Origin of the sequence: Bacillus sp. FSL W7-1354 (assembly GCF_038002405.1) — a bacterium.
Taxonomy (GTDB): Bacteria; Bacillota; Bacilli; order Bacillales; family Bacillaceae; genus Bacillus; species Bacillus paralicheniformis.
The window spans coordinates 569,248-626,399 of the sequence record NZ_JBBOCL010000001.1; the positions used below are offsets into that span (position 1 = coordinate 569,248).

General features: G+C 45.4%; 61 protein-coding genes and 2 pseudogenes (2 of these 63 only partly in view). 50 read left to right on the plus strand and 13 right to left on the minus strand.

Features of this window, described 5'->3' with window-relative positions:
- From MKZ04_RS03030 to splB, 4 genes are all read left to right on the plus strand, one after another.
- Positions 1-249, plus strand: partial view of a phosphocarrier protein HPr gene (locus MKZ04_RS03030; protein WP_003181247.1) — the 3' portion only. The gene continues 18 nt to the left of window position 1, outside the view; only the last 249 of its 267 coding nucleotides appear in the window; the start codon falls outside the window, past its left edge; the stop codon is at positions 247-249.
- Positions 249-1,967, plus strand: coding sequence for a phosphoenolpyruvate--protein phosphotransferase (ptsP, locus tag MKZ04_RS03035; RefSeq protein WP_020451177.1), 1,719 nt, complete (start codon positions 249-251; stop codon positions 1,965-1,967). Before MKZ04_RS03030 ends, ptsP begins: the two co-directional genes overlap by 1 nt.
- A 120-nt stretch (positions 1,968-2,087) precedes the next feature.
- The gene (locus tag MKZ04_RS03040) at positions 2,088-2,321 is read left to right on the plus strand and encodes a transcriptional regulator SplA domain-containing protein (protein WP_023857298.1); all 234 of its coding nucleotides are present in this window, start codon (positions 2,088-2,090) and stop codon (positions 2,319-2,321) included.
- A gap of 73 nt (positions 2,322-2,394) precedes the next feature.
- Positions 2,395-3,423, plus strand: coding sequence for a spore photoproduct lyase (gene splB, locus MKZ04_RS03045; protein ID WP_023857297.1), 1,029 nt, complete (start codon positions 2,395-2,397; stop codon positions 3,421-3,423).
- 7 nt (positions 3,424-3,430) lie between these two features.
- On the opposite strand, the gene MKZ04_RS03050 is transcribed toward splB, so the two are convergent.
- Complete coding sequence (locus MKZ04_RS03050) at positions 3,431-4,078, minus strand: GNAT family N-acetyltransferase (RefSeq protein ID WP_020451179.1); 648 nt, start codon at positions 4,076-4,078, stop codon at positions 3,431-3,433.
- 266 nt (positions 4,079-4,344) lie between these two features.
- On the opposite strand from MKZ04_RS03050, the pseudogene MKZ04_RS21780 reads away from it, so the two are divergent.
- The 4 genes and pseudogenes from MKZ04_RS21780 to MKZ04_RS03065 form a co-directional block, all read left to right on the plus strand.
- A pseudogene (locus tag MKZ04_RS21780) lies at positions 4,345-5,271 on the plus strand (HAMP domain-containing protein); the annotation flags it as partial.
- 15 nt (positions 5,272-5,286) lie between these two features.
- On the plus strand, positions 5,287-6,213 hold the full coding sequence (locus tag MKZ04_RS21785; RefSeq protein ID WP_373367297.1) for a methyl-accepting chemotaxis protein: 927 nt from the start codon (positions 5,287-5,289) through the stop codon (positions 6,211-6,213).
- 101 nt (positions 6,214-6,314) lie between these two features.
- Complete coding sequence (locus tag MKZ04_RS03060) at positions 6,315-7,100, plus strand: SDR family oxidoreductase (protein ID WP_023857294.1); 786 nt, start codon at positions 6,315-6,317, stop codon at positions 7,098-7,100.
- 13 nt (positions 7,101-7,113) lie between these two features.
- Complete coding sequence (locus MKZ04_RS03065) at positions 7,114-7,986, plus strand: NAD(P)-dependent oxidoreductase (RefSeq protein WP_023857293.1); 873 nt, start codon at positions 7,114-7,116, stop codon at positions 7,984-7,986.
- Positions 7,987-8,030: 44 nt separating this feature from the next.
- Here MKZ04_RS03065 and MKZ04_RS03070 read toward each other — a convergent pair whose 3' ends face one another.
- Positions 8,031-8,792, minus strand: coding sequence for a CAP domain-containing protein (locus MKZ04_RS03070; RefSeq protein ID WP_020451183.1), 762 nt, complete (start codon positions 8,790-8,792; stop codon positions 8,031-8,033).
- A gap of 348 nt (positions 8,793-9,140) precedes the next feature.
- On the opposite strand from MKZ04_RS03070, the gene MKZ04_RS03075 reads away from it, so the two are divergent.
- Entirely contained in the window at positions 9,141-11,255 is a 2,115-nt protein-coding gene (locus MKZ04_RS03075) for a peptidoglycan D,D-transpeptidase FtsI family protein (RefSeq protein WP_023857292.1), read from the plus strand.
- Positions 11,256-11,415: 160 nt separating this feature from the next.
- Positions 11,416-13,224 carry a PAS domain-containing protein gene (locus MKZ04_RS03080; RefSeq protein ID WP_341045279.1) on the plus strand — a complete coding sequence of 603 codons (1,809 nt, stop codon included), beginning with the start codon at positions 11,416-11,418 and terminating at the stop codon, positions 13,222-13,224.
- 14 nt (positions 13,225-13,238) lie between these two features.
- On the opposite strand, the pseudogene MKZ04_RS03085 reads toward MKZ04_RS03080, so the two are convergent.
- A pseudogene (locus MKZ04_RS03085) lies at positions 13,239-14,419 on the minus strand (aminotransferase A); the annotation flags it as partial.
- A gap of 183 nt (positions 14,420-14,602) precedes the next feature.
- Positions 14,603-14,761: a hypothetical protein gene (locus MKZ04_RS03090; protein ID WP_165583461.1), complete on the minus strand. Its 159-nt coding sequence runs from the start codon at positions 14,759-14,761 to the stop codon at positions 14,603-14,605.
- Positions 14,762-14,932: 171 nt separating this feature from the next.
- Between MKZ04_RS03090 and MKZ04_RS03095 the strand changes: the two genes are divergently transcribed.
- From MKZ04_RS03095 to MKZ04_RS03105, 3 genes are all read left to right on the plus strand, one after another.
- Positions 14,933-15,457 (plus strand): RDD family protein, encoded by a 525-nt coding sequence (locus tag MKZ04_RS03095; protein WP_020451188.1) that lies wholly within the window; start codon positions 14,933-14,935, stop codon positions 15,455-15,457.
- Positions 15,458-15,553: 96 nt separating this feature from the next.
- A complete protein-coding gene (locus tag MKZ04_RS03100; protein WP_020451189.1) occupies positions 15,554-16,873 on the plus strand; it encodes an MFS transporter in 1,320 nt (439 codons plus the stop codon).
- A gap of 73 nt (positions 16,874-16,946) precedes the next feature.
- Positions 16,947-17,864, plus strand: coding sequence for a chemotaxis protein (locus tag MKZ04_RS03105; RefSeq protein WP_020451190.1), 918 nt, complete (start codon positions 16,947-16,949; stop codon positions 17,862-17,864).
- A 28-nt stretch (positions 17,865-17,892) separates the two neighbouring features.
- Here MKZ04_RS03105 and MKZ04_RS03110 read toward each other — a convergent pair whose 3' ends face one another.
- From MKZ04_RS03110 to MKZ04_RS03125, 4 genes are all read right to left on the minus strand, one after another.
- Positions 17,893-18,354 (minus strand): YkyB family protein, encoded by a 462-nt coding sequence (locus MKZ04_RS03110; protein ID WP_020451191.1) that lies wholly within the window; start codon positions 18,352-18,354, stop codon positions 17,893-17,895.
- A 141-nt stretch (positions 18,355-18,495) separates the two neighbouring features.
- Positions 18,496-19,797, minus strand: a complete 1,302-nt coding sequence (locus MKZ04_RS03115) for an MFS transporter (protein ID WP_020451192.1) — start codon at positions 19,795-19,797, stop codon at positions 18,496-18,498.
- Between the two features lie 88 nt (positions 19,798-19,885).
- Complete coding sequence (locus tag MKZ04_RS03120) at positions 19,886-20,383, minus strand: L,D-transpeptidase family protein (RefSeq protein WP_020451193.1); 498 nt, start codon at positions 20,381-20,383, stop codon at positions 19,886-19,888.
- A 177-nt stretch (positions 20,384-20,560) separates the two neighbouring features.
- The gene (locus MKZ04_RS03125) at positions 20,561-21,418 is read right to left on the minus strand and encodes a metallophosphoesterase (RefSeq protein ID WP_023857290.1); all 858 of its coding nucleotides are present in this window, start codon (positions 21,416-21,418) and stop codon (positions 20,561-20,563) included.
- A 146-nt stretch (positions 21,419-21,564) separates the two neighbouring features.
- Between MKZ04_RS03125 and fadH the strand changes: the two genes are divergently transcribed.
- From fadH to rok, 18 genes are all read left to right on the plus strand, one after another.
- Positions 21,565-22,329 carry a 2,4-dienoyl-CoA reductase gene (gene fadH / locus MKZ04_RS03130; RefSeq protein WP_075753081.1) on the plus strand — a complete coding sequence of 255 codons (765 nt, stop codon included), beginning with the start codon at positions 21,565-21,567 and terminating at the stop codon, positions 22,327-22,329.
- 68 nt (positions 22,330-22,397) lie between these two features.
- Positions 22,398-23,618: an EAL domain-containing protein gene (locus MKZ04_RS03135; protein WP_020451196.1), complete on the plus strand. Its 1,221-nt coding sequence runs from the start codon at positions 22,398-22,400 to the stop codon at positions 23,616-23,618.
- Between the two features lie 109 nt (positions 23,619-23,727).
- Positions 23,728-24,354, plus strand: coding sequence for a DUF3993 domain-containing protein (locus tag MKZ04_RS03140; RefSeq protein ID WP_214485540.1), 627 nt, complete (start codon positions 23,728-23,730; stop codon positions 24,352-24,354).
- Positions 24,355-24,812: 458 nt separating this feature from the next.
- The gene (locus MKZ04_RS03145; RefSeq protein WP_003181299.1) at positions 24,813-25,055 is read left to right on the plus strand and encodes a YkuJ family protein; all 243 of its coding nucleotides are present in this window, start codon (positions 24,813-24,815) and stop codon (positions 25,053-25,055) included.
- An 11-nt stretch (positions 25,056-25,066) separates the two neighbouring features.
- A complete protein-coding gene (locus tag MKZ04_RS03150) occupies positions 25,067-25,216 on the plus strand; it encodes a hypothetical protein (RefSeq protein WP_020451198.1) in 150 nt (49 codons plus the stop codon).
- A 57-nt stretch (positions 25,217-25,273) separates the two neighbouring features.
- Positions 25,274-25,792 (plus strand): ribonuclease H-like YkuK family protein, encoded by a 519-nt coding sequence (locus MKZ04_RS03155; RefSeq protein ID WP_020451199.1) that lies wholly within the window; start codon positions 25,274-25,276, stop codon positions 25,790-25,792.
- Positions 25,793-25,930: 138 nt separating this feature from the next.
- Positions 25,931-26,110, plus strand: coding sequence for an antirepressor AbbA (gene abbA, locus MKZ04_RS03160; protein WP_003181305.1), 180 nt, complete (start codon positions 25,931-25,933; stop codon positions 26,108-26,110).
- A 180-nt stretch (positions 26,111-26,290) separates the two neighbouring features.
- Positions 26,291-26,734, plus strand: a complete 444-nt coding sequence (cbpB, locus tag MKZ04_RS03165) for a cyclic-di-AMP-binding protein CbpB (protein ID WP_020451200.1) — start codon at positions 26,291-26,293, stop codon at positions 26,732-26,734.
- A 142-nt stretch (positions 26,735-26,876) separates the two neighbouring features.
- On the plus strand, positions 26,877-27,752 hold the full coding sequence (locus MKZ04_RS03170; protein ID WP_249726535.1) for a LysR family transcriptional regulator: 876 nt from the start codon (positions 26,877-26,879) through the stop codon (positions 27,750-27,752).
- 130 nt (positions 27,753-27,882) lie between these two features.
- Entirely contained in the window at positions 27,883-28,362 is a 480-nt protein-coding gene (locus MKZ04_RS03175) for a flavodoxin (RefSeq protein WP_020451202.1), read from the plus strand.
- Positions 28,352-29,245, plus strand: a complete 894-nt coding sequence (locus MKZ04_RS03180) for a WD40/YVTN/BNR-like repeat-containing protein (RefSeq protein WP_256163728.1) — start codon at positions 28,352-28,354, stop codon at positions 29,243-29,245. The genes MKZ04_RS03175 and MKZ04_RS03180 overlap by 11 nt, the downstream gene beginning before the upstream one ends.
- A 29-nt stretch (positions 29,246-29,274) precedes the next feature.
- A complete protein-coding gene (locus MKZ04_RS03185; RefSeq protein ID WP_095290382.1) occupies positions 29,275-29,727 on the plus strand; it encodes a flavodoxin in 453 nt (150 codons plus the stop codon).
- Positions 29,728-29,833: 106 nt separating this feature from the next.
- On the plus strand, positions 29,834-30,544 hold the full coding sequence (dapD, locus tag MKZ04_RS03190) for a 2,3,4,5-tetrahydropyridine-2,6-dicarboxylate N-acetyltransferase (protein WP_065644039.1): 711 nt from the start codon (positions 29,834-29,836) through the stop codon (positions 30,542-30,544).
- A gap of 69 nt (positions 30,545-30,613) precedes the next feature.
- Entirely contained in the window at positions 30,614-31,738 is a 1,125-nt protein-coding gene (locus MKZ04_RS03195) for an N-acetyldiaminopimelate deacetylase (protein WP_065644040.1), read from the plus strand.
- A gap of 62 nt (positions 31,739-31,800) precedes the next feature.
- Complete coding sequence (locus MKZ04_RS03200) at positions 31,801-32,046, plus strand: YkuS family protein (RefSeq protein WP_003181323.1); 246 nt, start codon at positions 31,801-31,803, stop codon at positions 32,044-32,046.
- Between the two features lie 295 nt (positions 32,047-32,341).
- Positions 32,342-32,884 carry a biofilm-specific peroxidase AhpA gene (ahpA, locus tag MKZ04_RS03205; RefSeq protein WP_020451207.1) on the plus strand — a complete coding sequence of 181 codons (543 nt, stop codon included), beginning with the start codon at positions 32,342-32,344 and terminating at the stop codon, positions 32,882-32,884.
- An 89-nt stretch (positions 32,885-32,973) separates the two neighbouring features.
- On the plus strand, positions 32,974-33,432 hold the full coding sequence (locus MKZ04_RS03210) for a redoxin domain-containing protein (RefSeq protein ID WP_020451208.1): 459 nt from the start codon (positions 32,974-32,976) through the stop codon (positions 33,430-33,432).
- A 546-nt stretch (positions 33,433-33,978) separates the two neighbouring features.
- Positions 33,979-34,566, plus strand: coding sequence for a transcriptional regulator Rok (gene rok, locus MKZ04_RS03215; protein ID WP_020451209.1), 588 nt, complete (start codon positions 33,979-33,981; stop codon positions 34,564-34,566).
- Positions 34,567-34,710: 144 nt separating this feature from the next.
- Here rok and MKZ04_RS03220 read toward each other — a convergent pair whose 3' ends face one another.
- Complete coding sequence (locus MKZ04_RS03220) at positions 34,711-35,667, minus strand: sporulation protein (protein ID WP_146875259.1); 957 nt, start codon at positions 35,665-35,667, stop codon at positions 34,711-34,713.
- 152 nt (positions 35,668-35,819) lie between these two features.
- Between MKZ04_RS03220 and mobA the strand changes: the two genes are divergently transcribed.
- From mobA to moaD, 6 genes are all read left to right on the plus strand, one after another.
- Positions 35,820-36,407 carry a molybdenum cofactor guanylyltransferase gene (gene mobA / locus MKZ04_RS03225; protein WP_023857285.1) on the plus strand — a complete coding sequence of 196 codons (588 nt, stop codon included), beginning with the start codon at positions 35,820-35,822 and terminating at the stop codon, positions 36,405-36,407.
- A gap of 105 nt (positions 36,408-36,512) precedes the next feature.
- A complete protein-coding gene (locus tag MKZ04_RS03230; protein ID WP_341045290.1) occupies positions 36,513-37,526 on the plus strand; it encodes a molybdopterin-synthase adenylyltransferase MoeB in 1,014 nt (337 codons plus the stop codon).
- 18 nt (positions 37,527-37,544) lie between these two features.
- The gene (locus tag MKZ04_RS03235; RefSeq protein WP_145608132.1) at positions 37,545-38,837 is read left to right on the plus strand and encodes a molybdopterin molybdotransferase MoeA; all 1,293 of its coding nucleotides are present in this window, start codon (positions 37,545-37,547) and stop codon (positions 38,835-38,837) included.
- Positions 38,804-39,331, plus strand: coding sequence for a molybdopterin-guanine dinucleotide biosynthesis protein B (gene mobB / locus MKZ04_RS03240; protein ID WP_020451214.1), 528 nt, complete (start codon positions 38,804-38,806; stop codon positions 39,329-39,331). The genes MKZ04_RS03235 and mobB overlap by 34 nt, the downstream gene beginning before the upstream one ends.
- Positions 39,310-39,804, plus strand: a complete 495-nt coding sequence (locus MKZ04_RS03245) for a molybdenum cofactor biosynthesis protein MoaE (RefSeq protein WP_020451215.1) — start codon at positions 39,310-39,312, stop codon at positions 39,802-39,804. The genes mobB and MKZ04_RS03245 overlap by 22 nt, the downstream gene beginning before the upstream one ends.
- Positions 39,801-40,034 carry a molybdopterin converting factor subunit 1 gene (moaD, locus tag MKZ04_RS03250; protein ID WP_023857283.1) on the plus strand — a complete coding sequence of 78 codons (234 nt, stop codon included), beginning with the start codon at positions 39,801-39,803 and terminating at the stop codon, positions 40,032-40,034. The genes MKZ04_RS03245 and moaD overlap by 4 nt, the downstream gene beginning before the upstream one ends.
- Before the next feature lie 30 nt (positions 40,035-40,064).
- Here the strand turns inward: moaD and MKZ04_RS03255 are convergent, their stop codons facing one another.
- Positions 40,065-40,442, minus strand: a complete 378-nt coding sequence (locus tag MKZ04_RS03255; RefSeq protein ID WP_020451217.1) for a Rok-like winged helix domain-containing protein — start codon at positions 40,440-40,442, stop codon at positions 40,065-40,067.
- A gap of 266 nt (positions 40,443-40,708) precedes the next feature.
- Here MKZ04_RS03255 and MKZ04_RS03260 point away from each other — a divergent pair, with 266 nt between their 5' ends.
- The 11 genes from MKZ04_RS03260 to lepB all read left to right on the plus strand — a co-directional run bounded on the left by MKZ04_RS03260 (position 40,709) and on the right by lepB (position 53,601).
- Positions 40,709-42,466 (plus strand): ABC transporter ATP-binding protein, encoded by a 1,758-nt coding sequence (locus MKZ04_RS03260; protein WP_023857282.1) that lies wholly within the window; start codon positions 40,709-40,711, stop codon positions 42,464-42,466.
- A gap of 12 nt (positions 42,467-42,478) precedes the next feature.
- Positions 42,479-44,299 (plus strand): ABC transporter ATP-binding protein, encoded by a 1,821-nt coding sequence (locus MKZ04_RS03265; RefSeq protein ID WP_149169437.1) that lies wholly within the window; start codon positions 42,479-42,481, stop codon positions 44,297-44,299.
- Between the two features lie 125 nt (positions 44,300-44,424).
- Positions 44,425-45,120, plus strand: a complete 696-nt coding sequence (locus MKZ04_RS03270) for a Yip1 family protein (RefSeq protein WP_020451220.1) — start codon at positions 44,425-44,427, stop codon at positions 45,118-45,120.
- On the plus strand, positions 45,121-46,257 hold the full coding sequence (locus MKZ04_RS03275; RefSeq protein WP_149169438.1) for an efflux RND transporter periplasmic adaptor subunit: 1,137 nt from the start codon (positions 45,121-45,123) through the stop codon (positions 46,255-46,257).
- Entirely contained in the window at positions 46,254-46,946 is a 693-nt protein-coding gene (locus tag MKZ04_RS03280) for an ABC transporter ATP-binding protein (RefSeq protein ID WP_020451222.1), read from the plus strand. Before MKZ04_RS03275 ends, MKZ04_RS03280 begins: the two co-directional genes overlap by 4 nt.
- Positions 46,943-48,136, plus strand: coding sequence for an ABC transporter permease (locus MKZ04_RS03285; protein ID WP_020451223.1), 1,194 nt, complete (start codon positions 46,943-46,945; stop codon positions 48,134-48,136). The genes MKZ04_RS03280 and MKZ04_RS03285 overlap by 4 nt, the downstream gene beginning before the upstream one ends.
- A 252-nt stretch (positions 48,137-48,388) precedes the next feature.
- The gene (locus MKZ04_RS03290) at positions 48,389-49,036 is read left to right on the plus strand and encodes a Yip1 family protein (RefSeq protein ID WP_020451224.1); all 648 of its coding nucleotides are present in this window, start codon (positions 48,389-48,391) and stop codon (positions 49,034-49,036) included.
- Between the two features lie 265 nt (positions 49,037-49,301).
- Positions 49,302-50,057 (plus strand): DeoR/GlpR family DNA-binding transcription regulator, encoded by a 756-nt coding sequence (locus MKZ04_RS03295; protein ID WP_020451225.1) that lies wholly within the window; start codon positions 49,302-49,304, stop codon positions 50,055-50,057.
- The gene (pfkB, locus tag MKZ04_RS03300; RefSeq protein ID WP_020451226.1) at positions 50,054-50,965 is read left to right on the plus strand and encodes a 1-phosphofructokinase; all 912 of its coding nucleotides are present in this window, start codon (positions 50,054-50,056) and stop codon (positions 50,963-50,965) included. The genes MKZ04_RS03295 and pfkB overlap by 4 nt, the downstream gene beginning before the upstream one ends.
- 13 nt (positions 50,966-50,978) lie before the next feature.
- On the plus strand, positions 50,979-52,877 hold the full coding sequence (locus MKZ04_RS03305; RefSeq protein ID WP_341045297.1) for a PTS fructose transporter subunit IIABC: 1,899 nt from the start codon (positions 50,979-50,981) through the stop codon (positions 52,875-52,877).
- A 163-nt stretch (positions 52,878-53,040) separates the two neighbouring features.
- Positions 53,041-53,601 (plus strand): signal peptidase I, encoded by a 561-nt coding sequence (lepB, locus tag MKZ04_RS03310; protein ID WP_020451228.1) that lies wholly within the window; start codon positions 53,041-53,043, stop codon positions 53,599-53,601.
- A gap of 45 nt (positions 53,602-53,646) precedes the next feature.
- On the opposite strand, the gene MKZ04_RS03315 is transcribed toward lepB, so the two are convergent.
- Positions 53,647-53,916, minus strand: a complete 270-nt coding sequence (locus tag MKZ04_RS03315; protein ID WP_020451229.1) for a hypothetical protein — start codon at positions 53,914-53,916, stop codon at positions 53,647-53,649.
- A gap of 12 nt (positions 53,917-53,928) precedes the next feature.
- On the minus strand, positions 53,929-54,171 hold the full coding sequence (locus MKZ04_RS03320; protein ID WP_020451230.1) for a hypothetical protein: 243 nt from the start codon (positions 54,169-54,171) through the stop codon (positions 53,929-53,931).
- Positions 54,172-54,343: 172 nt separating this feature from the next.
- Here MKZ04_RS03320 and MKZ04_RS03325 point away from each other — a divergent pair, with 172 nt between their 5' ends.
- On the plus strand, positions 54,344-55,963 hold the full coding sequence (locus MKZ04_RS03325; RefSeq protein ID WP_020451231.1) for an ABC-F family ATP-binding cassette domain-containing protein: 1,620 nt from the start codon (positions 54,344-54,346) through the stop codon (positions 55,961-55,963).
- A 56-nt stretch (positions 55,964-56,019) separates the two neighbouring features.
- Positions 56,020-56,394: a YybH family protein gene (locus tag MKZ04_RS03330; protein WP_020451232.1), complete on the plus strand. Its 375-nt coding sequence runs from the start codon at positions 56,020-56,022 to the stop codon at positions 56,392-56,394.
- Between the two features lie 124 nt (positions 56,395-56,518).
- Here the strand turns inward: MKZ04_RS03330 and MKZ04_RS03335 are convergent, their stop codons facing one another.
- On the minus strand, positions 56,519-57,152 hold the 3' portion of the coding sequence (locus MKZ04_RS03335; protein ID WP_341045300.1) for an aminopeptidase. 599 nt of this gene lie beyond the right edge of the window; the window shows 634 of its 1,233 coding nt (coding positions 600-1,233); its start codon lies beyond the right edge, outside the window; it ends in the stop codon at positions 56,519-56,521.

The window sequence follows — 57,152 nt, forward strand, 5'->3', positions numbered from 1 at the left end:
AAAGTAACTGCAGATTCTGGAATCCACGCTCGTCCAGCGACTGTTCTTGTACAAACAGCAAGCAAATATGATGCAGATATTAATTTGGAATATAACGGAAAAACCGTCAACCTTAAATCAATTATGGGTGTTATGTCACTAGGTATTGCTAAAGGTGCTGAAATTACGATTTCTGCTTCCGGCGCTGATGAAAATGATGCTCTTTCCGCACTTGAAGAAACAATGAAAAGCGAAGGTTTAGGCGAATAATGCTTGAACTAAAAGGAATAGGCGCTTCAGCCGGTATTGCGATCGCAAAAGCATATCGGCTTGAGGAGCCTGATCTAACGGTTGAAAAGAAAAACATCTCTGATTCTGATGCGGAAGTAAATCGTTTTGAAGACGCCATCGAGCGTTCTAAAAAAGAGCTTGAAATCATTAAAAACCATGCATTGAAAGAGCTTGGAGAAGATAAAGCGGAAATCTTTTCTGCACATTTGTTAGTATTAAGCGATCCGGAACTGTTAAACCCGATTAAAGACAAAATCAAATCGGACTCCGTCAACGCGGAATTCGCTTTAAAAGAAACGGCCGACATGTTCGTCACAATGTTCGAGTCGATGGATAACGAATATATGAAAGAACGCGCCGCAGACATCCGCGATGTCACCAAGCGTGTCACAGGGCATCTTCTCGGCGTTGAAATTCCGAACCCGAGTCTGATTTCCGAAGAGGTCATCATCGTAGCCGAAGACTTGACACCGTCTGATACAGCGCAACTAAACCGCAACTTTGTTAAAGGGTTTACAACAGATATCGGCGGACGGACGTCCCACTCAGCCATCATGGCGCGCTCGCTTGAAATTCCGGCCGTTGTCGGCACAAAAGCGGCAACAAAAGGCATTCAAAACGGCGTAACAGTGATCGTTGACGGTATCAATGGCGATGTCATCGTTGATCCTGCCCAGGAAACAATCAGCGAATACGAAGAAAAGCATCAAGCCTTCCTGGCGCAAAAAGCCGAATGGGCGAAGCTTGTCAATGAACCGACTGTAACGAATGACGGACATCATGTGGAACTTGCCGCTAATATCGGTACACCTGATGATGTAAAAGGCGTTCTGGAAAATGGAGGAGAAGCAGTCGGCCTTTACCGGACTGAATTCCTTTACATGGGCAGAGACCAGCTTCCGACTGAAGAGGAGCAATTTGATGCCTATAAAACCGTTCTTGAGCGTATGGAAGGCAAATCAGTTGTCGTTCGTACTCTTGATATCGGCGGAGACAAAGAGCTTCCATATTTAGAACTGCCAAAAGAAATGAACCCTTTCTTGGGATACAGAGCGATCCGTCTTTGCCTTGATGAGCAAGAGATTTTCAGAACGCAGCTTCGTGCGCTGCTTCGGGCAAGTACATATGGAAACTTAAAAATTATGTTCCCTATGATCGCGACTGTAAACGAATTTAAAGAAGCGAAAGCAATTCTTTTAGAAGAAAAAGAAAAGCTGAAAGCTGAAGGTCAACAAGTTTCCGAAGACATTGAAGTCGGTATGATGGTTGAAATCCCTTCAACAGCTGTGATCGCTGATCAATTCGCTAAAGAAGTGGATTTCTTCAGCATCGGAACGAATGACCTGATTCAATATACGATGGCTGCTGACCGGATGAATGAGCGGGTATCTTACCTTTACCAGCCGTACAATCCTGCGATTCTCCGCCTGATCACGCTTGTCATTGAAGCGGCCCATAAAGAAGGAAAATGGGTCGGCATGTGCGGCGAAATGGCGGGAGATGAAATCGCGATCCCGATCCTGCTCGGTCTTGGACTGGACGAGTTCTCAATGAGCGCGACGTCAATCCTGCCGGCAAGAACGCAAATCAGCAAGCTTTCTAAAAAAGAGACGGAATCGTTCAAAGAGCAAATTCTGTCCATGAGCACAACAGAAGAGGTTGTACAATTCGTAAAAGAAACCTTCAATATGGCATAAGCGATTGAAAATCCGGACAGGCATAACCAATGCCCGTCCGGGTTTTTTTGTTGATCTGAATGATCTCGGCTGCGGCGGAAATAATACATGTGACCAATAGTTAGAAAGGGGGATTTTGATATGCCCAGGCAGCCATTCAAACCGGGTGATGAGGTCTATGTCATTTACCGGAACCCGCATGCCGCCAATGTCGCGCATATAAAGGAAGCTGAAGTCGTTGATCACCCGCTTCACGAAGGTGAACTGGCATTGTTTATGTATGATACATATCACGCCTTTGCCGAAGATGATGCAGTTTTTTCTTCATATGAAGAGGCGGAACGGCTTTACCGTGAGTTATTTGACGGGGTATGAAAATATTACCGGTATATCACATCCTCTAAATGCAAAAAGTAACGGAAATAAGCAAAGGATGTGTCTGTTTCCAATGGTAAAACCGTTTGTTCCCCAGCTCGTCTATATTGAACCGAGAGCGCTGGAATACCCGCTGGGAAAAGAGCTGAGGGATAAATTTTCAAACATGGGGCTTGAGATCAGGGAAACGACTTCACACAATCAGGTGAGGAATATCCCGGGGGAAGGCCACCTGCAAAAATACAGAAATGCGAAATCCACTTTGGTCATCGGCGTCAGAAAAACATTGAAATTCGATTCATCAAAACCGTCCGCAGAATACGCGATTCCGTTTGCAACAGGGTGTATGGGTCACTGCCATTACTGCTATCTGCAGACGACAATGGGCAGCAAGCCGTATATCAGAACGTACGTCAATGTGGAGGAAATACTTGATCAGGCGGACCAGTATATGAAAGAACGCGCTCCCGAGGATACGCGGTTTGAAGCTTCTTGCACATCTGATATTGTCGGGATTGATCATTTGACACACACATTAAAGCGTGCAATTGAGCATTTCGGTCAATCCGACCACGGTAAATTGCGTTTCGTGACAAAATTCCATCATGTCGACCATTTGCTTGATGCCAAGCACAACGGAAAAACGCGTTTCCGCTTCAGCGTAAATGCCGATTATGTCATCAAAAGTTTTGAACCCGGCACATCCCCTTTGGATAAACGGATCGAAGCCGCCGTGAAAGTAGCGGAAGCAGGCTATCCGCTTGGTTTTATCATCGCTCCGATTTATATTCATGACGGCTGGCAGGAAGGCTACAGAGTGCTGCTCGAAAAGCTCGATCGTGCGCTGCCGCAGCATGCTAGGCGCGACATTACCTTTGAAATGATCCAGCACAGATTCACGAAGCCGGCAAAAAGAGTCATTGAAAAAAACTATCCAAAGACAAAGCTCGAACTGGATGAAGAAAAACGGCGCTATAAATGGGGCAGATACGGGATTGGCAAATATATATACCAGAAGGATGAAGAAGCAGAGCTTCGCAGCGCCCTTGAAACGTATATTGATAACTATTTTCCCGAAGCAAAAATCGAATATTTCACATAACAGAGCTTTAGCCGGAAAAGCTCTGTTTTTTGTTTTGAGATGTTAAAAAAGGGTTTTTCCACTCCATTAAGACCGCATAATGAAGCGATTCCTCATCTTCAATGTAGCCGGGAATCACGCAAACCGGCGATCGTCCGCACTGGAGCAGGAATGAGAGCACGGGATCGCGCTTTTCCCCGTCCAATACAGCTTGAACATACTGTTCGGGCGTCATTTCTTCAGCCGACTTGTGATAATGGGGAATCCGTCCGCCGCCAATGAGCCGCTTGAGCCCTTTAAAAACCGTCAGTTCATACATGGACTGCATCAGCCGCTTTCCGATGCCGAGTTTTCGATAGTGAGGGGACACGGAAATATCGACGACATAAAGGGAGTTTCCATCGTTTTGATGTGTGCCGATATACCCGTTGTCTGTCACTTCGTCCCAGCTGTGGTGAGGATGATGCGGATCAAAATCAGTCATGAGCGCCGTCATCGAACCGATGATTCGGCCTTCGGAAACCGCGCAAAGTGCACCATCGGGAAATCGTTCAATATGGGAATGGAGCTGCTTTTCATTCCACAAAAGGTCTTCCGGAAACGGAGGCGGAAAGCATTCTCTTTGGAGTGCAATCAAATCGGGAATATCTTTGTTGTTGTAATTGCGGATGTCCACCTGCTGATAAGAAATGCCGTTATCGACGTAAAACTGTTTATAGATCGCCCATCACTCCTTTTGATATTTCCTTCATTATACCGTTATTTTAGCAGGCTATCTTAATTTTGCGAAATTTTGGCCGATAAAAAGAATATGAAGGTGCATGTAAAGGAGGGTTTCATTTGTTTAAAAAACTGCATGTCAAAATTGCCGGATTTGTTGCCATCCTGCTGATTTTGACGGTTATCGTCCTACAGTTTTCCACAACACATTTGTTGAAATCGATGCTTGAAGATCAAGCAAAAGAATCGACTTCAAGTCTGCTTAACTCGATCAAAGGTAATATCGAGCTTCAATTAGAAAACTATAAAATCGCTTTAAATCGTATGAGCGACAGTCGAATGGCGCAGTCATTTTTAGAAGATGATCAAAATAAATTATTGGGCAGACTGATCAACGACGAATTAAAGCAAATCAAGGATAAAAACGAATTTGTCACCAATGCGTATATAGCGACTTCAAAAAAAGATATATGGATATACCCGAAAGCCGAATTTGATAAAGATTTTGACCCGACGACCCGGCCCTGGTACACATCGGCTGCCAAAACGTCTGATCAAGTGATCTGGACAGAGCCGTATCAAGATGTCGTGTCTGGAGAGATGATGGTCGCAGCGGCTAAAGCAGTCGTTGTCGACAATAAAGTATTAGGCGTCATCAGCTTAGATATTTCATTGAATTCATTAAACAAAATTATCGAAAATCAAAAGATGCCATATGACGGCTACGCATTTATTTTGGACCAAAACGGGACAATGCTTGCCCACCCGTCAAAACAAGGTGACGATATATCGAAAGACAAAACATATCGGGACATCCCGTCATCCAAAGACGGAATCAAAGTAGGCAAAGATACTGTGATCGCTTATCAGACCGTCGGTGGTACGGGCTGGAAAGTCGGTACGCAATTCGACACGGCGAAGCTGATGTGGGTCGCACAGGAAATGAACAAAATGGTCATGATCGTTTCAATCATTGCTTTGGCAGCGGCGATCATTTTAAGCTATTTCCTTGCCAAAACGATCACAGGCCCGATTAAGCAGCTGATTGCCAAAACAAAGGCTGTCGCGGGCGGTGATTTGACGGTCCAGACAGCAGCTGCCTCAAAAGACGAAATCGGTATATTAACAAAAGACTTCAACAAGATGGTCGAAAACATGAAAGAAATGATTGTGCAAGTCGGAACCTCGTCCGGAAAAGTATCGAAAACGACCGATCAATTAAGCGCTGTTTCAAAAGAAACGGTTTCTGCGAGCGATGAGATTGCCAAAGCAATCGAAGAAGTGGCGACAGGTGCGACAGAACAAGCGGCAGAGATCGAAAATGTAAATGAACAATCCGAACGGCTATCTGTCAAAATTAAAGAAATTGAACATCATGCCGACAGCATCAAGAAGCTTTCGAGAACATCAGAAGATGCAAGCTATACAGGAATCGATGCCCTCGGGCAGCTGCTTGCAAAATCAAATGAAGCCAACTCGGAGACGAAGAAAGTGGAACATATGCTTTTGCAGCTTGAAGAAAAAACGAAAAACATTGAAGAGGTTGTTACAGCCATCTCGGCGATCTCTGATCAAACAAACCTGCTTGCTCTGAACGCCAGCATTGAAGCAGCCCGTGCCGGCGAAAGCGGACGCGGTTTTGCGGTAGTTGCAGATGAGGTGAGAAAGCTTGCCGAACAATCGGCGGTCTCTTCACAGCATATCAGTGAAACGGTCAAGCAGATTCAGCTGGAAACGAAAGAAGCCGTATCAGCGATGACGGAAGCAAGCAAGATGAATGAAGAGCAAAATGGAATGATTCATGAGACAGGAGAAGCGCTCAGCAAAATTACTGCAGAAATGCAGGCGCTCGTCAACTCAATTGACCACATTTACTCTGAAATCTCTGGTATGAGCGGAGAACAGCAAAAAATGTCTGATTCGATCCAAAGCATTTCAGCTATTTCCCAGCAGTCAGCAGCGGCTGCGGAAGAGGTCAGCGCTTCGACAAACGAGCAGCTGACAGCGCTGGAAAGCATCGCCAAATCGGCTGAAGCGCTGAGTGAGGCCAATCAAGAATTATTAAATGCGATCAATAAGTTTAACGTGTAATAAAGAAGTCCCTCTTTTTGAAAGAGGGACTTTTTCAACGCTCACAATCCCAATTTTCAGAATATACATGTTACACTATAAATATGAAGGGAGTGATGATTGTGGACTTAAAGATGAATGGCAAAACGGCGCTTGTGGCAGCAAGCAGCAAAGGACTAGGCAATGCGATTGCAAAAGCCCTTGCGAAAGAAGGGGCAAATGTCATGTTGTCCGGGAGACACGAAGCGGACTTGAAAAAAGCTGCGGAAGAGCTGAATGGACTCGGCGGCGGATCCATCTCATATCAAGTATGCGATCTTGCAGATGCTGACGGGATCAAAGCGCTCGTTCAAAAGACCGCTGACACATTTGGAACGATCGATATGCTCGTCAACAATGTCGGAGGACCGAAAGGCGGCAGCCTGCTCGATCTGACAGACGCTGACTGGACTTCTTCATTTGAATTGCATCTGCTCAGCTATGTCCGTTTAATCCGCGAAGCTTTTCCATATCTAAAAAAGGATGGAGGCCGCATTGTTAATATCGCTTCTTCATCAGTCAAGCAACCGATTCCGGGGTTGCTGCTTTCCAACACGTTTCGAATGGGAATCGTCGGTCTGACAAAATCCATTGCGGAAGAGTTGGCCGAACACCGCATTTTGATCAACACGCTCGCCCCTGGGAGAATCGCGACAGATCGCGTGGCAGAGCTTGACCGGCTCAAAGCCGAGAAAACAGGCCTTTCCGAGCAGCAGGTGAAGGAAAGCTATGAGAAAGAGATTCCGCTCGGCTCCTACGGAAAACCTGACGACTTTGCACAATATGCAAGCTTTCTTTTATCAGAATGCAATACATATATGACTGGACAGACTCTGCTGATAGACGGCGGAATGGTAAAAGCAATTTAAGGGGGATGACATCATGAAAAAAACGATCGGATTTATCGGACTCGGAGTAATGGGAAACAGCATGGCTTCGCATATTTTAGCTGCAGGCTATCCCGTCAGCGCCTATACGAGAACAAAACAGAAAGCGGACAGCCTCGTGGAAAAAGGGGCGGAATGGAAATCATCCGTCAAAGCACTGGCGCAGTCGTCTGATGTGATCATCACAATGGTCGGCTACCCAAAAGACGTTGAAGAAGTTTACTTTGGAAGCGAAGGCATTATTGAAAATGCCAAAACAGGTTCTTACCTCATCGATATGACGACTTCCAAGCCTTCTCTCGCCAAACAAATCGAGGATGCTGCAAAAGAGAGAGGACTTTACGCTTTAGATGCTCCGGTTTCAGGCGGGGACGTCGGCGCGAGAAACGGCACGCTCGCCATTATGGTCGGAGGAGAACGGAAAGCCTTTGATGAATGCTACCCGATCTTTTCGATCATGGGTGAAAATATCCAATATCAGGGGCCGGCCGGAAGCGGGCAGCATACGAAAATGTGCAACCAGATTGCGATTGCTGCAGGTATGATCGGTGTCGCAGAAGCGATGGCCTACGCCAAAAAATCCGGACTCGATCCCGACAATGTGTTAAAAAGCATTACGACCGGCGCTGCGGGAAGCTGGTCCCTCTCAAATCTCGCGCCTAGAATGCTGAAAGGCGACTTTGAACCGGGCTTTTACGTCAAACACTTTGTTAAAGACATGGGCATCGCGCTAGAAGAAGCGGAGTTGATGGGCGAGAAAATGCCGGGGCTCGAGCTTGCGAAAAGCCTTTACGACACCCTTGTGGAAAAAGGCGAAGAAAACAGCGGCACCCAAAGTGTGTACAAGCTTTGGACAGAATATAAATAACGAAAAAAACCACTTGCTCAATGCAAGTGGTTTTTTGCTGGTTCTTATTTTCCGATGAACTGCTGAGTCCAGTAGTTGCCGTCTTTCACATATCCAACACCGATATGCGTGAAGTTAGGGTTCATAATGTTTTTTCTGTGACCTTCACTGTTCATCCAAGCTTTGACAACTTCCTGAGGCGTTTTTTGGCCTTTCGCGATGTTTTCTCCGGCAGTGCGGTATGTGATGCCGAATTTCTTCATCATGTCAAATGGAGAACCGTAAGTCGGGCTGTTGTGATCAAAGTAATTGTTATCTTTCATATCTTGAGATTTCGTGCGGGCAACCTTGCTCAGTTTTTCATCCAAAGTAAGAGGTTTTAGCCCTTGTTTCTTTCTTTCCGCATTCGTCAGCTCAACAACTTCTTTTTCATACGCGCTTACAGAAGAAGATGAAGGCGCTGTATTTTGCTTTTGCTGTGAAGTCTGCTCTTTTGAAGCCGCAGGCTTTGAAGCTTCCTGTTTTTGAGTCTGCGTGCTTTCAGGCTTTGAAGCTTTAGGTGCAGAAGACTTCGGTGCAGAAGCTTTAGGCTGTTGAGTGGCTTGTTTCTTATAAGAATGAAGCAGGGACTGAATTTTTTCCTGGTCAGCTTTAGAAAGCTGGTTCATGTTTTGGATATTCAGTTTGCCTGCGAGATCAGTTACATTTATGGAATGAACGGTTTTGACTTGTACTTGCTGCTGCTCTTTAGCGTCAGCGTGTTGAACGCCGCTGAATGTGAAGAGCGTTGCTGCAGCTGCTGCTGATAAAAGAAAAGCTTTTTTCATAAACAGTAATCCTCCTAAATGTTGTAGTTGTTGTTGTTTCGTACACTAGAATCATAACACGGCTTTTTTGAAATAATAGATCCATATATTCCCTTTGACAAGGTATTATTGTTAATTTTGACATAAAAAAAGAAAAATCCTTTGCTGCCAATATGCAACCAGATCGCTCTTTTACGCGTCTTGTCATAAACGTGGTAAAATTTAAATGTGTTAGCTAAATTTTAATATAAAAAGAGATTGACAGCTTTTTTAAAAACTTTAGATTGTAACAACCATTACAAAAGTGTTACAATATATCTCAGTTAATTAATGTAAAAATTGAATATTGTGAGAGGAGAGAGAGTTTCAGTGACAGAATCTCAACATGATCCGGCTGAAATCAAAAAGAGCAGGCGTTCGCGTTTATGGCGGATCAACCTGTACTTCTTTGCGGTGTTCACTTTGTTCGCTGCGCTGATTGTCAAGCTGGGCCTCGTGCAAATCGTCAATGGAGAAGCGTATGAGCAGGAAGCTTCGAAAACCGAGGCGAAAATTGCGTCATACCCGGCGCCGCGGGGTAAAATGTATGACAGATACGGGCGGGTGGTTGTCGACAACCAAAGCGTTCCCGCGATCACATATACGATGATGACAAGCACAAAAACGGAGGAAAAAATCAGCACAGCCAAAAAACTCGCAGAATTGATCGATATCGATACTTCGTTTCTGAAAGAAAGAGATTTGAAAGATTACTGGCTTGCCAGACATCCGAAAAAAGCTGCTGCACTTCTGAAAGACGGCGAGAAAACCCTCAAGTCTGATCAAACATACAAGCTGCAGGTTGACCGCGTTCCGGCGGAAGAGATCAAAGCGCTGGAAAAGGACAAAGACGAGCTTAAAGTCGCCGCGATTTTCAGAAGGTTTTCAGGCGGCTATGCGTATGAGCCGCAGATCGTCAAAGCGATGAGCCCGAAAACCGAGGGGAAAAACGATGCGCAGCTCCTTGATGAGAAGGCTTCAAAACAGATGCCGGCCAACGATTTAACGTATGAGGAAGTCTCACGCGTTTCCGAGCATCTTGAAGAGCTTCCCGGCGTTGACGTCATCATGGACTGGACCAGGAAATATCCTTATGAAAAAACGCTCTACTCCATTTTCGGAGGCGTCACAACGCCTGAGCAAGGGCTTATCAAGGACCGGGAAGACTTCTACCTGACAAGGGGATATGCCCGGAATGACAGAGTGGGAAAAAGCTATCTCGAGTATCAATATGAAGAATATTTAAATCCGAAAAAAGCGAAAGTGCAATATACAGAAAACCGCTCAGGCAAGGTCATCAGCCAGGAAACGGTTGATGAAGGAAGACGCGGCTACGATCTGCAGCTGACATTCGACATGGAGCTCCAAAAGAAAGTCGAAGAAGCTATCGAAGAGGAGCTTAATAAATTCCGCGGCTCAAACTACATGCTGGACAGAGCGTTCGTCGTCATGATGGATCCGAATAACGGAGACATCCTGTCCATGGCCGGAAAGCGAATCATCGACGGTAAAATCACCGACTATTCAATCGGCGCGTTTACGACCCAGTATGAAATGGGATCAGCCGTCAAAGGCGCGACCGTGCTGGCCGGCTATCAGGACGGCATGCCGCATGGGCAGATGTATTTGGATAACGGAAAGCTGACTTTCGCAGGGCCTGTTATAAAAGGTTCCTATACCGACACAATTGGATGGGCTAATGAAGTCAAAGCGCTTCAAAAAAGTTCAAACGTTTATATGTTTCATGTGGCCATGAGGATTGCAGGAATTACGTATGTACCGAACGGCCCGCTTCCAGCGAACCTAGAGGACTTAAATAAAATGAGATATTACTTCAATCAATTTGGCCTTGGGGTAAAAACAGGCATCGACTTGCCGCAGGAGTCGGCCGGGATGCAGACAAACCCAAAAATAGTCGGGGGTCTCCTTCTCGATGAAGCAATCGGGCAGTTTGACACATATACGCCTTTGCAGCTCGCTCAATATATGTCCGCGATTGCCAACGACGGTTACAGAGTGCAGCCGAGAGTCGTGAAAAGTATTCACCAACCCGAAAGCGAAAAGCTCGGATCTGTCATTGAAGAGCGTTCGGCCAATGTGCTCAATAAAATCAACAACTCCCAAAGCGATATTGAAATCGTGAAAACCGGTTTGAAACGGGTCACTCAGCTTGGTGGAACAGCAGCCGGGACATTCGGTTCACTTGATGTATCAGGCAAAACCGGAACAGCACAGGCGCCTTACTACGGCACGAACAGAAGCTGGTGGGGAACGATGAGTTACAACCTAACCTTTGCCGGTTACTATCCTTCGAAAAATCCTGAGGTTGCTTTCAGCGTTGTTGTTCCGTCTATGACCACTGATAAAGGCGGAATCAACAAAAACATCGCCGCCAAAATCGTCAAAGCCTATGTCGATCTGCAAAAAAAATACAGCAAGGATTAGACAAAAAAGAACACGGATTTTTTCCGGGTTCTTTTTTTGTTATCAAAATTTGACGAATGCTAGAAGTTTTGAAGGAGATTTCTCGCATTTTAGCGAATCCTTTTAAGCAAAATAGTTTTAATGAATGCTGGTCATGAATAGGGTATAAAGGAGGGATATGATGGAACAAAAAACAAAACGTTTTGAGCAATATAAGCCACATATGAATTTACAGGCAGTCCTGTCAGCTAACGGCCGTTTTATATACATATCTGCAAATTGCAAAGAGCTCTTAAGCTACGAGCAGAATGAACTGATCGGTACGTATTTGAAGGACTATTTACACGAAGACGATCTTTTTCTGGTAGAAAGCTATTTTTACAATGAGCATCATTTGCTGCCTTGCACCTTCAGATTTGTGAAAAAAGACTACACGATGATCTGGATCGAAGCGTCGATCGATTTCGTGACGACCCATGTTGGAGAAAAAGAACGCGAGATTGTACTCAAAATGAAAGTGTTTGAAGACCGTCCCTCTAAGAAAAGCAGCTCCATAAAAGAGGAAGACACACCGGAAGAAGCTTCCAGGCTGCCGGCAAAAGAGGAATTCGAAGCCATGGTGGAAGGCTTGCCAAACCCTCTGTGCATCAGCGTTCAAGGGGAAATAGTCTACGTCAATGACGCCATGGTCAACCTGCTCGGAGCCGAGCACAAACGGCAAATTATCGGAAAGTATTCCTACGATTTTATCGAGAAAGAGTACCATGACATCGTCAAAAACCGTATCAAGCGGATGCAGCAGGGACTTGATGTCGGAATGATCGAGCAAACTTGGCATAAGCTCGACGGCACGCAGATTCACCTCGAAGTCAAGGCGGCACCGACCATTTATCAAAAACAGAAAGCGGAGCTGCTCCTGCTCATTGACATTTCATCGAGGAAAAAATTTCAGACCATTTTGCAAAAAAGCAGGGAGCGCTATCAGCTCTTGATTCAAAACTCAATCGATACGATAGCCGTTATTCATAAAGGTAGATGGGTCTTTATGAATGAATCAGGCATTCGTCTGTTTGAAGCAAAGACGTATGAGGATTTAATCGGCAAAGATATTTATGAACATCTGCATCCGTGCGATCACGAAGATGTCAAAGCGAGGCTGAAACGGATTACAGACCGAAAATCCGAATCTGAAATCATAAAGCAGACGTGGTATACATTTGAAAAAAGGCTCATCTATACAGAAATGGTTTGCATCCCTACGACATTTTTCGGGGAAACGGCCGTTCAGGTGATTTTAAGGGATATTTCTGAACGCAAGCAGACCGAGGAGCTGATGGTCCGTTCGGAAAAACTGTCGATCGCCGGACAGCTTGCAGCCGGGATCGCCCACGAAATCCGCAATCCGCTCACCGCGATTAAAGGGTTTTTACAGCTGATGAAGCCCACGATGGAAGAAAATGAACATTATTTTAATATTATCTTTTCCGAATTAAGCAGAATCGAACTGATCTTGAGCGAGCTTCTCATGCTGGCAAAGCCGCAGCAAAACGCATTGAAAGAAAAGCTAGATCTGATCAGGCTGATCCGCGAAGTGACGGCTCTTTTAGAAACGCAGGCCAACTTAAACGGCATTTTGATCAATACGATCCTCCCGGACAATATCTATATTAAAGGGGATCAAAATCAATTAAAGCAAGTGTTTATCAACCTGATCAAAAACGCCGTCGAATCCATGCCGAACGGCGGTACGGTCCATTTGACCGTCAGAGAAACCGAAGATTCGGTCATCGTCGAGGTGGAGGACGAAGGAGAAGGAATACCTGAACATGTCATGAAGCGAATCGGCGAGCCGTTTTTGACGACGAAGGAAAAAGGAACAGGCCTCGGTTTGATGGTCACCTTCAATATCATCGAAAATCACAACGGAACAATCGAAGTCGACAGCAAAGCAGAAAAAGGCACGATATTTAAGATTTCATTTCCAAAATAAAAAACAACGGCGTAAAAGCCGTTGTTTACGTAGTCTGTATCGATTGCCTCTTATTGAAAACAAAGGACTCCAGCCGGTCAAGACCTTCCCTTAGCGTATCAGGAGAATATGCGTAAGAGATCCTCACATAGCCTTCCCCGTATTCAGAAAACGAGCTGCCCGGCACGATCGCAAGCCCCTCTTCCTCAAGAAGCGACATGCAGAAATCAAAGGAAGACATTCCAAACGATTTGATGGACGGGAAAATGTAGAATGCTCCCGACGGTTTAATCACATCGAGGCCCATTGTCACAAGTCTGTCGTACACGTAGTCAAGCCGTTTTTTATATTGCTCGCGCATGATCAGCGCATCATCAAACCCGTTGGTGACGGCTTCCAGAGCTGCTTTTTGAGAGATCGATGAAGCGCATGATACGTTGTATTGATGGACTTTTAAAATATGTTTGGCGATTTCCTTCGGCGCGAACAAAAATCCGATTCTCCAGCCTGTCATGCTGTGGGATTTGGAAAGTCCGCCGATGACGATCGTCTGGTCCCTTAACACAGACGCGATGGAGTGGTGCGGTCTGTCAAAAGTGAGTTCGCTGTATATTTCATCCGAAAGCACAAAGACGTTTCGACCTTTTAAAAGGGAGGCGATGTCCTTCAGCTCTTCTTCGGACAGCGTCATTCCCGTCGGATTTGACGGATAAGGAAGAACAACACATTTTGTCTTCGGCGTCAGCGCTTCCTCGATCAATTTTGCTGTCAGCTTAAAGCCGTGAGACGTGGTGTCAATGATCAATGGAGACGCTCCGCACATTTTGATGATCGGCTCGTATCCGGGGTATACCGGCCCCGGAAGAATGACTTCATCGCCAGGTGATAAAATCGTGCGGAATGCCGAATCGATGGCCTGGCTGGCTCCGGTCGTCACAATGATCTCGCTTTCCGCTTCATAATTTAAATCGGCTTTTTTCTTCATATAAAGCTGTACAGCCTGCCTCAGTTCGGGATATCCGGCGTTGTGAGTGTAAGATGTTTGATTCTCATCTATCGCTTTTTTGGCGGCCTGTTTGACATGGTGGGGGGTGAAGAAATCAGGCTGGCCGATTGTTAAAGAGATTACGTTTTCGTACTGGGATACAAGGTTTGAGAACTTGCGGATCCCTGAGATTTCGATTTCTTTTACATTTGGATTAAGCAAATGTTCCATTTAGCATCACCTTAAAAATGTTATGGTTTATCTTATTTTACCATCATCAGACCAATTGTCATCTTTTAATCAATCAATTTTATAAAAACTCGTAACAAGTATATGCAAAACAATGCAAGGTATGCGGACGGCGGTAGAAAGAAAAATAAGACAATCAAACGATTGTCTTACGTTATATTTCGTTTAGTAGCCGTAATCGAAGTCAACATCTTCTTTCCACGATATATATATTTGTTCTTCACTGTCTGAAGCATCCTTGAGCATTTCTGTGTAAACGGCACGGCTGACCCCTTCTAAAATGGTCATTTCATGATTTTTAATCGTTACAATTGTTCCCATCATAAACACCTTTCCTGAAAAATCCTTGACCATTGTAACACGATAAATGTCAAAGTCAATGAAAAACTTGTGAGCCGTACATTAATTTAACTTTAAAAAAACGTGATACGTATTGATAATATTCAGCGAATCTTAGTAGTATATAGAAGTCAAGATGTTAGGAGGAAAAGCACATTGGAATTGGAATTAGACAAACACGAAACTGCTCCTGAAAGGAGCGAGTATGCCGGAATCGGCGCGCGTTTTGTAGCTTCCCTGCTCGACGGATTGATTCTCGGGATTCCCGCATATATTTTCACGTACGTTTTAACAGCGGCGTTGATGTTGGGAAATTCGGATATCATGCTCATGATGGAGACTGATCCCGAGTATTTGAGCGATCAGGAAATCTTTACGTTTATCATCAGCATGTTCAAAACCATAGCGATCGTTGGAAGTATTACTTTTATTGTTTATTTTCTTTATTACACGCTGATGGAATCATCCAAATGGCAAGGAACGCTCGGCAAGAAAATCATGAACGTTCAGGTGGCGAAAGCAGAAGGCGGAAGAATCTCTTTCGGCCGTGCGGCCGGAAGGTTTCTGGCCAAAAGCTTTCTTTCTCCGATTTTGTTGGTCGGCTACATTATGGCCTTTTTCACAGAAAGGCGCCAGGCGCTTCATGATATGTTGGCAGGAACCATTGTCGTAAAAAAATAACGGGTAAAAGACAGCACGCTTTCAGCATGAATGCGTGCTGTCTTGTTCAGAAAAATGTTTCACGGCAGGAATAAAAATAAGGAGGCATCAATCCAGATGGATACTCAGCCGGAACGTGAACAAGCTGTAAAGCGGGCGCAAAGAACGGGAATCAAGCTCTTTTTGACGTTGCCGATTCTATCTTGGGCGTTATACGATTTTGCAAACACGATTTTTTCATCAAACATTGTGACGATCTTTTTTCCTTTTTATTTGCAGGAGGCAGTCGGCGAAAACGCCAGCATGAATCAGGTGGCAAGCACTTTTATCTCCTATTCGAACGCAGCTGCAAGCTTCCTGCTCGTCATTTTCACGCCTTTATTCGGGGTGTTGATTGACCGGACGGGCAGAAAGAAAAAATACATCGGTCTGTTTACGATGATTTGTGTTTTGTGCACCATCTTAATGGGGGTTTTTGCGGGCGCTTCGTTTCAGAAGGACATATACGGGCTTCCGTTATCTTTGATCCTTGTTGTTGTCATGTTTGTGACCGCAAAGTTTTTCTATCATTCAAGCTTGGTGTTTTATGATACGATTTTGGCTGATTTGGGTACAAAAGAAGAAATTCCTCTCTTATCAGGATTCGGGATTGCGATCGGATATATCGGTACTTTGGCCGGCTTAACGGTTTACCTTCTGGTCGGGAACCAGGATTTTCACCGTGCTTTCATCCCGTCGGCTCTCTTGTTTTTACTTTTTTCACTTCCGTATTTGCTCTTCACGAAAGAGAAAAGAAAACCGGAACCGAAAGAAAAAAAATCGTTTTTCAGCGGATACAGGGAAATCGTGCAGACGTTCAAGGACATTCGCCTGTACAAACCGGTCTTCTTGTTCATGATCGCCTACTTTTTCCTGAATGATGCGCTTGCTACAGCAATAGCCATGATGGCGGTTTATTCAAAAACGGTCATCGGTTTTACGACCGGTCAATTTGTATTACTTTACCTTGTTTCAACGGTCTCAAGCATCATCGGTTCATTTTTGCTCGGCTTTGTCACAAAAAAGATCGGCGCTAAACACGCAGTCAGTCTTGTCGCCGCCATTATGATCACCGCTTTGACGATTGGAGCATGCACGACGTCAACAGTCTTGTTTTGGATTGCGGGAAGCCTTTTCGGTATCTCGCTTGGAGGCACATGGGTCGCATCAAGGACACTGATTATCGAACTGACGCCCGAGCATAAAAGAGGCGAATTTTTCGGATTGTTTGCTTTGTCGGGGAAAATCTCTTCCATTTTCGGTCCGGTCCTGTACGGATCGATTACTTTGCTGTTCAGGGATTTAGGGAACATGGCCAGCAGAATGGCTTTCGGATCTTTAGTGTTATTGGCAGCGATCGGCCTGATCATTCATCAAAATGTTAAGGCAAAAGCTTAACCCAGAGCATCAACTTTTAACAAAAGACGCCGATATAAAAAGTAAACACAAAGTAGGATAGAGAGGGATATCAGTGTCTTCAAACCAACAGGAAATTTTATTAAGTTCGGGAACCAATGAATTAGAAATCGTGAAGTTCGAAGTTGGTCTCAACATTTTCGGCATAAATGTCATGAAAGTCAGAGAAATCATTCAGCCGGTTGACATTACGAAAGTGCCTCATTCGCACAAGCATATGGAGGGCATGATCACATTGCGCGGGGAAATTCTTCCCGTCATTGATTTATTCTCTTTCTTCGGCGTCGAACACGGTGAGGACGAGCATCAAGAAAAATACATTGTGACGGAATTCAACAAGCGGAAAATCGTCTTTCACACTGGATCGGTTTCGCAGATTCACCGGGTGTCGTGGGAAGAAATCGAGAAGCCGACCGCTTTAAATCAAGGAATGGACCGTCACCTTACCGGCATCATTAAGCTCGACGGCACAATGATTTTCCTGCCTGATTACGAAAAAATCATTTTTGATCTTGAGTCTGAGTCAGGTACGGACCCTTATCAAATGAAAGATGAAAAATTTGATCAGAGACGGACTGACAAAAAGCTGATGATTGTCGAAGACTCTCCGCTCCTCTTGCGGCTTTTGGTGGAAAAGCTGAATGAAGCAGGGTATAACAACATCGTGTCTTTTGAAAACGGAAAAGAGGCTTACGAACATGTGCTTCAATTGATGGAAGACGGCACAGCCCTTCACGAAAAAGTCGATCTCATGATCACGGATATTGAAATGCCGCAGATGGATGGACACCGGCTCACAAAGCTGTTAAAAGATAACCCGCTGAGTTCGGAGCTGCCGATCTTGATTTTCTCTTCTTTGATTACAGACGATCTTCGCCATAAAGGGGAACAAGTCGGAGCTGACGAACAAATCAGCAAGCCAGAGCTCAACGAACTGATCGAAAAGCTTGATAAATATATTTTCAAGAACTAAAAAAAGCCTCTTTTTGAGGCTTTTTTTATTAAAAATAGCTTTCGCCAAGCTTCTTGAAGACGGGCTTTGAGGCAGGGCGCTTCCGGTTTGTGACGAGCGGTTTTTCCTTAATTCCCGTGTAGTTTTGAAGAAGCTGTTTCGCTATATTCAAGGACATATGAGCTTTAGGGTTCCGATACGAATGATTTAATGTACCTAAGTGTGGAAGGCTTGCGAAGTCTTCTTTTGTTGGAGGCATGTGAAAAAAGTAGTCTCCGAGAGAAATCAGCACATCTGACTGCTGCTGGCTGAATCTTGGATTTTTCGAAAAGTGAAGGCCTACCTTTTTACCCTTTCCTTCATTAAGCAGCTTTTGCAAAGCTTTCTTTTTCAGAAGATACAGGTATTTGGGATTAGTCGCGGTTTTTGCATGGCGATTCACTGTATAAATCGCTTTTGAAAGGTTTTCAACTGTCGGTTTTAATTCTTTCGTATGATTATGGTCGTCCATTTTTTCTCTCCTATCCATTCGTTTCTAGACCACCTCCTAAAGTTGCAAGGCTTATGTCTAAATTATACGAAATAGAACAGAAAATGCAAATATCTCATAGAAAAAACGCGCGATTTTTTAAGGAATCGCGCGTTTTCATCTTTATAAAACAGAGTTCATTTTCGCTTTTGTATTTTTTTGTCTCTTCAGCGCCGCTTGAACGTCGATTTCCGCGTTCTCGGCGCTTAATTTAGGCAGGACGATAAAATAGTACATCGCCGCCAGCAGAATAATTCCCGCCAAACCGTAATATATATAATCCACATCGGCGATGATTCCCGGGAATAAAACAGCGATCACGCCAAGCGCTGAGGATTGCGCCATCATTGTCAGCGGATCGGTCCACCCGCTGACTCTTCCCATCAGCCTTGGGTGGACGATTTTGGGAATCCAGCCGCCAAGCGCTGTGTTGATCGGTCCGATGCATATCCCGGCAAGGAACGCAGCCGAGTAATATACGGGCAATTGATCTGTAAAGCCAAGCAGAATGATAAAGGCACCCGCAATAAAAATCGGGACTGACATCATGTATGCCGGCTTCACTTTTTTTTCAAGCAGAGCGGCGACGGCAATCCCTGTCAAAAGTCCGATACCCAGTACGATTGTAAAGAGGGATGTGTGCCACTCATAACTGTCAGGGGACAGCTCATACTTCATTTTAAACATCGGCAGAACCGAAAGTCCCCCGCTGACAAGTCCGAAGATAAAATATCCGAATACGAGAGAGGCAAGCAATTTATTTTTTAATATATAAACGATGCCTTCCTTAAAATCGTGCATCGAATCTTTGACGGTCATGTTTTTCCAGCCTTTTTGCCCGTTCGGCTGCCGCGCTTCAAGCGGAATATCGCAGGAACGGATTAAAAAGCCGGATACGATAAAGCTCACAAAATCAAGAGCGATAGCACCATGCAGGCCGATCGTCTTGTACATAAAAGCTCCAATTCCTACGCCGAACAATAGAAACAGGCTGAAAAGCATCTGGTTCAGTCCGGCTGCCTTTGCATACTGATCCTTTCTTAAAATGGCCTGGACCAAACTTGCTTCGGCCGGGTAGAAAAATTTTGTGACCGCGCTTCTGATAAATAGAACTAAAAACACAAGCGGTATGATCTGAAGATACAGTACAAAGAAAAGAACGACAGTCAATCCCGCTCTGATCCAATCACAGTTTTCCGCGACTTTCTTGCGGTCAAAACGGTCAGCGACCACCCCGACGATAAAGAATACAAAAACCGTCGGCAAGGAATACATCAGCTCGGCGATTGTCGTGTAGGCCGGCTGGCTGCTGAACCGGTCGAGCAAGAAAAAAGCGAAAGCCATGTTTCCGACTGTCGTTCCCATTTGAGAAGCGAAAGCTGCGAAAAAAAGTCGGACGAAATTACGATTTTTAAAAAGATCCATATATACGCTCCTTACCCTAAAGGTCCCATTATATCTTAATACAAGATGTTGTATTGTTCAAATTGCATTTGTCTGGAAATGTACTGGTCTAAGGTGTAATGGACACTCGGGTTCCGTTGGGTACGATTGAAGCAAGTTCCAGAACATCCTGATTGTGCATGCGGATACATCCCCTTGAAACAGCTTTGCCAATTGACGCCGGGTTATTCGTGCCATGGATGCCGTAGTGCTGTTTTGAGAGGCTCAGCCAGTAGGCGCCGAACGGGCCGCCTGGATTTGGCTGCCGGTTGACAATGACAAATTCGCCTCTCGGCGTCTGTGTGAGGATTTTTCCGACGGCAATCGGATATGTTTTTACAAGTCTGTTTTGCTCATATAATCTGAGCGTTCTCCCGCTGAGAGACACGACAATCCGGTAAGGGATTGTGTCCGGGTTTCTAATGCCGGGAATGATAATCGATTGGCCTGCGGACACTTGGCCGCCGTTTAAGCCCGGATTCGCCTGCAGCAAAGCCTGCCGGGTCATTCTGAAATCGGCGGCGATGCTTTCCAGAGTTTCTCCAGATTTTACTTGGTACATCAGCAATAATCAGCACATCTCCTTTTCAAAACGAAAAGAGAGCCTTTTCCGCTGCTAATATATAGACGGAAAGAGGCTGGGGAAGTTTCGTTTTTTTAATGAGGATTGGATGAAATGAGCGGGAATGCTTTTACTTAATGTATGCAGATGCCTTTCATTTTGAGCCAAAAGGCCGGTTAAGGATTAAGTGGATTCAAGCTGGAACACGGTGATTTCAGGCTTTGACAAAAAGCGGAGCGGCAGCCTGGTCGTGCCGATTCCTCGATTGACATAGATTTTCATTCCAGCTGTTTCATACATCCCTTCCGTATAAATTTCTCCGTACGGAGGCGTGATTAAAGGACCAAATACGGGAATCTGAATTTGTCCGCCGTGGGTGTGTCCGGATATTTGCAAATTGACGGGGTATTGTTTTGCCGTTAAAGCAGCGTCTGGCTCATGGACGAGCAAAATCGAGAAGGCTTTTTTACTCAGTTTTGACAGGATGCCTTCATAGTCGGGGCTGCCGAGCATCAAATCATCGAGTGACGCGATCTCTATTACGCTTCCGTCTATCAATTCAAGCTTCATGAAGTCGTTTCGCAGCACCTGAAAACCGGCCGATGCCATGAGCGTCTGATAGACTTTTGTTCCATAGCCCCCGTGATCATGGTTTCCGAATATGGCAAGCTTTCCATAGGGGGCTGAAAGCTTTTTTAAGGCGTTGACAGCATGCTCGTGTTCCCGGTAGCGATGCGGTTTATCTATTAAATCCCCGCTGAATACGATAAGGTCCGGGGAAAGGGCGTTCACTTGGCTGACAACATTTGAAAGCTCGTCTGCTGTAAAGTATTCGCTTAAGTGGGTGTCGCTGAACTGAACGATCCGAAACTGGTCAAACCCTTTAGGAATGAGACGATGCCGAATGGGAATCAAGTTTGTTTCAAGCATGTGCGGCTCGAGATAGCGCGCATAGCCCAAGCCGCCGGCAGCGGTAAAGAGCCCTGCTGCAGCAAGGCCTAAGAAGCCTTTTAAAAATTGTCTTCTGGACGGATTTTTCATAAGCAACCAACCTTTAATAGAATCTCTACATTATATCATCCAGAAAAGCCATTTTAGGACAGTCCGCGTGTTTTGTTAATTTTTTTTAACTTATATGATAAACTATGAATTGAATGAATACTCATTCATAAACAAGGGGGATGGATATGGACAGAAAAGTTGTAATCGTGACCGGCGGGTCGAGCGGAATGGGAAAAGCGATCGCCAAAAAGCAAGCCGAAGAAGGCTGGAATGTGATGATTACAGGCAGAACGCAAGAAACGCTTGAAGCGGCCAAAGAAGAAATTGAAACATTTGCGGGGCAGGTGGCTATATGCCGGATGGATGTCAGGTCTGTTGAAGATGTGGAACAGATGATCACAGAGACGGCAGGACGCTTTGGTACGATCGACGCTTTGGTTAACAATGCCGCAGGGAACTTTATCTGCCCTGCTGAAAAACTGTCGGTCAACGGCTGGAAGGCGGTCATCGATATCGTGCTGAACGGCACATTTTATTGCAGCCAGGCAGCCGGCCGCTATTGGATCAAGGAAAAAAAACGCGGCCAGATTTTAAATATGGTCGCGACATATGCATGGGGCGCGGGTGCCGGTGTCGTTCATTCCGCGGCGGCAAAAGCAGGTGTCCTGTCGCTGACGAGGACGCTTGCAGTCGAGTGGGGAAGTGCATACGGGATCAGGTGCAATGCCATCGCGCCCGGTCCGATCGAGAGGACGGGCGGTGCCGAAAAATTGTTTGAATCGGAAGAAGCCGCGCACGCGACAATCAAAAGCGTTCCGCTCAACAGGCTGGGAACCCCTGAAGAAATCGCGGGACTCGCCGCATTTTTGCTTTCTGAACAGGCGGGATATGTCAACGGGGAGTGTGTGACGATGGACGGCGGCCAATGGCTGAATCCCCGTCCGTTTTAAGATTTCAAATTCAAAGGTGCGGGCCAGTATGGTATAATCAGACAAAGATTAGAAGCAGGTGATATGCCATGTTGGATCCACTCGATATTTTAACGAACATTGAAGATGTTATTCCATACTATCAGCCGATCTTCAGTGCTGAAGAACAAAAGGTGATCGGCTATGAAGTGCTGGGGCGTATCAAGGTAGAATCTGAAGTGAAGAGTCTCGGGCCGTTTTTTTCTGATCCGACAATTCCTGAAGAATACAAGAAAGAGGTTGATCTCAAGGTGATTCGCCAGGCGCTTGATCATTTTTTGGAGAGCGGGCGCGACCTGCTCATCTTCGTCAATCAAGATGCAAATGTGCTGATGATGGATCACGGTGAATCGTTCCTCGACCTGTTGATGGAATATCAGGATAAAGGGCTCGAGCTCAACCGTTTCGTTATCGAAATCACGGAGCAAAAGTTTGAAGGGGATATTGAACAGCTGCATCATTTGCTGACCTATTACCGTACATACGGAATTAAAGTCGCTGTTGATAATATCGGAAAGGAAAGCAGCAACCTCGACAGAATCGCTCTTCTTTCCCCTGATCTGTTAAAGATCGACCTTCAGCCGCTCAAGCTGTCTTCTCCTTCGCCATCCTATGAATATGTGCTTTACAGCATATCACTCCTTGCCAGAAAAATCGGCGCCGCATTGCTTTACGAGGATATTGAGGCGAGCTTTCAGCTGCAATACGCATGGAGAAACGGAGGCCGGTATTTTCAGGGGCAGTATCTTGAAGTGCCGAAGGATGAATTTATCGAACGGAATGTATTAAAGGACCGGCTGCATGCCGAGTTTCACCAATTTATCACACATGAGAAGAAGAAGCTAACCATTTTGTACGACCACTCTGAGCAGTTTTACAAACGGATTCATCAGCTTGTCACATCGCTAAAGAAAACAGCTCAGTCAGACGATGAGTTTCTCTTCAATCTCGGAAAAGAACTGACCGATTGCAGCTTTAGAATTTACATGTGCGATGAAGACGGGATTCAGCTGACGAAAAACGTGTTTAAACATGATGGAGCATGGATATTTCAGCCTGAGTACATCGGCAAAAACTGGAGCTGGCGCCCTTATTTTCTCGAGAATATCATGAGGATGAGAACGATGAGAAAAGGGTTTTTCAGCGATTTGTACAGCGATATCGAAACGGGGGAAATGATCAGAACATTTTCCTATCCGATGGATGAAGAATTGTATCTGTTCATTGACCTGTCCTACTCATATTTATACGAACAAGACGGATTAATTTAAGCGGCGGCCTTTCGCCGCTTTTTCTTTTCGAAAAAATGAATCCCGAGAGGTTTGTTTTGCGTATATAAAGGAAAATGTGAATATATATGCTAAAAAAGGGGCGGATCATATGAAGAACGTTTGGTCATCCTTACTGTGCGGACTATTGACTGCGGCTTTTGTATTCCTCTGTGCGGATTTTGCCGAAGCCGGAGAAAAACCGACAAGAGCGTCGTTATTTGAGACCCTTCAATCCGTATCCGACGTCCATTTTCAGCTGACCGAAAAGGAAAGAACGAAAAAAGACATGATATCCCTCTTGGAACCTTATATGGAACACGCCATGGCAGCGAAGTACGTGGAGGCGAACGCCTTTCCCGAACAAGCGGGGTGGATTTTTTACGGGACAGACGCGCCTGAAGTGGCAATCCCTTTCTTCAGCTATGATGAAAACACAAAAGTGGCGGTGAAAGACGGAAGCTATATCGTATACGAATGTGTTGGAGATCAAGACCGCGATCCTGTTTCATATCAAAAAAATTATCAGACGGTGACGCTAAAGAATATCGGCGGCAGCTTCAAAGTAACGGCTATCGGCCAATCTGATACAAAACCGGCTGGAGAAGACATGATGGCCGAACAACCGGACGAGGAAGAAACAAACTCGAATTTTGCGGATAACAAGGAAGAAGATCACGCTGTATTCCCGCTGTTTGTCATCGATGTTAACTGGACATTGGCCGAACTTTTCAGCTAGAAAAAGAATTTTTAAAAAATTCATTGACAATGATACTGATAATCATTATCATTTAATTATAGAGAGATGAACCTCTCTGTTCCCCAACCCCTCTATCAGATCAAGATTTTAAAAAACTTGGCGCTGCCCCCGCCAAGTTTTTTATTTGCGTGGAATCCCGCACTGCAAATGGCTGCGGGATTTTTGGGCTTTAGGTGTGGGACAGGAATAAGACAATCCTGTTGCCCCATAAATCTAAATTGGTGGTTAAAATAGGCTCCTCTGCAGTCAAAAAAATATTTTTCATGTATGACATGAAAAAAGAAAACTCAAACTATGAAAAGCGGTTTTTCTTTTTCATGATCAGAAAGGAAAAATGTCATCGGCTGATACTTTGTGGTATGATGCGTGTAGAACTTGTATTATAATTAATACTTGTTGATCCTGAAGTTGTTTTTTTGAAAGGAGTCTTTTTTAGAATGTCACAATTAATGGGTATCATCACGAGACTGCAGAGCCTGCAGGAGACTGCGGAGGCTGCCGGAGAACCGACGCAGCGCAATTTTGAAGTAAACGGAGAAAAAATTTGCAGCGTAAAATATTTTGAAAAAAACCAAACATTTGAGCTGACAGTTTATCAAAAAGGCGATAAGCCTACCACATTTCCGTTTGACAACATCGATATGATTTCAATCGAAATCTTTGAACTGCTTCAGCAATAGGAGGATATGGCATGAAAGCTTTTCCAAGCGTTATTTGTCCGAATTGCAAAACAACCGAGCATATGGATCAAGTGCTGACAGCCCAGTCCAATCAGAATGTAATTTACAGATGTGACAGCTGCGGGTTCAGCTTGAAAAATATACCGACCAAAAAAGGATAGCAGACAGACGAATCGTTCCATCTTCGGTGCAGATCAAAAATGAAAAGGGGCATTCCAATGGCTGATTCTTTTCTTTTTTATAATCTTTCTGAAGATCAAATGACATTTCCTGAAGTGATCGGGAGACTGAAGGCGTTCATACGCCAAGATCCGCGGGCAAGCTATCTGCTGTCCGTCGGAACAGACTCGCAAATCCATCAGAACTGCACAAAGTTTATCACGGCTATCCATTTGCACCGCAAGGGCAAAGGAGCGTGGGGCTGTCTGAAAAACACGGTTGTCAACAGACCGATACATAGCCTCAGGGAGAAAATATCGCTTGAAACAGCTTACAGCCAAGAGATTGCCGCATATCTTTTAAATGATTACTTTAATGAAATTATGGATCTGCTTCTTCCGTTTACAGACGAGGGAGCAGATTTAACCCTTGAAGTTCATTTGGATATCGGAAAAAAAGGAATGACAAAGGATTTAATCCAGGAAATGACGGGCCGGATCACCTCCATGGGAATCTGTGCCAAAATTAAACCTGACTCCTATACAGCTTCAAGCTATGCAAACCGGTACACAAAATAATTGTTTGAAAGAAAATCGAACAGATGTCGAAATGTGCGGTTGACGTTTGAATTGCAATTTCATATTCTAGCCCTATAGAAACTAGAGAGAACATATTGTTTCTGACTCTAGCTAAATCAATTAGGGGGCTGGTTAAGAATGGAACGCTTTTCAGAAGAAGAGAGAAAACTGTTGCTGAACGTACTTTTGGACCATGAGTATGCCGTAGAGCTACTAAGCAGTGAGATCAATGATATAGAAACGGGTACAAAAAATGTGGATAGCCTGACATATAAAAAACTGGTTACCTTATACGACCGTGTCCGGTCTGAAAATTAGGTCAGATTATATCAATTGATACTCATTAGAGTATCTTTTTTGTTTCCTAAAAGGATATGGAATGATAAACTGACCTTGGAAGAAAGGAAAGTTTTCGACAAATATTGATATCGTTTATATTATTGTAGTATAGGGAAAATATGCGTTGATGGATTAAAGCTGAAAAGGAGTCGAAAAATCATGATTAGTATGCAATCAGATGAACTTCTTGAAACGACAGTAGGTCAGTTTATGATCGATGCTGATAAAGTAGCCCATGTTCAAGTCGGAAATAATCTGGAACATGCCCTTCTCGTGTTGACCAAAACCGGATATACCGCGATCCCTGTACTTGATGCTTCTTTCCGTTTGCACGGATTAATCGGAACGAATATGATCATGGATAAAATCTTCGGCTTGGAACGAATCGAATTTGAGAAGCTTGACAAGATTCATGTTGAAGAAGTCATGCTGACAGACATCCCACGCTTGAAAATTGACGACCCGATCTTAAAAGGATTCGGACTGGTCATCAACAACGCGTTTGTATGTGTCGAAAATGAAGAGCAGGTTTTCGAAGGCATTTTTACAAGGCGTGTCGTGTTAAAACAGCTGAATAAGCATTTGAGAACGTTGAATAAATAGGCGCGGCAGCGGCCTATTTTTTATTTGCAGCGCTCCACCAAACCCTCCGCACATTCTCCGAAGCCTGACTTTCCGCTTGATTAAAAAACAGCCGTTTGATTAAATGTATGATAAGAAAAACTTATTGGAATGAGGAATGTCCATGCAGCTTCAAGAGCTCCACATGCTTGTCGTTCTGGCGGAAGAATTAAATATGCGGAAAGCGGCTGAACGCCTGTTTGTTTCCCAGCCGGCTTTGTCCCAACGCCTGCAGACCATTGAGAAATCATGGGGAACGAAAATTTTTTTGAGATCGCAAAAAGGGCTGACGGTTACGTCTGCCGGAGAAAAAATCATCCAGTTCGCAAAAGATGTGACATTGGAACAGGAAAAAGTGAGAGAGAATATCGATGAGTTGGAGGGCGAGATTCACGGTACGCTCAAATTGGCGGCCGCTTCGATCATTGGGCAGCATTGGCTTCCCAACGTTCTGAAAACCTATGTCAAACAATATCCAAACGTGAAAATTTCGCTCGTGACCGGATGGAGCAGCGAAATGCTGAAAAGCCTCTACGAAGACCATGTTCATGTCGGCATTATCAGAGGAAACCCGGAATGGAAAGGACCGAAGCATTACTTGATGCGGGACGAATTGTACCTTGTCGATACAGAGATCCGTAACATTGAGGATATTGCCAAAACGGAACGGCCGTTCATCCAGTTCAAAAGCGACAGCACGTACTATCAGGAAATTCAGCACTGGTGGCATCAAAAGTTTAAAATGTCGCCAAAGCAGACCATTATTGTCGACCAAATTGAAACATGCAAACAGATGGCTTTCCACGGAATCGGCTATGCGATCCTTCCATCTGTGACGCTTCACGGAAGCGGGAGCCATGTTCATCAAATCCCGCTGCTCGACGCTAAAGGAAAAGCAATCGGCAGAGATACGTGGCTGCTCGGTTATGAGCCGGCTTTCCAACTGAAGCAAGTACAGGCGTTTGTAGAGGTTGTGAAAGAATGTACGGCAACTGAATAAACATCAGAAAGGCAGGACTCAAAAAAGAGGGCTGCTTTTTTTGTGCGATTTATTGACATTGATAATCATTATCATTTAAAGTGTATCTATATAATAATGAAAATCATTATCAATTTCAGAGGTGATTCTGTTGTCTAAAGCATTAATTGCATATGCCAGCATGTCCGGCAACACGGAGGATATCGCGATGATCATCAAAGATACATTGAAGGAGAACGGTTTTGATGTCGCAATTCAGGAAATGGATGATGTCGATGCCGATTCATTGGCTGAATACGATCTTCTTTTAATCGGCACCTACACATGGGGAGACGGGGATCTTCCTTATGAAGCGGAATCGTTTTACGACGAGGTCTCTTCGCTTGACCTTAAAGGAAAGAAAGCGGCATGCTTCGGATCCGGCGACTATGCATACCCCCGCTTTTGCGAAGCGGTCAACACGTTTTACAGCATGCTAGAACGAACCGGCGCCGACCTTTATCGAGAGACCTTGAAAATAGAACTTGCCCCCGAAACGGATGAAGATGCCGAGTGCTGCAAGGAATTTGCCGAAGGTTTTATAAGATGGGCAGAACACGAAAAGCGGCAGGCTGAGACCCATGTTTCATAAAGGTGCGACGGCCGTCGCTTCGGCAAAGCATTCCGGTTACTTTGTCGCCATCAAGAGGGAAGGGATTTTTCACTATTCACTTGAGCAAGGCTGGACAAAGCTCTTTCAATTAAAAAGCAAAATATGTTCCATCACCTATATCGGCGATTATTTATTCGGCGCAGGGGAGAGGGGAACGATTATCAGATCGTCTGACCAAGGAGCAACCTGGTCAATCTCAAGCTTTCCGACAAACGCTACGATTTGGTCGATCACAGGGACAACGGACGGCTTTGTTTGTGCCCATGGGAAGCATTGCATTTACATATCAGAGGATTTCGGCGTCTCATGGAAAATCGTCAAGCCGTTTTCCGGTTTGAGTCATCCGCCCGTTATCCGCTCTCTGTGCATCCATGAGGAGCGCCTTTACATCGGAACGCAGATTCATGAAGTGCACGGTGGTGTTTGGGCATACGATTTGGCAGCAGAATCGGCTTGTTTGATCAAAAAAGAAACCGGCCGCATGACCGCCTCGATGATCGCATTTGAAGGCGAATGGCTGGTTTGTGCGATGGGATCTAAAAAAGGAAATCACGGTGCCGTCAATTTGGTCAACATCCACACGAATGATGAAATACAAATCAGCCAGGGCCTTGTTGAGAATGAAGAATCATTCCTGGATGTGTCCGAAGACAACGGAATCATCTATGTCACATCGGCTCAAGACCGAGACGGATTTTCAAGAATCTACCGGCTTGATTTCTTTGAAAGAGAGCTGAAATGGTTTGACACGATTAAAGGGCATGGATTCAGAGTCGCCAATCAAAAGGAGAACTTCTTTTGCGCGGGTCTTTATGAATGCAAATTTGTCAGGCCTTATGAACAGCCTGCTGCAGCCCACTGATTTTATAGCGTTTTATAGGAGGAATAACGATGGGGAAAGTTTTGCTGGTTTATGCAAGCATGTCTGGAAATACAGAAGCAATGGCCGATTTAATCGAGAAAGGCCTTCTTGAGGGCGGGGCCGAAGTTGACCGCCATGAAGCGATGGATGTAGATGCGGCGCTCTTTAACGATTATCAGTATATGATATTTGGCGCCTATACATGGGGCGACGGGGATCTCCCGGATGAGTTTTTGGATATTTACGATGATATGGAAGGGATGGATTTCACAGGCAAGATGTTTGCCGTTTTCGGGTCCGGAGATACTTCTTACGAGCATTTTTGCGGTGCCGTCGACATACTTGAGGACAAGATCAAAGAGCTTGGCGGAGACACGGTGCTTCCGTCCGTCAAAATCGAAATGAATCCGGAAGATGAAGAAGAAGACATGCTGCTTCAATTCGGCAGGGATTTTGCAAAGAAATGTGAAGTGCCGGCATGACATTTGCTAAAAAAGGAAACGGGACGCCCCCTTTCCTTTTTTTCTTGTTTTTAAATCTTTCCTTTGATACAGTAATGAGGAGAAAAAGAGAAGGAGGACTTACATAATGAAAATGATGGATGCAAATGAGATTATCTCATTTATTCAAAATAGTAAGAAATCAACACCTGTTAAAGTGTATGTGAAAGGCGACCTTGAAGGAATTGACTTCGGCGCCTCAGCCAAGCCTTTTATTACAGGGCATACTGGGGTAGTATTCGGTGAATGGGCGGAGATTCAAGCTGCGCTCGAAGCAAACAAAGGTAAAATTGAAGACTATGTTGTTGAAAACGACCGCCGCAATTCGGCGATCCCAACGCTCGATTTGAAAAATATTAAAGCGCGAATCGAGCCGGGTGCGATCATCCGCGATCAAGTGGAAATCGGCGACAACGCCGTCATCATGATGGGAGCTTCCATCAACATCGGCTCTGTGATCGGCGAAGGAACGATGATCGATATGAATGTCGTGCTGGGCGGACGAGCTACCGTCGGCAAAAACTGCCACATTGGAGCGGGTTCCGTGCTTGCCGGTGTCATTGAGCCCCCTTCAGCAAAACCTGTCGTTATTGAAGACGATGTCGTCATCGGTGCAAACGCCGTCGTACTTGAAGGCGTGACTGTCGGAAAAGGAGCCGTCGTTGCTGCCGGCGCAATCGTTGTGGAAGATGTGGCACCTTACACAGTAGTTGCCGGAACGCCTGCGAAAAAAATCAAAGACATCGATGAAAAAACAAAAGGCAAAACAGAAATCAAACAGGAATTGCGTCAGCTTTAAGAAGCGGCGGCGAAAAGTGCGTGGATGTGACAATCCACGCATTTTCGTATCGCCGGGGAGGTTAGAAAGATGAAATTGGACGAATTAGCAGCGATTCGCAGAGATCTGCACCAAATTCCTGAACTCGGTTTTCAGGAATATAAGACACAGGCTTATCTTTTGAACCACTTACTAAAGCATCCGGAAGACCGGATTGAAATCGAAAAGTGGAGAACCGGACTGTTTGTAAAGGTTAAAGGGACAGCCCCTGAACAGATTTTGGCTTACAGGGCGGATATGGACGGGCTCTCGATTCGGGAAGATACCGGATATTCTTTTTCTTCCGTACATCAGAACAGGATGCATGCGTGCGGGCATGATTTCCATATGACGATTGCCCTCGGCATCATCGATCATTTCGTCCGCAACCCGGTTAAACAAGATCTGTTGTTTTTGTTCCAGCCTGCTGAAGAAGGGCCGGGCGGCGCTGAACCGATGCTTGAAAGCGATTTGTTTAAAAAGTGGGAGCCGAGCATGATCACAGCGCTGCACATCGCGCCTGAGCTCCCGGTCGGAACGATCGGAACGAAAAGCGGGCTGCTCTTTGCCAATACGTCAGAGCTTGTAATCGAACTTGAAGGAAAGGGCGGGCATGCCGCATATCCCCACCTTGCAGAAGATATGGTGGTCGCCGCCAGTTCGCTCGTTACGCAAATGCAGTCGATCGTAGCCAGGAATGTCGATCCGCTGGACAGTGCTGTCATTACCATAGGGACGATTACAGGCGGATCGGCACAAAACATTATCGCTCAGCAAGCAAGGCTTGAAGGGACGATCAGGACGCTGTCCCCAGCGTCAATGGAACAGGTGAAGAAAAGGATCGAGGCGATGGTGAGCGGCCTGGAAACGGCTTATCAATGCAACGGTAAAGTCAGCTATCCGGCAGCATATTATCAGGTCTATAATTCAAGCGGTTTAGTTGAAGACTTTATGCAGTTCGTTTCTGAAAGCGGCCTTGCAGAGGTCATCCGTTCAAAAGAAGCGATGACAGGAGAGGACTTCGGCTATATGCTGAAAAAGTATCCGGGCTTCATGTTTTGGCTCGGCGTCGATTCACCTTACGGACTCCACCATGCCAAACTGCAGCCGAAAGAGGAAGCGCTTGAGACGGCAGTCCGCGTTATGACGGCTTATTTCTCTTCCAAAGCCAATTAGAACAAGCGGCTGGTATAAAAAATCAGCAAACGTGGCATCTTAATTGGTGGAGGTGTTTCTTCATGTCGAAAAAAATCGGAATCGAACAATCTCTTTCTGATGTCGAGGCTGCTTTGAAGGAAAAAGGGTATGAGGTTGTAACGATGAAAACCGAAGACGATGCAAAAGGCTGCGACTGCTGTGTTGTCACTGGTCTGGACACTGACATGCTCGGGATTTCAGATACGATGACCGGAGCATCTGTCATTCAGGCGACTGGTTTAACTGCCGATGAAATCTGTCAGCAGGTTGAGCAAAAACTTCAGTAATAAACATAAAACCGAAGTTCCAGCTTCGGTTTTAACTTGTTTTTCCAAAAAAACGGCTGTCGGGTGTTAAACGGTTGTTTCATCATCCGGAGGCATGTTACACTTTTTTTAAAGGCTTAAAAAAAGAACAACCGCTAATTTAAATTTATTATCAATTAATATTGACTAAAAATATGGTAAGTATTATAATGAATTATGTATGTGATGTTATTAACTAAATGAGAATTTAATATTTAAATTCTCATTTTGATATGGGTAGCAGAACCCAAAAATCACAATTGGAGGGATACATAAAATGGCAGAACGCATGGTAGGTAAACAAGCGCCGCGCTTTGAAATGGAAGCGGTTCTTGCAAACAAAGAATTTGGAAAAGTAAGCCTTGAAGAAAACATGAAAAATGATAAGTGGACGGTTCTATTCTTCTATCCTATGGACTTTACTTTCGTGTGCCCGACAGAAATTACAGCAATGTCTGACCGCTATGACGAGTTTGAAGACCTTGATGCAGAAGTAATCGGCGTTTCAACTGACACCATCCACACTCACTTGGCATGGATTAACACAGACCGCAAAGAAAATGGTCTCGGCCAGCTGAAATACCCGCTTGCTGCCGACACAAATCATGAAGTATCCCGTGAATACGGCGTACTGATTGAAGAAGAAGGTGTGGCGCTTCGCGGATTGTTCATCATTAATCCAGAAGGCGAACTTCAATATCAAACAGTGTTCCATAACAACATCGGCCGTGATGTAGACGAAACATTGCGCGTGCTTCAAGCGCTGCAAACAGGCGGTCTTTGCCCTGCAAACTGGAAACCGGGTCAAGCAACTCTTTAATTTTTATTCTCAAATTAGAAATCAGATTGGAAAGGTCTAACATTTGTTAGACCTTTTTAATCGACAAAAATGACAATGGAGGAAAAATCATGAAATTACGCCAGCCGATGCCGGAACTGACCGGCGCAAAAGAGTGGTTAAACGGAGAAGTGACAAAAGAGCAGCTTATCGGAGAAAAGCCGACATTAATTCATTTTTGGTCGATCAGCTGCCACTTGTGCAAAGAGGCGATGCCGCAAGTCAATGAGTTCCGCGACCGCTACAGCGATAAACTAAACGTGGTGGCCGTGCATATGCCGCGTTCAGAAGACGATTTAGACTTGAATAAAATCAAAGAGGTTGCCGCTGAACATGATATTACTCAGCCTGTTTTTGTTGACAGCGACCATAAGCTGACTGACGCTTTCGAAAATGAATATGTTCCGGCTTATTACGTTTTTGATAAAACAGGCCAGCTTCGCCATTTTCAAGCTGGAGGAAGCGGGATGAAAATGCTCGAAAAACGTGTAAACCGTGTTCTTGCCGAAACAGAACAGTCTGCTGAATAAAGATGAAAAGCCCCGTTTTCATGGGGTTTTTTGTTTATTCGGCTCCTCATTGCAAAAAAAGCAAAAAAATTTCCTCTATCCGCCCCTTTCGACAAATAGATCATTAGACACTGTTTATTTTGCTTGATGAGTCTTATGTCCTGTTTTTGTTTCAGGAGTATTTCTGACTTTCCCTGTACACAACAAACTGCGAATTCGACAAGTGAAATCTGTCAATTTTGAATATTCTGGATTTATAAGCCGGATTAATCATTGATATTTCACACTTTCCATCACGATTAAACAGTAGAGTCTATTCCTAAATTATGTTTCGTTGAAAAGTAATTTTCTATGTTCCTTCATTATTTACCATTTTTCGACAATGGGTTTAGAGTAGGCCGAAATGCTTCGAAAACTCCTCAGGCTTCAAGTTTTCCGGAAATTTAGTTCTATTTTCTTAACGGAAAGCAACAGTAGAAAAACGAAAAAATAGTTGATAAAATTAGTTTGGTAATCTAATATTTTTATTGGAAGGTTTATTTATTCTGATAGGAGGGTATAAACGGTATGTTTAACGAGAGGGAAGCATTGCGTTTAAGATTGGAGCAGCTGAATGAGGCTGAGGTTAAGGTGATTAGGGAGTATCAAATTGAGCGGGATAATATATATGCAAAGCTGCGTGAATTGGATCGTCCATCCAGCTTTAATGATACAAAAAAAGATTTTCGCCCGGAGCGTAAAACGGAATCTCTCCCTGTTTTAGCTGAATTAGCTGCGCAGGAGATGAAGAGCTATCAGCAACAACAGCAGCAGCCGCAAGCATCTCAAAAGAACCAGCAGCAGACTTCTCCGCAAACCTCCTCACTGCCTGCCGGAATTCCAGATGGAACGACAAGGCGCAGAAGGGGTACAGCACGTCCAGGCTCAAAAGCTGCAAAACTGCGTGAAGCGGCGATTAAAACATTAAAACGCCATAATGCGGCCATCAAAAGCTCCGAACTTCAAAAAGAAATCGAAAAAGAGAGCGGACTTGAGATCCCTAATATGACAACCTTTATGCAAAGCCTGATTAAAATGTACCCGGAAGTCAAAAAACCATACCGCGGTCAATATATATTAGAGGGTGAGATTTCTACCGAGACAGAGCAGCAATAGTCAAACCCTTGCTTTTCCAGATAGCGTTTCCATTTTGAGGAACACCAAGGCGGCCGCTATATACGCCGCCGCCCTAATCAACTGCTTGAGACAATCGACTCAAGCGGTTTTTTATAAAATCCAAATTATTCCTTAAAGTGGTATTCAATTTAAAGGTTTTGTTTCTTTGTCTTTGCGTTTAATTTGATAGACCCATTTTTGCGGGGTTGTTTCTTCTTTCGTCTGCTTTTTCCATTCAGTTATTTTCTGATCCATTTTCGTATCATTTTGTTTGATGACGCTCAATTGCTGTTGGAGCTGATCGACTTGCTCCGTAACTGTTTGAAGTACCGCCTCGATCTGCTCTGACCGTTCAAAAAGCTCTTCGTTTTGTTCAAGCGCCTTCTCCGTCTGCTGAGATGTATCAATATCGGCAAAATGAGAAGCGATCCACTTATCACTTTCATCGAGCTGCCTTTTATAGGATAAAATCGTTTCGTAAAACAGCGCTTCTTTTGTTTTTTCAGACTCCAAAAGGCGGTTTTTCGTTTCTGTCACCCGCTCTTTTAATACCGCAACATCTGTTTCGATTTGTTTGAGCTGAAGACCTTTAGCATGAAGTTCGTCTTTCAGGCGGGCATTTTCGTGTGCAGCGTTTTCGAGCTCATGCTCCTTTTTTTCCCTCAGCGTTTTTTCTTTTTCCGCATGAAGCTTTTCATATTCTATTTGGCTATGTAAGCTTTTTTTCTCTTCTTCGGCTTTTACATTTGTTAAATGAAGGCGGTGCTTTTCTTCTATCTCTTGTTTTCTTGCATAGGTTTCTTTTTGAAGGAGCTCCTGAAGAACAACGATTTTACCCAGCAGTTCGCTTTTTATCCGGTTGAGCGTTTCGGCCGACTCGTCTTCCTTGTTTGCCGAAATCCGCTCCAGTTCGATTGACAGCTGCTGAAGCTGCTGCTTCAGCGCTGCGTTTTCCTGGCTGAGCTTATGATTTTTTTGATGAAAATAGCTTGCTTCAAGCTCGTGGATCAATTGATGTGACCTTGCCAGCTCCGCTTTTAAAAAAAGGTTTTCCTGTGATAAATCATGAAAGTAAGGCAGCGAACCCGTTGTTTTTTTCATGGTGACCAGCCCCCTATTAATGTTACAACTACAATATGCATAAATGAAACACGGCATGCCTTTTGAAAAAGAGATTTTACAGACTTGTTCGGATTTCTAAAATTTTGCTATGATGTTCGCAGGCAGAAACACGCGAAGGAAGGTTGAGCTGCATGAAAGAAATACATGTCATATTATCGGGGGGCCTTTCACGCCGTTTTGGGGAACCGAAAGCGTTTGCCCGCTGGCAAGGCAAGCCGCTTTATCAATGGTGCAAACATGCGCTGGGAGGCGATGTCCTGATATTGAGCCGTCCGGGGCTGACGGAGCGGTTTAAAGAACTCGGGGAAAAAGCGGTGCTGGAAGATATCGAACCGTTCAGTGGGAGAGGGCCGCTTGCAGGTATGTACACAGCCATGGTTCGGGCGGAAGGGGAATGCTATATTTTTTCGGCCTGTGATACCCCGCTTGTCCGGCAGGAGACCATATCGGCTTTAAAACGGCAGATGACCCCGGCGGATGACGCCGTCGTGCCGGTCGCAGACGGAAGGGCGCAGCCGCTTGTTGCTGTCTACAGCAGAAGGGTGAAATCCGTCCTCCTCGAACAGCTTCAGCAGAACGAGCTGAAGATCAGCAGTTTCCTCGACCGCATCCGCGTCAAGTATATTGAAGCTGATAGGGTCGGGGCAGAGCCGTGGGAATTTATAAATGTCAATAAAAAGTCGGATTTAGATAAAATAGAACCGTTCTTTCCGGGATGAAATATTTTATTATAGATTGCAAGGGTTTTTCGGAAAGTGTTTTTCAAAAAACAGCGGACGGAAAAATGATATGATATAGAAAAGGAAGTAAAGGGGATCATCCTGATGCATGAACGGTATTCAAGACAAATCAGATATCAAAACATCGGACAGGCGGGTCAGGACAGAATCAGGCAGAGCCATGTTTTGATCGTCGGAGCCGGGGCGCTCGGCACGTCGGCTGCCGAGGGGCTTGTGCGCGCAGGCATCGGTACACTGTCTATTATAGACCGCGATTATGTGGAATGGAGCAACCTGCAAAGGCAGCAGCTCTATACAGAGAAAGACGCGGAGGAAAGGCTTCCGAAAGCGGCAGCCGCAAAAGAACGTCTTTCCCAGATCAATCGCGATGTTGAGCTTCGTACATATGTTGCCGACGGCACCGTGGAAACACTCAGACCGCTGATCAAAGAAGCGGATGCTGTCATCGATGCAACGGATAACTTTGAGACCCGCATGATCATCAATGACCTTGCCCAAGAGACGGGCACTCCGTGGGTTTACGGCGCTTGTGTCAGCAGTCAGGGCATGTATATGACGATTATTCCTAAAAAAACGCCGTGCCTTGCCTGCCTGTTTGAAGATGTTCCGATTGGCGGGGCTACATGCGACACGTCGGGGATTATTTCGCCGGCCGTTCAAATGGTGTCGGCTTATCAGCAAGCTGAAATTCTAAAAATCTTAACGGACAACCAAGATGCGCTTGAAACCGCTTTTGTCACGTTTGATTTATGGGCGAACACCCACTTCCGAATGGAGATCGGCCGCAATGAGACATGTTCTTCGTGCGGAGAAACGCCGGTTTTTCCTTTCCTCAGCAACATGAGCCAAAAAAAAGCCGACGTTCTGTGCGGAAGAGAGACCGTCCAAATTCGCAGCGATATGTTAAAACGTCTGCCTAAAGAGGAACTCATGAAAAAACTTTCGGGCATCGGAAAAGTGGATGCGAATGATTATTTGCTGCATGTACAATACGAGACATTCAGAATCGTCATATTTAACGATGGAAGAGCCCTTGTTCACGGCACAAATGATATAAAAGAAGCCAACTCCATATTGGCGAGAGTCATCGGAATGTAACAACAGGAGGTTTTTTTAATGATTGAAAAAAGAACGCCCATTCCAGTTTTTGAAGCCGCTGCGCGTGTCTCTCGGCACTGGAAGCAGGGAGATACAGAGTGGATCCACCTTGAGGAGAGTCTCCATAGATTTTTAGCCGAAGATGTAAAGGCTGATCACGACGTACCCGCTTTTGACCGTTCGCCGTACGACGGCTTTGCTGTCCGAGCTTGCGATACCGCCGGTGCTTCACGGGAAAATCCGCTGCAATTCGAGGTGGTTGATCACATTGGAGCCGGAGCCGTGTCAGGTAAAACGCTCGGTCCTTTTCAAGCTGTCAGAATTATGACCGGAGCGCAGATTCCGGAGGGCGCTGATTCGGTAGTCATGCTTGAGCTGACGAAAACCTACTCAGAAGACGGTAAAAACTATATGGTGTTAAAACGCTCATTGGAGCCGGGAGAAAATATTTCAAAAACCGGAGAAGATGCGAGAAAAGGATCAGTGCTTGTGAAGAAAGGAACCCGGATCACACCGGGTGTCGTCGCTTTGCTTGCAACATTCGGATATGCAGCGGTACCTGCAGTCAAAAAGCCTGTGGTAGGCATCATTGCCACCGGAACGGAGCTCCTGAATGTCAGCGATCCCCTCGTTCCCGGAAAAATCCGCAACAGCAATGCAGGCATGGTGGCCGCCCAGGTTGAAGAAGCAGGCGGAACCCCCCTTTATTTAGGGAAGATTTCTGATCGATTTGACGAAAGCTTTGCAGCGGTGGAAAAAGCTTTGGACAAGGTGGATTTTCTGATTACGACCGGAGGGGTGTCCGTAGGGGACTTTGATTTTCTGCCGGCAATTTACGAAAAGCTCGGGGCCGAGGTCCTGTTTAATAAAGTGGCCATGCGTCCGGGAAGTGTAACGACTGTTGCTCAATTAAACGGCAAATTGCTGTTTGGGCTCTCCGGGAACCCGTCAGCCTGCTTCGTTGGATTTGAGCTGTTTGTCAAGCCGTCCCTCCACACCTGGCTGCATCATCAAAAGCCGTATTCTTTATGTGCAGAAGCGGTTTTAAGCAAGGATTTTCCAAAGCCTAATCCGTTTACAAGATTTGTCCGCTCGTTTGTATCCATTAAAGACGGGGCGCTTCATGCGGAGCCTGTCGGCCTGGATAAATCGAGCGCCGTCACGTCGCTGGCAGATGCCAATGCGCTGATGGTTTTGCCGGGCGGAACGAGAGGCTATGAGGCCGGGGCAAGAGTGCATGTTCTGTTATACCGGGATGAGAACGGAAGTGAAGAGCTGTGGCCGCACATTTTCCAATCCTCCAGATCGTAGGGTACCAAAACAGCGGCAAAACGACGTTCGTTGAAAAACTAGCGGAAAAGCTCGGTCAGCTCGGAGTCAAGATTGGCTGCCTGAAACACCACGGACATGGAGGAGAACCGGATGTTTTCGCCGAGGGAAAGGATTCCGACCGCTTTTTTCGGGCTGGAGCGGCTGCGTCCGGCGTCGAAGGAGCAGGCGTTTTTCAGCTGAGGGCGCGCGGCGAGTGGACGCTTGATCAACTGATTGCCGCTTATGGCGTTTTAGCGGTTCAGTGTCTTCTCATCGAAGGATTTAAACATGCGCCATATCAAAAAGTTGTCATGGTCAGAAACGAAGCGGACTGTCAGCTCTTGGAGGAATTGGACGGCATCATCGCCGTCATTTATCAAAAGAGCGAGCCGAAAACGGATGTTCCATCCTTTCATATTGAAGACCCGAGCGCCGTGGCTTTTATTCTGAATCATCTAAAGGAGGAAGGCGTTTGTCTGAACGATTTGTTATAACAAAAGAGCCGATTGTCATCGAAGATATCGTCAAAAAAGTTGAAAAAAGGGAAGCCGGGGCCATCACGACGTTTATTGGAACAGTGAGAGAATGGACAAATGGAAAAAAGACACTCTATCTCGAATATGAAGCATATGTTCCAATGGCGGTCAGCATGCTTGCTCAGATCGGGAAAGAAATCAATGAAAAATGGCCTGGTACAGCTGCAGCGATTACCCATCGCATCGGCAGGCTGGACATCTCCGACGCGGCCGTGGTGATCGCGGTGTCGTCACCTCACCGGAAAGCGGCATATGAAGCGAACGAATATGCGATCGAAAGGATAAAGCAAATCGTGCCGATTTGGAAAAAAGAACATTGGGAGGACGGCGAGACTTGGATCGGCGACCAGCTTGAGACAACTGAATACCCGGAAGGGAAACCAGATTTGGAAGCAGCGGCTTCCGACAGAAAAAGAGGTGCTGACCTTTGATTAAAATTTTACTGTTTGCCCAGCTTGCCGAACAAGCGGGTGCGCAGAGCGTTGATATAGATGAAGAAAAAACGACAACAGACGACATCAGACAGTTTTTAAAAGAAACTTACAATCTTCAGGGGACGGACCGAGCGATGATCGCTGTCAACGAAGTGTACAGAAGAGGAAACAGTGAGGTTAAGTCTGGAGATACGGTTGCTCTTATTCCCCCGGTCAGCGGAGGTTGAGAACGTCGGTCGGTTCAGGCATAGAGCCTGTTACCGACCGACGTTTTTTTTCGAACCGTTTTCCAGATAAATAAAACAGCCGCGCCGTTCTTTCGAAATGTTTGGTTCTAATTTTTGAATCAAGTCATAAAGCTCACTAATACGGTGAACGTTAAAATTGGTTCTTTCTTTCAGTTTCATTTTCAGTTCTTTTGTCGTTACAATTTTTCCTTTTTGCTGTTTAATAATGTCTACGCAATGTGCTGCATAATACTCTTTAGTGGAACGTCTATGTCGCTGGATTTGTCTGTCAAGTTCTCCTAACCTTGCGTAAATCCCTTCGCGTTCTTTCCGGAAGTCCTTCCAGATTTTTTGTTCCAATTCACCTAAGAGGAGAAGCTGTTTTTTTAAAGCCTCTCTTTTCGCCATTGCAATCAACTCCGTCATTCATAATTTGATAACATTTTCTATTATTTTACATCATCTTCCTTCATTCATCAAAAAATTTCCTTTGCCAACAAGAAACTATTTTTTATTGACTGTCACATTTTAAAAAAGATTTATTTCAAGCGGAAGAAGGAGGAAAACTCCATAATAAGTCTGAATTTTGTAAAATCGGTGGAATTTTATTTCGCAAACCGATATATTAGATGATGTGTCCTTGTTTTACATGAATTGGAAAGGTGCTGGTGCAAATGGAGTCCCTTAAAAAACTAAAAGATTTTTATTGGCCTTATAAAAGAATGTTCTTGTGGTCGCTTGTGTCGATGCTTCTGATGACGGCGATCACTGTTGTTTACCCGATTATTCTGCAAATGACAATTGATGAAGTGATTCTCGGCGGAAGGTACGGTTTGGTCATATGGATCAGCCTCGGGTTCATTGCTGTCATGGCGGCGAAGGGCGCAGCTACTTTTTTTCATCAGTATCTTGGAGATATGTTCGGAATCCGCTCGGTCTACCGGTTAAGAAAAGAGCTGTATGCGAAGTTGCAGCGTCTGCCGTTCAAGTATTATGACAGCGCTAAAACGGGAGATTTAATGTCGAGGCTTACGGCTGACGTCGAAGGCATCAGATTCTTTTTATCTTTCGGTTTTGCTGAGGCGATTCGCTTTATCCTGCTTGTCACCTTCAGTCTGTCTGTCATGTTTTCTTATTCTGTGCCGCTGACTCTGGTAACGATTGCTTCTCTGCCGTTTTTAGGAGCGGTTGTCTACAGGTTTGATAAAAAAGTGCATCCGGCTTTTCGGAACATAAGAAAATCTTTCGCCCGTTTAAATACGAAAGTTCAGGAAAATATCAGCGGCATGAATACCGTTAAATCTTTATCAAAAGAAGATTTTGAGATTCAAAACTTTACTCATTCAAATGACCATTTTCGAAATAAAAACTTAAACGCTTCGTTTATCATGTCTAAATTCTTTCCGCTGATGGAGTTTATCGGCAATATTTGCCTCGTTGCCCTGTTGTCGTTCGGCGGCTGGCTCGTGATGCAAAACAGCTTAAAACCGGGGGAGCTTGTCGCTTTTTTCAGTCTTGTCAATTACTTAATGTGGCCGATCATGAACCTCGGTTATGTCATCAACCTGTTTTCACAAGCGAAAGCATCAGGAGAGCGGCTGCTGGAAATTCTTGATGCCAAAGAGGAAATCACCGACAGCGGACATGCGGTGAAAAACGGCAGACTGAACGGCGATGTCGTATTCAGCGATGTTTCCCTTCAATATACAAAAGAAAACGCTGAAGCACTGCATGGAGTGTCTTTTCAAGCCGAGCGCGGCAAAACGATCGGGTTAATCGGTGCGACGGGGTCAGGAAAGAGCAGTATCATTCAACTGCTGAGCCGCTTTTATGAGCCGACATCCGGCCGGATCATGATCGACGGCAAGCCGCTTGAACACTACTCATTAAAAATGCTGCGCTCCAATATCGGCGTCGTCCCGCAGGAATCGTTTTTATTTTCATCAACGATCAGATCAAACATATCTTATGGAAATCCTGATGCATCAATGGAAGAGATCATCGAAAGCGCGAAAAGAGCCCAGGCGCACGATTTTATCATGGAGCTTCCGAACCAATACGATACGATGCTCGGCGAGAGGGGGCTCGGACTGTCCGGTGGCCAAAAACAGCGAATCGCGATTGCGAGGGCGATTTGTCTGAACCCGGGCATTCTCATCCTCGATGATTCGACGAGTGCCGTTGACATGGAAACGGAGCACCGTATTCAGCTTGCATTGCGGGAAGTGATGCGGGATCGGACGACGTTCATCATCGCTCACAGAATCTCATCCTTAAAGCATGCCGACGAAATTCTTGTGCTCGATAAAGGTGTTGTTAAGGAAAGGGGAACACACGAACAATTATTGGAAGAAAACGGTTTATACAAACGGATTTTTGATTTGCAGTATAAAGATCAAAATGTGTTGAATGAGCCGCATTTTGCAGGATAGGAGGCTCTTGCTATGGAAAATCAGGTGAAAAAACAAACATTGATGAATCGGTTTTTTTATACTTCAGACCAAATCATTGAAAAGCCTTTTAACTGGGCGCAGATGTGGAGGCTGCTCAAATATTTAAAGCCTTACCGAAAAAATCTGCTGCCGCTCTCCTTTTTAACGGTCATGATCTCGGCGGCGATCCGGCTGACGGTGCCGATTTTGATCGGCGTCTATGCGCTCGACAAAGCAATCGCAGGCCGGGATATGAATCTTCTTGCGATTCTGATCTCCGTCATCAGTGGATTATATCTTGTCAATTATGTTAGCAATGTGTTGAGAATCCGCTGGATGAACAAGCTTGGCCAGCATGTCATTTATGATCTCAGACAGCATTTATTTACGCATGTTCAGCGGCTGTCGCATCGCTTTTTCGATGAGCGTTCGGCAGGTTCCATCCTTGTCCGGATCATGAATGACATCAATTCTCTGCAGGAATTATTTACGAGCGGAGTCATCAATTTATTGATGGATATCCTGCTCCTCTTCGGTATTATCGTCATTCTGTTTTCGCTCAGTCCTGAGCTGACCATCGCCATCATGGTGACGCTGCCTGTTATGTTCTTCATTTCAACCAATCTCAGAAGGAAAATCCGACGATCCTGGCAAAAGGTGCGCTTAAAGCAGTCCAAACTGAATTCCCATTTGAATGAAAGCATTCAAGGTATCCGGGTTACTCAGGCATTTACGCAGGAAAAAGAGAATATGATGTATTTTGAAGGCGTCAACAGCGAGAACTTTGAAGCCTGGCGGGAAGCGACGAAAAAAAATGCGACATTCCGCCCGCTTGTAGAAATGACAAACGCCGTCGGGACGGCCATTTTAATCTGGTACGGCACAAGCTTAATCATCAATGAAACGATTACGATCGGTGTATTTGTCTCATTCGCCTTCTATCTCGGAATGTTCTGGGAGCCGATTTCAAGGCTCGGCCAAGTCTACAACCAGCTGTTGATGGGGATGGCTTCGTCAGAGAGGATATTTGAATTTCTGGATGAAAAACCGAGTGTGGCAGACAAGGAAGATGCGGTCAAAATTAAAGAATTAAAAGGCCGGATCGAATTTGAACAGGTGGAATTTTCTTATGACGGGAATCGCAAGGCGCTGCACAGCATTTCATTTGAGGTGCCGGCGGGAACATCGCTCGCGCTTGTCGGACATACAGGATCAGGGAAGACGACGATCGCGAATCTGATCAGCAGGTTTTACGATGCAACAGGCGGGACTGTCAAAGTGGACGGAATACCGATTACCGATATCTCGCTTTCCGATCTTCGTTTGCAAATCAGCATCGTGCTGCAGGATACGTTTATTTTTTCCGGAACGATTATGGAAAATATTCGTTTTGGCCGTCCGAATGCCGCCGATGAAGAAGTGATCGAAGCAGCAAAAGCTGTCGGGGCCGATTCGTTTATTTCAGCGCTTCCGAATGGATACGCCACAGAAGTGGAAGAACGCGGCAATGTATTATCGGCAGGTGAGCGGCAGCTCATTTCATTCGCGAGGGCGCTCCTGGCAGACCCTCGCATTCTGATCCTTGATGAAGCAACCGCAAGTATTGACACAGAAACGGAAGTCAAGATTCAGGCTGCATTGAAAACCCTGCTCCATGGCAGAACGGCTATTATGATCGCTCACAGGCTTTCAACGATAAGGGATGCGGATAAAATCCTGGTTCTTGACCACGGCCGGAAAATAGAGGAAGGAAATCACCAGGAATTAATCGAAAAACGTGGAATGTATTATGAGCTGGTGAAAGCGCAGTATCAAATGTTTCAGCGAAACTAAACTGAAACCCTCCGCGGCCGCATATTCTGAAATGCGGCCGGGGCGTTTTTTTGAGAAAACAGAGGTGAAACATTTTAGATGATTCTGCGTATAAACTGGTAATTCATTTTTTAAGGGGGATACATATGGAAACGCATTTAGAAACTGAAAAAGTAAAAAATCCGTCATTGTTCGGATTGATTACCCATCCCGGAGAACAGTTTGAGAGAATGAGAGAAAAGCCGGCTGTCTGGTTTCCGCTTGTTATTGTTTTATTATTGTCGGTTACCGGCGCGTATATGCTCAGCGAAAAAACGGTGTTATCTACCGATTTGTCGGAAATGCCGGGAGATGATGAAACATTTGAAGCCACTATGAAGAGAATCGGGATCATCGGCGGGATCATCGGCGGGATCATCGGCTTTGTGATTGCCTTGCTGATCAGCGCTTTAATCTATTGGCTGATTGTCAAAATCGGAAGAGGAACAACCAATTTTGTTCACATGTTTTCGCTGTCTGTTTTTACATATTTTATTGCGGCTATCGGGCAATTCATAGGCGGGCTTGTGATCTATTATTCAAATATTGATCCCACGATCGCCATCACGTCTTTAAGCAGCATCATCCCGGCAGACGAGCCGCTCAAATCGGTATTAGGTGTATTTGATATTTTCACCATCTGGTCGCTCGCACTGGTTGCACTGGGTCTCCAAAAGGTTGGGGGCATCTCCAAAAAAGCGGCTTGGACCGGTGTGATCATTTTATTTGTGATCTCCATTTTGCTCGCTTTAACAGGCGGAATCGCGAGGAATTTCTTCGATACATTTGAAGGAGCAATGTAAATGAAAAAAATATGGATCGGCATTATCATTGTTGGGGCTGCTGCGCTTTTTATCGGACTCAACCTCTACCGCTCGGTGCAAACGGGCGGAGGGGCTGAAACAGCGGTCCAAACCGTCAAATTGGAAGAGAAAGAGATTTCTTCTGAAGTCATGGTTCCGGGCGCCCTAAAGTTTGCCAACGAACAATACGAATATTTTGAACCCGAAAAAGGGAAAATTGCCGACATCAAAGTAAAAGAAGGCGACAAGGTGAAAAAAGGAGATGTGCTTTTCACCTATACGAACGAAGAAATTCGCCTGGAAAAAGAACAGAATGCTTTATCCATTCAATCGAAGGAACTCCAGCTTGAACAGGTAAAGCGAAAAATCAGCAGTCTAAAAAGCAAGGAAGACGAGATGAAGGCTGAGCTGGGAGCGGAAAAAGCCAAAAGGCAAATGGATGACGAACGGTCCCAGCTTGAAATGGAAGAAAAATCGCTTCAGCTTGAGCTGAAACAAGCCGACCTGCAAAAGGAAACGCTCGCGAAAAAATCTGCAGCGCTGCAAGTAAAAAGCGGCATTGACGGGACAGTGATCACCGCTGATAAACAAGCCGCCTTAAAGCAATCGGATATTCAAAAGCCGGTTATACATATAGGTAACGAGGACAAGCTTGTCGTTAAAGGCGTGCTGTCAGAGTATGACACATTGAAAGTGAAAAAGGGACAGAACGTGACCATCACATCGGATGTCATCCAAAATAAAGAGTGGCGGGGCAGAATCTCTCAAGTCGGATTGGTTCCCGAAGAAGAGGCGTCTGCAGGTGCTGCGGGAGGAAAGGAACAAGCTGTTCAATATCCGTTTGAAGTCAAAATAAAAGGGGAGCGTCCTAAAGCAAAGCCCGGCTTCAATATGATTCTCAAAATCCAGACGGACAAAAGAACCATTCAGGCTCTTCCTGAAGATGCCGTCAAGCAGGATGATGATCAATCATACGTGTATGCCGTCAGAGACGGAAAGGCGAAAAGGATCAATGTCAAAACCGGCGAGAAAGCAGATGGCGTCGTTGAAATTACCGGCGGTCTGACGAACAAGGACCGGGTTATCGCAAACCCGGCCGAGGACATGAAAAGCGGAACGGAAGTGAAGCTTCAATGATTGAGCTTTCCCGCGTGAAAAAAAGCTACCAAATCGGAGGGGAAACCATTGATGTTCTCAGGGAGATCAATATGAAAATTGAGCCGGGTGAATATCTGTCCATCATGGGGCCTTCCGGTTCCGGAAAATCGACAATCATGAACATTATCGGCTGTCTTGACCGCCCGACATCGGGTATTTACAGGCTGGACGGCGAGGATATTTCATCATATGGTGAAAGGGAGCTTGCCGGCGTCAGAAACCGTTTAATCGGTTTTGTTTTTCAGCAGTTTCAGCTTCTGCCGAGACTGAATGCCATAAAGAATGTGGAGCTTCCGATGATCTACTCCGGCATTCCAAGAAAAGAGCGGCGGGAGCGGGCCGAACGGGCGCTTGAAAAAGTCGGGCTCAAGGACAGAATGCGCCATTTGCCGAACGAGCTTTCCGGCGGCCAAAAACAGCGTGTAGCCATCGCAAGAGCGATCGTCAATGAACCGAAGCTGATATTGGCCGATGAACCGACCGGAGCGCTCGATACGAAAACAAGCCGGGATATCATGGAGCAATTCACCGAATTGAATGAGGAAGGAACGACGGTGGTGCTCGTCACCCACGAACCGGAGATTGCAGATTATACAAGCCGGATCATCATGGTGAGGGACGGTGTGATCGTCTCGCCGGAAACAGAGCGGAGGGGGACGGTGCAATGAATCTCATCGAAAACTTGAGAATGGCGTTAAGTTCCATCCTTTCCCATAAACTGCGCTCGATTTTAACAATGCTCGGAATCATTATCGGTGTAGGCTCTGTTATTGTCGTTGTTGCAGCGGGGCAAGGAGGAGAGCAAATGCTCAAGCAGACGATCAGCGGGCCCGGCAACACGGTCGAAATCTATTATCAGCCCAGCAATGAAGAATTGACGTCCAATCCCAACGCCTATTTAGACGCCGGCTTCACCGAAGAAGACATCAGAAGTTTAAAGTCACTCGAAGGCGTGAAGCATGTCGTTGCGAAAACTACCGAGTCTATGAATGTCCGTTTCCGGGATGAAAAAACGGATGCCGCTGTAAACGGCATTAATGACGGATATATCAGCATCAACTCGATGGAAGTCGAAAAGGGAAGAGAGTTTTCAGAAGAGGATTACAATGCCGGAAGCAGGGTCGCCGTCGTTTCGCCGAAACTTGCGGAGGAACTTTTTTCTCAGCAGTCGCCTCTCGGCCGCGTCGTATGGATCAATGGCCAGCCCGTTGAAATCATCGGCGTATTAAAAGAAGAAACCGGGCTGCTTGCGTTGGGGATGAATGAGATGTATGTTCCGTTTTCAATGTTAAAATCGTCCTTCGGCATCAGCGACTATGACTCTGTCTCCGTTCAAGCTGAATCTGCCGACCATCTGCAAGCCGTCGGAAAGCAGGCTGCCGCGGCCGTCAACAACAATCACGGCACCACGGACTCGTACGAAGTGATGAACATGGAGGCCATAGCGGCCGGGATCAGCCAGATTACAACAATTATGACGATGTTCATCGGCTCAATTGCAGGCATATCTTTACTCGTTGGCGGGATCGGCGTCATGAATATTATGCTGGTGTCGGTCACGGAACGGACGAGGGAAATCGGGATTCGAAAATCGCTTGGTGCAACAAGAGGCCAGATTTTGATGCAATTTTTAATAGAATCGTCTTTGATCACGCTGATTGGCGGGGTGTTTGGCATCGGCCTCGGATACGGCGGAGCCGCCCTAGTTTCGTTTTTTGCCGGTTGGCCGCCGCTCGTTTCCTGGCAGGTGGTCCTCGGAGGCGTCCTGTTCAGTATGGCGATCGGGGTTATCTTTGGCCTCATCCCGGCCAATAAAGCGGCCCGCCTTCATCCGATTGATGCATTGAGGTATGAGTAAAGCGGCATATAGCCGTCAGCCGATAAGCGTCACTTTGAAACACCCGCTCCTACTCATGAGCATCGACTTAGCAGGCCTGACAACGAATGCGAGAGTTTGTCGACACGCTGAAACCGCCTTTAGAGGCGGTTTTTTTGTATGCGAAAATTAAACTAAATTTAAAAATACTTTTCTTACATTAATGATAGACTTAAAAGTGCTGAAAAATTGATCATTATGTTATGAAAGAGGTATTACAGGAGGAATTTTAGAGTGGAAGCCAATATAGAAACAGCAACTCAAGTAAAAAAACCGTCACTGTTCGGTATCATCACGAGCCCTGTCCGTCAGTTTGAAAGAATGAGAGAAAGGCCCGCAATTTGGCTGCCGATGATCATCGTGCTGGCGTTATCCGCCTTTTCCGTTTATCTTGTTTGTTGGGAACTAAGTGAGTTTCTTGGTTTGGATATAGATCCTGGACTAGAAGCCGCCCGTAATGTTTTTCAGTCTGTCATATTCTTCGTGCTCAGCGCTTTAGTATTGTGGCTGATTGCTAAAATAGGCGGCGGAAACACCAATTTTGCCTGCATGGTGTCTCTGTCTGTCTTTGCCACATTTGTACCTGTTATCAGAGACGTCATCATCGGTTTGGTGTATTATGCTTCGAATTCTGAGATCGCGTTTTCGTTCTCATCTCTTGATGGATATATTCCGGCCGAAGAGCCTCTTCTGAGCGTCCTGGAGATGTTTGATGTTTTTACAATCTGGGCGTATGTGCTGGTGGCGGTAGGACTGCAAAAAGCAGCGGGCGCTTCAAAGCGGGCGGCTTGGATCGGCGTTTTCGTCATATTTATTATGATGCTGATGTTGTCTTATTTATTAGGCTTATGGCAAGTATTTTTAGAACGTTCATTAGGCTGATGCATTATTGTAAAACCTCATGCGGCGAGCATGAGGTTTTTCTGAATGGTGTTTGAAGGAATAGATAATAATAATGTCACATATTTTTGCGGATTTTTATAGTTTATACAGTTTACAAACGGTACATATCACGATAATATGTTAAAATGTGAAAGATTTTGATGGTTATTGAATGAATTTGAAAGATTTTTGTTGAGTTATGTCGAAAAAGCGTTTACAATGTAATTGTAAGCTAAATGAAGGCGTTTCCAAAAGGGGTGATAATGTGTTGACTCCCGAACGGCATCAGTTGATTATTGACGAGATTGAAAAGCATGATGTCGTGAAAATCCAGTACTTAATGAATTTAACGAACGCATCTGAGTCAACGATCAGAAGAGATTTGTCGACGCTGGAAGCCCGCGGATATTTAAAGCGTGTTCATGGAGGGGCATCGAGGCTTTCCGATATTCGTACAGAGCCTGACATGCTAGAGAAATCATCCAAAAACCTTCATGAAAAGAGAAAAATCGCTCAAGAAGCGGCCTCACTTCTTGAAGAAGGCGATTGTATCTACCTTGATGCCGGAACGACCACATTGCAAATGATCGATTTTATCGATCCGGAGATGGATATTATCGTGGTCACAAATGGAGTCATGCACATTGAGGCATTAGGTAAAAAAGGCATTACTTTTTATTTATTAGGCGGGTATGTGAAGTATAAAACCGGAGCAATCGTGGGCGGTTCGGCTTTATCAGCCATCAGCCAATACCGGTTTGACAAAAGCTTCATCGGCGTCAATGGCATTCATAAAGAAGCGGGATTTACGACTCCGGATCCTGAAGAAGCGCTTTTGAAAACAAAAGCTGTCAACCAGGCGAAAAAAGCATTTATTTTAGCTGACGTTTCCAAGTTTGGGGAAATTTCATTTTCTGCCTTTGCCGGTTTAGACGAAGCAACTATCATTACAGCAGGATCTGCAAAACATTCATTTGATAACTATCAAGAAAAAACTGTCGTAAAGGTAGTGAAAACATGATATACACTGTAACTCTCAACCCATCGGTCGACTATATTGTTCACGTTGAAGAATTTTCCGTAGGCGGGCTGAATCGTTCAGTCTATGACACGAAATATCCCGGAGGCAAAGGAATCAATGTCTCACGCGTACTGAACAGACACCATGTACCTTCTAAAGTTCTCGGTTTTATCGGCGGTTTTACCGGGGGGTACATCAAATCATTTCTCGAAGAAGAGAAGCTTGAAACGGCTTTTCATGAGGTGAATGGAGACACGCGCATCAATGTCAAATTGAAGACCGGGGATGAGACGGAAATCAACGGGCAGGGGCCCGTCATCAGCCAAGAAGATTTCGCGGCCTTTTTAGACCAGTTTTCAGCGATGAAAGAAGGGGACATTGTCGTATTGGCTGGCAGCATTCCTTCTTCATTGCCGCAGGATACCTATGAAAAGATTGCAGAAAAGTGTGAAGAGCAAAATGTCCGGGTTGTCGTTGATATTTCGGGTGAGGCACTCCTAAAAGCAGCAGAAATGAAGCCGCTTTTAATGAAACCGAACCATCACGAGCTCGGTGAAATGTTTGGAACAACCATCACTTCAGCGGAAGAAGCGGTGCCTTACGGTAAGAAACTCGTTGAACGCGGGGCCGAAAACGCGATCGTTTCCATGGCTGGGGAAGGCGCACTTTTATTTACAAAAGACGGCGTCTACCATGCCAACGTACCTAAAGGAAAGCTCGTGAACTCAGTCGGCGCCGGAGATTCAGTGGTTGCAGGCTTTCTCGCAGGCATTGAAAAACAGCTCGACATCAAAGAAGCTTTTCGCTTAGGTGTCGCGTCAGGAAGCGCAACCGCCTTTTCAGAGGAGCTGGGAACGGAAGAGCTCGTTCACAAGCTGCTTCCGGAAGTTCAAGTCAAAGCGATTTAAAGGAGGAAAGGTTATGAAAATAACAGAGCTACTAACGAAGCATACGATCAAGTTAAACCTTGAGAGCAGCCAGAAAGAAAACGTTATCGAAGAACTCGTCAGCGTTTTGGATCAGGCGGGCAAGTTGAATGATAAAGAAGGCTACAAAGAAGCCGTGATCAACCGTGAGAAACAAAGTTCCACCGGTATCGGCGAAGGCATCGCCATCCCTCATGCGAAAACGGCAAGCGTTAAAGAGCCTGCGATCGCGTTCGGCCGTTCAAAAGACGGCGTCGATTATAAATCCCTTGACGGCCAGCCAAGCCATCTTGTTTTCATGATCGCTGCTACAGACGGCGCGAATAACACTCACTTGGAAGCATTGTCAAGACTGTCGACTTTGCTTATGAGGGAAGAGATTCGCAAACAGCTGCTTGAAGCTTCATCCGAAGACGAAATCATCGACATCATCAATCAGCATGATAAAGATGATGAAGAAGAAGAGCAGGCCGAAGAAGCATCTGCACCATCAGCAAAAGGAAAAATCCTTGCGGTTACAGCATGTCCGACAGGGATCGCCCACACGTTCATGGCTGCCGATGCTTTGAAAGAAAAAGCGAAAGAGCTCGGCGTTGATATCAAAGTTGAAACGAACGGTTCAAGCGGTATTAAAAATGGTCTGACAGCGCAGGAAATCGAAGATGCGGTTGCGATCATCGTCGCCGCCGATAAGCAGGTTGAAATGGATCGCTTTCAAGGCAAACATGTCATTGAAGTACCTGTAACAGCAGGAATCAGACGTCCGAAAGAGCTGATTGAGCAGGCGCTGAAACAAGACGCGCCTATCTATCAGGGTAAAGGCGGAGGTGCATCTGCATCTGCTTCTGAAGACGGAGCTGCCAAAGGAAAAGGCGGCGGTTTCTACAAACACTTGATGAGCGGTGTCAGCAACATGCTGCCATTCGTCGTCGGGGGCGGGATCTTAGTTGCGGTTTCATTCTTCTGGGGAATTAACGCGACCAAACCGGGAGATCCCACTTATAATGAGTTTGCAGCTGTATTAAATACTATAGGCGGAACTCAAGCACTTGGATTAATTGTCGCTGTATTGGCAGGATTTATCGCGATGAGCATCGCGGATCGTCCGGGGTTTGCGCCTGGTATGGTCGGAGGTTTCATGGCGACGCAAGCCGGCGCCGGTTTCTTAGGCGGACTGATTGCCGGTTTCTTGGCTGGTTATATTGTTGTCCTATTGAAAAAAGTGTTCGCTGGTCTGCCGCAAGTGCTTGACGGATTAAAACCTGTCCTTCTTTATCCGTTGTTTGGAATATTCTTGACCGGAATCATCATGCATTATGTTGTCAATACGCCTGTCAAGTATATTATGGATGGCATGACACATTGGCTTGAAGGTCTTGGAACAGGAAACCTTGTTGTAATGGGTATTGTTTTAGGCGGTATGATGGCGATTGATATGGGTGGTCCGATCAACAAAGCGGCCTTCACATTTGGTATCGCGATGATTGAAGCTGGAAACTTTGGACCTCACGCAGCGATCATGGCGGGCGGTATGGTGCCTCCGCTTGGAATTGCCCTTGCAACGACTTTCTTTAAAAATAAATTTTCAAAACGGGATCGCGAAGCCGGAATTACCAACTACGTGATGGGCTTGTCATTTATTACTGAAGGTGCGATTCCTTTTGCGGCAGCCGATCCGGCGCGCGTCATTCCTGCTTCTATCATCGGATCAGCAGTTGCCGGAGGTTTATCTCAATTTTTCCATGTCACACTGCAAGCGCCGCATGGCGGAATATTCGTTCTCTTCTTTACGACGAACCATGCGCTGCTGTATCTCCTCAGTATCTTGATTGGTGCGGTTGTGACGGCTCTCATTCTCGGCATCTTGAAAAAGCCGGTTCCAACTGAAAAATAAGTGCTGAAAGTGCCACAGTAATCCCTGTGTGGCACTTTCTTTTTTACCGTTTTTGCCGGAAGTGAACGCGGGAATTATGTATTCGGCAGGAACTTGTGATAAAGTATAGGAAAGCTTTATTTTGCATGTATGCTGTGACAGACTGTTTTTAGGAGGAAGCGTTTTGACTGAAGAAAAATCCACCCAAAATAAAAACTCTCTCTTTGAATGGGTAAAAGCCATTATTATCGCAGTCGTTCTGGCGTTATTGATCAGGGCATTTTTATTCGAACCGTATTTAGTCGAAGGTACATCAATGGATCCGACGCTGCACGACGGAGAGCGGCTGTTCGTCTATAAAACGGTTAAATACGTAGGCGAATTTAAGCGGGGAGATATCGTCATTATCGACGGCGATGAAAAAAATGTCCATTATGTGAAGCGCTTGATCGGCCTGCCGGGAGATACCGTGCAAATGAAAGACGACACGCTGTACATAAACGGGAAAAAGGTGTCTGAGCCGTATCTTTCGGAAAACAGAAAAGAGGCGGAAGCAGTCGGCGTCAAACTGACGGGCGATTTCGGCCCTGTGAAGGTTCCGGAAGGCAAGTATTTCGTGATGGGAGACAATCGCCAGAGATCGATGGACAGCCGGAACGGACTCGGACTGATCGATAAAAAACGAGTGGCCGGGACTTCACAATTTGTGTTTTTCCCGTTCAACGAAATCCGAAAAACAGACTGAAAAATGCCTGATGTCCATTTGGACAATCAGGCATTTTTGCTTGATTTATGCGGATAATGATGCCAGTACTGCGATAAACAGTACGGTAACGAACACAGAGGCCATAATCAGAAGAACGCTGTATAAGATTCTGATTTCCGCGGCTTCTTTTCCCCTTTTTGACAGCATTCGTTTCGCCGCGATATGAACGAACACGTAAATCATGGCAATCCCGATGTAAAGGCCCACATCCCGTGCTGTAAAGCCGGTTACGGCAAGATAAACCCCTGCGAAAAAAATAAACATGCAGTATTCCGTCAAAGTGATAAGCTTCATGTCTTCCTCCGTCTAACGATCCGAGTTTTCTTCAAATATCACCTTTTTATAATATATCTTTTGCAGCCATCCCACAAGGAGGCCGAAGCCGATCAGCAGACAGGAAAATATCAAAAAGTCCGAGGTCCACATATCAAACCCTTTGAAAAGCCCGATAGACATCGTAGAAATCACCATGGCCACTGACACGAAAAGCGCTTGGCGCGGCCTTGAATTGATCCACCTGATGATATCAGGATCATCTTTTAATTTCATTATTCCTTCCCCCATTCTTCAATAATTGTAACATATTGTCACAAAGAAAGTGTGAACAAGTGTTTTTTTGATATATTTTTCTTTAAAACTTTATCGTAAAAAAGCAAAGCATTTCTCTTGCGGAATTTTCGTGTTATACTCTTTTTAATGAAGTATAGATGGAGGATTTTAAATGATAGCTGTTCAAAATGTCAGCTTGCGGTTTGCGGACCGGAAGCTGTTTGAAGATGTAAATATTAAGTTTACGCCGGGTAACTGCTACGGATTGATCGGAGCAAACGGCGCCGGAAAGTCCACTTTTTTGAAAATATTATCAGGTGAAATCGAGCCTCAGACGGGCGAGGTTCATATGAGCCCGGGCGAACGCCTTGCCGTCCTGAAGCAGAACCACTTTGAGTATGAAGAGCATGAAGTGCTGAAAGTCGTGATCATGGGGCATAAACGCCTTTATGAAGTCATGCAGGAAAAAGACGCGATTTACATGAAACCCGATTTTTCAGATGAAGACGGAATCCGCGCCGCAGAGCTTGAGGGCGAATTCGCCGAGCTGAACGGCTGGGAAGCCGAAGGGGAAGCTGCGATTTTGTTAAAAGGCCTCGGCATTGCTGAAGAACTGCATACGAAGAAAATGGCGGATTTGGGCGGTTCCGAAAAGGTGAAGGTCCTCCTTGCACAGGCCCTGTTCGGAAAGCCTGACGTCCTTCTTCTCGATGAGCCGACCAACCACTTGGATATTCAGGCGATCCAGTGGCTTGAAGAGTTTTTAATCAATTTTGAGAATACGGTTATCGTCGTATCGCATGACCGCCACTTTTTGAATAAAGTATGTACGCATATCGCCGACCTGGATTTTAACAAAATTCAAATTTATGTCGGAAACTATGATTTCTGGTATGAATCAAGCCAGCTTGCGCTTAAAATGAATCAGGAAGCCAATAAGAAAAAAGAAGAGCAGATCAAACAGCTCCAGGAGTTCGTTGCCAGATTCAGCGCCAACGCCTCAAAATCGAAGCAGGCGACATCAAGAAAAAAACTGCTTGAAAAAATTACGCTTGACGATATTAAGCCGTCATCGCGCAAGTATCCGTACGTACATTTCACACCTGAACGCGAAATTGGAAACGATGTGCTTGTTGTCACAGACCTGTCGAAAACGATTGACGGTGTCAAGGTGCTTGACTCGGTCAGCTTTATGATGAATAAAGAAGATAAAATCGCCTTTACAGGCCGGAATGAGCTTGCCGCTACTGTGCTCTTTAAAATCCTTGCCGGGGAAATGGAGCCTGACAGCGGATCGTTTAAATGGGGCGTCACAACATCCCAGGCGTTTTTCCCGAAAGACAACAGCGAGTATTTTGAAAACAGCGATTTAAACCTTGTCGACTGGCTCCGCCAATTTTCGCCGCATGACCAAAGCGAAAGCTTCCTGCGCGGATTTTTGGGCCGGATGCTGTTCTCCGGGGAAGAAGTGCTGAAAAAAGCAAGCGTTTTGTCAGGGGGAGAGAAAGTCCGCTGCATGCTGTCCAAAATGATGCTGTCCGGCGCCAATGTGCTGATGCTTGATGAGCCGACCAACCATTTGGATCTCGAATCCATTACAGCGCTGAATAACGGTTTAATCAGCTTTAAAGGCGCTATGCTGTTTACATCTCATGACCATCAGTTTGTCCAAACAATTGCCAACCGGATCATCGAAATCACGCCAAACGGAATCGTCGATAAACAGATGAGCTATGATGAATTTTTGGAAGACAAAGCGGTTCAGGACAAGCTTGCTGAACTTTACGCGTAATGATAGAAAACCCGCCTTAAAAAGCGGGTTTTTTTATAAAAAGGGAGATGGTTGCCGTGTCATGCCGCAAGGCTCTTGAGCAATATATTCAAGCAACAAACACACATGAGTTTGAGAATGTCAAAAAGCTCCTTCATCCCGACGCTGTGTACTGGTTCTCGGATGAAACGTGCTCGGGCGTTAAGGAAATTCAGCGTTATTTTGAAAACGCCTGGAAGCAAATCGAAAACGAAGTATACAGCGCCAGTCATATCAGTTGGATCACGGAAACGGACGAACAGGCCGTCTGTCTTTATACATACGAATGGAAAGGGTTTTTTAGGGGTGAACCGGTTCAAGGGGCAGGCCGTGCGACAAACGTATTTGTAAAGGACGAGTCAGGAAGCTGGAAGCTGAAGCATGAACATTTAAGCAGTTTGCCCAAATCATGAGGAGGCAGGGCATTGGACGGCTTTATAGCTCCATCTATGTACGGAAGTTAGAAAGGCTGGCAGCATGCGGAAATGATATAAAAGGACCTCAGAAAACTTCTGAGGTCCTTTTGTGCGGAAGGCTTTAGATCGCCCAGTTGCCGTTTCTGAAAATCGGCTCTCTTTTTCCGTCTGCTGTGATTCCGTCTATATTCATTTCTCCTGAACCGATCATGAAGTCAACATGTGTAATGCTTTCGTTTAATCCTTCTTTCGCCAGCTCTTCGCGCGACATCTGCTTTCCGCCTTCGATGTTGAATGCGTACGCACTGCCGATTGCGAGGTGGTTTGAGGCGTTTTCGTCAAACAGCGTGTTGTAAAACAGAATATTGGACTTGGAAATCGGCGAATCGTGGGCAACGAGCGCAATTTCGCCTAAGTAGTGTGAACCCTCATCCGTTTCGATCAGCTCTTTTAAAATCTCTTCACCTTGTTCAGCTTTGACATCGGTGATCCGTCCGTTTTCAAATGTCAGCTGAAAGCCGTCGATCAGATTGCCGCCGTAGCTTAACGGCTTTGTGCTTGAAACAGTGCCGTTCACTCCGTCTTTTTTCGGAGCGGTGAATACTTCTTCTGTCGGCATATTGGCCATGAACTCGATGCCGTTTTCGTTTGTGCTTCCGGCGCCGACCCACAGGTGCTTCTCAGGAAGCTCGATCGTCAAATCTGTTCCTTTTGCTTGGTAATGAAGGGCTTGGTAATGCTTGTCGTTTAAGACG

What these genes read in the sequence shown, in the direction of transcription:
- MKZ04_RS03255 (WP_020451217.1), bottom strand. Translation starts at nt 40,442, where the DNA reads ATGGCGAAAAGAGAGGCTTTAAAAAAACAGCTTCTCCTCTTAGGTGAA.
- MKZ04_RS03305 (WP_341045297.1), top strand. Translation starts at nt 50,979, where the DNA reads ATGAAAATAACAGAGCTACTAACGAAGCATACGATCAAGTTAAACCTT.
- MKZ04_RS03115 (WP_020451192.1), bottom strand. Translation starts at nt 19,797, where the DNA reads ATGGATCTTTTTAAAAATCGTAATTTCGTCCGACTTTTTTTCGCAGCT.
- cbpB (WP_020451200.1), top strand. Translation starts at nt 26,291, where the DNA reads ATGATTAGTATGCAATCAGATGAACTTCTTGAAACGACAGTAGGTCAG.
- MKZ04_RS03150 (WP_020451198.1), top strand. Translation starts at nt 25,067, where the DNA reads ATGAAAGCTTTTCCAAGCGTTATTTGTCCGAATTGCAAAACAACCGAG.
- pfkB (WP_020451226.1), top strand. Translation starts at nt 50,054, where the DNA reads ATGATATACACTGTAACTCTCAACCCATCGGTCGACTATATTGTTCAC.
- MKZ04_RS03140 (WP_214485540.1), top strand. Translation starts at nt 23,728, where the DNA reads ATGAAGAACGTTTGGTCATCCTTACTGTGCGGACTATTGACTGCGGCT.
- MKZ04_RS03320 (WP_020451230.1), bottom strand. Translation starts at nt 54,171, where the DNA reads ATGAAATTAAAAGATGATCCTGATATCATCAGGTGGATCAATTCAAGG.
- MKZ04_RS03100 (WP_020451189.1), top strand. Translation starts at nt 15,554, where the DNA reads ATGGATACTCAGCCGGAACGTGAACAAGCTGTAAAGCGGGCGCAAAGA.
- MKZ04_RS03110 (WP_020451191.1), bottom strand. Translation starts at nt 18,354, where the DNA reads ATGGACGACCATAATCATACGAAAGAATTAAAACCGACAGTTGAAAAC.
- MKZ04_RS03280 (WP_020451222.1), top strand. Translation starts at nt 46,254, where the DNA reads ATGATTGAGCTTTCCCGCGTGAAAAAAAGCTACCAAATCGGAGGGGAA.
- MKZ04_RS21785 (WP_373367297.1), top strand. Translation starts at nt 5,287, where the DNA reads ATGATTGTGCAAGTCGGAACCTCGTCCGGAAAAGTATCGAAAACGACC.
- mobA (WP_023857285.1), top strand. Translation starts at nt 35,820, where the DNA reads ATGAAAGAAATACATGTCATATTATCGGGGGGCCTTTCACGCCGTTTT.
- MKZ04_RS03080 (WP_341045279.1), top strand. Translation starts at nt 11,416, where the DNA reads ATGGAACAAAAAACAAAACGTTTTGAGCAATATAAGCCACATATGAAT.
- MKZ04_RS03325 (WP_020451231.1), top strand. Translation starts at nt 54,344, where the DNA reads ATGATAGCTGTTCAAAATGTCAGCTTGCGGTTTGCGGACCGGAAGCTG.
- MKZ04_RS03065 (WP_023857293.1), top strand. Translation starts at nt 7,114, where the DNA reads ATGAAAAAAACGATCGGATTTATCGGACTCGGAGTAATGGGAAACAGC.
- dapD (WP_065644039.1), top strand. Translation starts at nt 29,834, where the DNA reads ATGAAAATGATGGATGCAAATGAGATTATCTCATTTATTCAAAATAGT.
- ahpA (WP_020451207.1), top strand. Translation starts at nt 32,342, where the DNA reads ATGGCAGAACGCATGGTAGGTAAACAAGCGCCGCGCTTTGAAATGGAA.
- MKZ04_RS03260 (WP_023857282.1), top strand. Translation starts at nt 40,709, where the DNA reads ATGGAGTCCCTTAAAAAACTAAAAGATTTTTATTGGCCTTATAAAAGA.
- MKZ04_RS03155 (WP_020451199.1), top strand. Translation starts at nt 25,274, where the DNA reads ATGGCTGATTCTTTTCTTTTTTATAATCTTTCTGAAGATCAAATGACA.
- MKZ04_RS03185 (WP_095290382.1), top strand. Translation starts at nt 29,275, where the DNA reads ATGGGGAAAGTTTTGCTGGTTTATGCAAGCATGTCTGGAAATACAGAA.
- abbA (WP_003181305.1), top strand. Translation starts at nt 25,931, where the DNA reads ATGGAACGCTTTTCAGAAGAAGAGAGAAAACTGTTGCTGAACGTACTT.
- MKZ04_RS03170 (WP_249726535.1), top strand. Translation starts at nt 26,877, where the DNA reads ATGCAGCTTCAAGAGCTCCACATGCTTGTCGTTCTGGCGGAAGAATTA.
- MKZ04_RS03145 (WP_003181299.1), top strand. Translation starts at nt 24,813, where the DNA reads ATGTCACAATTAATGGGTATCATCACGAGACTGCAGAGCCTGCAGGAG.
- MKZ04_RS03285 (WP_020451223.1), top strand. Translation starts at nt 46,943, where the DNA reads ATGAATCTCATCGAAAACTTGAGAATGGCGTTAAGTTCCATCCTTTCC.
- MKZ04_RS03220 (WP_146875259.1), bottom strand. Translation starts at nt 35,667, where the DNA reads ATGAAAAAAACAACGGGTTCGCTGCCTTACTTTCATGATTTATCACAG.
- rok (WP_020451209.1), top strand. Translation starts at nt 33,979, where the DNA reads ATGTTTAACGAGAGGGAAGCATTGCGTTTAAGATTGGAGCAGCTGAAT.
- ptsP (WP_020451177.1), top strand. Translation starts at nt 249, where the DNA reads ATGCTTGAACTAAAAGGAATAGGCGCTTCAGCCGGTATTGCGATCGCA.
- MKZ04_RS03180 (WP_256163728.1), top strand. Translation starts at nt 28,352, where the DNA reads ATGTTTCATAAAGGTGCGACGGCCGTCGCTTCGGCAAAGCATTCCGGT.
- MKZ04_RS03270 (WP_020451220.1), top strand. Translation starts at nt 44,425, where the DNA reads ATGGAAACGCATTTAGAAACTGAAAAAGTAAAAAATCCGTCATTGTTC.
- MKZ04_RS03275 (WP_149169438.1), top strand. Translation starts at nt 45,121, where the DNA reads ATGAAAAAAATATGGATCGGCATTATCATTGTTGGGGCTGCTGCGCTT.
- MKZ04_RS03195 (WP_065644040.1), top strand. Translation starts at nt 30,614, where the DNA reads ATGAAATTGGACGAATTAGCAGCGATTCGCAGAGATCTGCACCAAATT.
- MKZ04_RS03265 (WP_149169437.1), top strand. Translation starts at nt 42,479, where the DNA reads ATGGAAAATCAGGTGAAAAAACAAACATTGATGAATCGGTTTTTTTAT.
- splB (WP_023857297.1), top strand. Translation starts at nt 2,395, where the DNA reads ATGGTAAAACCGTTTGTTCCCCAGCTCGTCTATATTGAACCGAGAGCG.
- MKZ04_RS03315 (WP_020451229.1), bottom strand. Translation starts at nt 53,916, where the DNA reads ATGAAGCTTATCACTTTGACGGAATACTGCATGTTTATTTTTTTCGCA.
- MKZ04_RS03235 (WP_145608132.1), top strand. Translation starts at nt 37,545, where the DNA reads ATGATTGAAAAAAGAACGCCCATTCCAGTTTTTGAAGCCGCTGCGCGT.
- MKZ04_RS03070 (WP_020451183.1), bottom strand. Translation starts at nt 8,792, where the DNA reads ATGAAAAAAGCTTTTCTTTTATCAGCAGCAGCTGCAGCAACGCTCTTC.
- fadH (WP_075753081.1), top strand. Translation starts at nt 21,565, where the DNA reads ATGGACAGAAAAGTTGTAATCGTGACCGGCGGGTCGAGCGGAATGGGA.
- MKZ04_RS03125 (WP_023857290.1), bottom strand. Translation starts at nt 21,418, where the DNA reads ATGAAAAATCCGTCCAGAAGACAATTTTTAAAAGGCTTCTTAGGCCTT.
- MKZ04_RS03040 (WP_023857298.1), top strand. Translation starts at nt 2,088, where the DNA reads ATGCCCAGGCAGCCATTCAAACCGGGTGATGAGGTCTATGTCATTTAC.
- MKZ04_RS03135 (WP_020451196.1), top strand. Translation starts at nt 22,398, where the DNA reads ATGTTGGATCCACTCGATATTTTAACGAACATTGAAGATGTTATTCCA.
- MKZ04_RS03230 (WP_341045290.1), top strand. Translation starts at nt 36,513, where the DNA reads ATGCATGAACGGTATTCAAGACAAATCAGATATCAAAACATCGGACAG.
- MKZ04_RS03200 (WP_003181323.1), top strand. Translation starts at nt 31,801, where the DNA reads ATGTCGAAAAAAATCGGAATCGAACAATCTCTTTCTGATGTCGAGGCT.
- MKZ04_RS03210 (WP_020451208.1), top strand. Translation starts at nt 32,974, where the DNA reads ATGAAATTACGCCAGCCGATGCCGGAACTGACCGGCGCAAAAGAGTGG.
- MKZ04_RS03090 (WP_165583461.1), bottom strand. Translation starts at nt 14,761, where the DNA reads ATGATGGGAACAATTGTAACGATTAAAAATCATGAAATGACCATTTTA.